Source organism: Streptomyces fuscichromogenes, from assembly GCF_014645815.1.
GTDB lineage: Bacteria > Actinomycetota > Actinomycetes > Streptomycetales > Streptomycetaceae > Streptomyces > Streptomyces fuscichromogenes.
The window spans coordinates 1-57671 of record NZ_BMML01000027.1 but is presented as its reverse complement, the minus strand read 5'-3'; the positions used below and the strand labels follow the sequence as shown (position 1 = coordinate 57671).

Annotated in this window: 47 protein-coding genes (1 of these 47 running past the window's edge); 25 read left to right on the top strand and 22 right to left on the bottom strand. The window is 72.9% G+C overall.

Annotated features, from left to right (window positions below):
* Positions 1 to 123: the beginning of a glycoside hydrolase family 18 protein gene (locus tag IEZ11_RS40795; RefSeq protein WP_189268106.1), read on the bottom strand. It extends 1110 nt beyond the left edge of the window; only the first 123 of its 1233 coding nucleotides appear in the window; it begins with the start codon at positions 121 to 123; the stop codon falls past the left edge of the window.
* 331 nt (positions 124 to 454) lie between these two features.
* Between IEZ11_RS40795 and IEZ11_RS40790 the strand changes: the two genes are divergently transcribed.
* A complete protein-coding gene (locus tag IEZ11_RS40790; RefSeq protein ID WP_189268105.1) occupies positions 455 to 1627 on the top strand; it encodes an acyl-CoA dehydrogenase family protein in 1173 nt (390 codons plus the stop codon).
* Here IEZ11_RS40790 and IEZ11_RS40785 read toward each other — a convergent pair.
* A complete protein-coding gene (locus IEZ11_RS40785) occupies positions 1590 to 1841 on the bottom strand; it encodes a hypothetical protein (RefSeq protein ID WP_189268104.1) in 252 nt (83 codons plus the stop codon). The genes IEZ11_RS40790 and IEZ11_RS40785 overlap by 38 nt on opposite strands.
* A 146-nt stretch (positions 1842 to 1987) precedes the next feature.
* Between IEZ11_RS40785 and IEZ11_RS40780 the strand changes: the two genes are divergently transcribed.
* A complete protein-coding gene (locus tag IEZ11_RS40780) occupies positions 1988 to 3085 on the top strand; it encodes an Rv3169 family protein (RefSeq protein ID WP_189268103.1) in 1098 nt (365 codons plus the stop codon).
* A 14-nt stretch (positions 3086 to 3099) separates the two neighbouring features.
* Complete coding sequence (locus IEZ11_RS40775) at positions 3100 to 4203, top strand: phosphotransferase family protein (protein ID WP_189268102.1); 1104 nt, start codon at positions 3100 to 3102, stop codon at positions 4201 to 4203.
* A 1-nt stretch (position 4204) separates the two neighbouring features.
* On the opposite strand, the gene IEZ11_RS40770 is transcribed toward IEZ11_RS40775, so the two are convergent.
* Positions 4205 to 4666 (bottom strand): hypothetical protein, encoded by a 462-nt coding sequence (locus IEZ11_RS40770; RefSeq protein ID WP_189268101.1) that lies wholly within the window; start codon positions 4664 to 4666, stop codon positions 4205 to 4207.
* A gap of 267 nt (positions 4667 to 4933) precedes the next feature.
* Between IEZ11_RS40770 and IEZ11_RS40765 the strand changes: the two genes are divergently transcribed.
* The 4 genes from IEZ11_RS40765 to fxsA all read left to right on the top strand — a co-directional run bounded on the left by IEZ11_RS40765 (position 4934) and on the right by fxsA (position 9178).
* Positions 4934 to 5374 (top strand): Lrp/AsnC family transcriptional regulator, encoded by a 441-nt coding sequence (locus IEZ11_RS40765; RefSeq protein ID WP_189268100.1) that lies wholly within the window; start codon positions 4934 to 4936, stop codon positions 5372 to 5374.
* Between the two features lie 130 nt (positions 5375 to 5504).
* The gene (locus IEZ11_RS40760) at positions 5505 to 7112 is read left to right on the top strand and encodes an amidohydrolase (protein WP_189268099.1); all 1608 of its coding nucleotides are present in this window, start codon (positions 5505 to 5507) and stop codon (positions 7110 to 7112) included.
* Between the two features lie 629 nt (positions 7113 to 7741).
* Positions 7742 to 8536: a polyprenol monophosphomannose synthase gene (locus IEZ11_RS40755; protein ID WP_189268098.1), complete on the top strand. Its 795-nt coding sequence runs from the start codon at positions 7742 to 7744 to the stop codon at positions 8534 to 8536.
* Positions 8537 to 8614: 78 nt separating this feature from the next.
* Positions 8615 to 9178 carry an FxsA family membrane protein gene (gene fxsA, locus IEZ11_RS40750; RefSeq protein ID WP_189268097.1) on the top strand — a complete coding sequence of 188 codons (564 nt, stop codon included), beginning with the start codon at positions 8615 to 8617 and terminating at the stop codon, positions 9176 to 9178.
* Between the two features lie 130 nt (positions 9179 to 9308).
* Here fxsA and IEZ11_RS40745 read toward each other — a convergent pair whose 3' ends face one another.
* From IEZ11_RS40745 to yczE, 4 genes are all read right to left on the bottom strand, one after another.
* A complete protein-coding gene (locus tag IEZ11_RS40745) occupies positions 9309 to 9683 on the bottom strand; it encodes an RNA polymerase-binding protein RbpA (protein WP_010046329.1) in 375 nt (124 codons plus the stop codon).
* Between the two features lie 255 nt (positions 9684 to 9938).
* Positions 9939 to 11285 carry an MFS transporter gene (locus IEZ11_RS40740; RefSeq protein WP_189268096.1) on the bottom strand — a complete coding sequence of 449 codons (1347 nt, stop codon included), beginning with the start codon at positions 11283 to 11285 and terminating at the stop codon, positions 9939 to 9941.
* A gap of 41 nt (positions 11286 to 11326) precedes the next feature.
* Positions 11327 to 12094 (bottom strand): glycerophosphodiester phosphodiesterase family protein, encoded by a 768-nt coding sequence (locus IEZ11_RS40735; RefSeq protein ID WP_189268095.1) that lies wholly within the window; start codon positions 12092 to 12094, stop codon positions 11327 to 11329.
* Positions 12091 to 12744 (bottom strand): membrane protein YczE, encoded by a 654-nt coding sequence (gene yczE / locus IEZ11_RS40730; RefSeq protein WP_189268094.1) that lies wholly within the window; start codon positions 12742 to 12744, stop codon positions 12091 to 12093. Before yczE ends, IEZ11_RS40735 begins: the two co-directional genes overlap by 4 nt.
* A gap of 101 nt (positions 12745 to 12845) precedes the next feature.
* Here yczE and IEZ11_RS40725 point away from each other — a divergent pair, with 101 nt between their 5' ends.
* Positions 12846 to 14348: an SCO1417 family PLP biosynthesis transcription factor gene (locus tag IEZ11_RS40725; RefSeq protein WP_189268093.1), complete on the top strand. Its 1503-nt coding sequence runs from the start codon at positions 12846 to 12848 to the stop codon at positions 14346 to 14348.
* Positions 14349 to 14459: 111 nt separating this feature from the next.
* Here IEZ11_RS40725 and IEZ11_RS40720 read toward each other — a convergent pair whose 3' ends face one another.
* Positions 14460 to 16016 (bottom strand): hypothetical protein, encoded by a 1557-nt coding sequence (locus IEZ11_RS40720; protein ID WP_189268092.1) that lies wholly within the window; start codon positions 16014 to 16016, stop codon positions 14460 to 14462.
* Positions 16017 to 16053: 37 nt separating this feature from the next.
* Positions 16054 to 16248, bottom strand: coding sequence for a hypothetical protein (locus IEZ11_RS40715; RefSeq protein ID WP_189268091.1), 195 nt, complete (start codon positions 16246 to 16248; stop codon positions 16054 to 16056).
* Between the two features lie 292 nt (positions 16249 to 16540).
* Here IEZ11_RS40715 and IEZ11_RS40710 point away from each other — a divergent pair, with 292 nt between their 5' ends.
* From IEZ11_RS40710 to IEZ11_RS40690, 5 genes are all read left to right on the top strand, one after another.
* The gene (locus IEZ11_RS40710; RefSeq protein WP_189268090.1) at positions 16541 to 16933 is read left to right on the top strand and encodes an ankyrin repeat domain-containing protein; all 393 of its coding nucleotides are present in this window, start codon (positions 16541 to 16543) and stop codon (positions 16931 to 16933) included.
* A 301-nt stretch (positions 16934 to 17234) separates the two neighbouring features.
* A complete protein-coding gene (locus IEZ11_RS40705; RefSeq protein ID WP_189268089.1) occupies positions 17235 to 18653 on the top strand; it encodes a HEAT repeat domain-containing protein in 1419 nt (472 codons plus the stop codon).
* Positions 18654 to 18895: 242 nt separating this feature from the next.
* A complete protein-coding gene (locus tag IEZ11_RS40700) occupies positions 18896 to 20026 on the top strand; it encodes a glycosyltransferase family 4 protein (RefSeq protein WP_189268088.1) in 1131 nt (376 codons plus the stop codon).
* Positions 20023 to 21246 (top strand): glycosyltransferase, encoded by a 1224-nt coding sequence (locus IEZ11_RS40695; RefSeq protein ID WP_189268087.1) that lies wholly within the window; start codon positions 20023 to 20025, stop codon positions 21244 to 21246. The genes IEZ11_RS40700 and IEZ11_RS40695 overlap by 4 nt, the downstream gene beginning before the upstream one ends.
* The gene (locus IEZ11_RS40690) at positions 21243 to 22094 is read left to right on the top strand and encodes an SGNH/GDSL hydrolase family protein (RefSeq protein WP_189268086.1); all 852 of its coding nucleotides are present in this window, start codon (positions 21243 to 21245) and stop codon (positions 22092 to 22094) included. The genes IEZ11_RS40695 and IEZ11_RS40690 overlap by 4 nt, the downstream gene beginning before the upstream one ends.
* Positions 22095 to 22190: 96 nt before the next feature.
* Here the strand turns inward: IEZ11_RS40690 and IEZ11_RS40685 are convergent, their stop codons facing one another.
* From IEZ11_RS40685 to IEZ11_RS40665, 5 genes are read right to left on the bottom strand one after another with little or no spacing between them, the layout of a single operon-like run.
* On the bottom strand, positions 22191 to 23060 hold the full coding sequence (locus IEZ11_RS40685) for a 5-oxoprolinase subunit C family protein (protein ID WP_189268085.1): 870 nt from the start codon (positions 23058 to 23060) through the stop codon (positions 22191 to 22193).
* Entirely contained in the window at positions 23057 to 23674 is a 618-nt protein-coding gene (gene pxpB, locus IEZ11_RS40680; RefSeq protein ID WP_189268167.1) for a 5-oxoprolinase subunit PxpB, read from the bottom strand. The genes IEZ11_RS40685 and pxpB overlap by 4 nt, the downstream gene beginning before the upstream one ends.
* Before the next feature lie 32 nt (positions 23675 to 23706).
* Entirely contained in the window at positions 23707 to 24465 is a 759-nt protein-coding gene (locus IEZ11_RS40675) for a LamB/YcsF family protein (protein WP_189268084.1), read from the bottom strand.
* Between the two features lie 19 nt (positions 24466 to 24484).
* A complete protein-coding gene (locus tag IEZ11_RS40670; protein ID WP_189268083.1) occupies positions 24485 to 25324 on the bottom strand; it encodes a putative hydro-lyase in 840 nt (279 codons plus the stop codon).
* A gap of 5 nt (positions 25325 to 25329) precedes the next feature.
* A complete protein-coding gene (locus IEZ11_RS40665; protein ID WP_189268082.1) occupies positions 25330 to 26649 on the bottom strand; it encodes an MFS transporter in 1320 nt (439 codons plus the stop codon).
* A 149-nt stretch (positions 26650 to 26798) separates the two neighbouring features.
* Between IEZ11_RS40665 and IEZ11_RS40660 the strand changes: the two genes are divergently transcribed.
* The 4 genes from IEZ11_RS40660 (at position 26799) to IEZ11_RS40645 (ending at position 34768) form a co-directional block, all read left to right on the top strand.
* Positions 26799 to 27500: a GntR family transcriptional regulator gene (locus tag IEZ11_RS40660; RefSeq protein ID WP_189268081.1), complete on the top strand. Its 702-nt coding sequence runs from the start codon at positions 26799 to 26801 to the stop codon at positions 27498 to 27500.
* A 72-nt stretch (positions 27501 to 27572) separates the two neighbouring features.
* Positions 27573 to 29111, top strand: coding sequence for a hypothetical protein (locus tag IEZ11_RS40655; protein WP_189268080.1), 1539 nt, complete (start codon positions 27573 to 27575; stop codon positions 29109 to 29111).
* Between the two features lie 134 nt (positions 29112 to 29245).
* Complete coding sequence (locus IEZ11_RS40650) at positions 29246 to 30115, top strand: hypothetical protein (RefSeq protein ID WP_189268079.1); 870 nt, start codon at positions 29246 to 29248, stop codon at positions 30113 to 30115.
* Between the two features lie 57 nt (positions 30116 to 30172).
* Complete coding sequence (locus IEZ11_RS40645) at positions 30173 to 34768, top strand: hypothetical protein (protein WP_189268078.1); 4596 nt, start codon at positions 30173 to 30175, stop codon at positions 34766 to 34768.
* A gap of 70 nt (positions 34769 to 34838) precedes the next feature.
* Here the strand turns inward: IEZ11_RS40645 and IEZ11_RS40640 are convergent, their stop codons facing one another.
* The gene (locus IEZ11_RS40640; RefSeq protein WP_189268077.1) at positions 34839 to 35309 is read right to left on the bottom strand and encodes a hypothetical protein; all 471 of its coding nucleotides are present in this window, start codon (positions 35307 to 35309) and stop codon (positions 34839 to 34841) included.
* Positions 35310 to 35742: 433 nt separating this feature from the next.
* Here IEZ11_RS40640 and IEZ11_RS40635 point away from each other — a divergent pair, with 433 nt between their 5' ends.
* The 5 genes from IEZ11_RS40635 to IEZ11_RS40615 are packed head-to-tail and all read left to right on the top strand — an operon-like array spanning position 35743 to position 43695.
* Complete coding sequence (locus IEZ11_RS40635; protein ID WP_189268076.1) at positions 35743 to 38586, top strand: sensor histidine kinase; 2844 nt, start codon at positions 35743 to 35745, stop codon at positions 38584 to 38586.
* Complete coding sequence (locus tag IEZ11_RS40630; protein WP_189268075.1) at positions 38583 to 39017, top strand: roadblock/LC7 domain-containing protein; 435 nt, start codon at positions 38583 to 38585, stop codon at positions 39015 to 39017. Before IEZ11_RS40635 ends, IEZ11_RS40630 begins: the two co-directional genes overlap by 4 nt.
* 9 nt (positions 39018 to 39026) lie before the next feature.
* Positions 39027 to 39422, top strand: coding sequence for a DUF742 domain-containing protein (locus tag IEZ11_RS40625; RefSeq protein WP_189268074.1), 396 nt, complete (start codon positions 39027 to 39029; stop codon positions 39420 to 39422).
* A 24-nt stretch (positions 39423 to 39446) separates the two neighbouring features.
* Positions 39447 to 43109, top strand: a complete 3663-nt coding sequence (locus IEZ11_RS40620) for a hydantoinase B/oxoprolinase family protein (protein ID WP_229713663.1) — start codon at positions 39447 to 39449, stop codon at positions 43107 to 43109.
* Positions 43090 to 43695 (top strand): GTP-binding protein, encoded by a 606-nt coding sequence (locus tag IEZ11_RS40615; protein ID WP_189268073.1) that lies wholly within the window; start codon positions 43090 to 43092, stop codon positions 43693 to 43695. Before IEZ11_RS40620 ends, IEZ11_RS40615 begins: the two co-directional genes overlap by 20 nt.
* A 60-nt stretch (positions 43696 to 43755) precedes the next feature.
* On the opposite strand, the gene glpK is transcribed toward IEZ11_RS40615, so the two are convergent.
* The 4 genes from glpK to IEZ11_RS40595 all read right to left on the bottom strand — a co-directional run bounded on the left by glpK (position 43756) and on the right by IEZ11_RS40595 (position 48349).
* Positions 43756 to 45273 (bottom strand): glycerol kinase GlpK, encoded by a 1518-nt coding sequence (gene glpK / locus IEZ11_RS40610; protein ID WP_189268072.1) that lies wholly within the window; start codon positions 45271 to 45273, stop codon positions 43756 to 43758.
* An 89-nt stretch (positions 45274 to 45362) separates the two neighbouring features.
* Entirely contained in the window at positions 45363 to 46100 is a 738-nt protein-coding gene (locus IEZ11_RS40605; protein WP_189268071.1) for an MIP/aquaporin family protein, read from the bottom strand.
* 615 nt (positions 46101 to 46715) lie between these two features.
* Positions 46716 to 47906 (bottom strand): lipid-transfer protein, encoded by a 1191-nt coding sequence (locus IEZ11_RS40600; protein ID WP_189268070.1) that lies wholly within the window; start codon positions 47904 to 47906, stop codon positions 46716 to 46718.
* Positions 47903 to 48349, bottom strand: coding sequence for a Zn-ribbon domain-containing OB-fold protein (locus IEZ11_RS40595; RefSeq protein ID WP_189268069.1), 447 nt, complete (start codon positions 48347 to 48349; stop codon positions 47903 to 47905). The genes IEZ11_RS40600 and IEZ11_RS40595 overlap by 4 nt, the downstream gene beginning before the upstream one ends.
* A gap of 195 nt (positions 48350 to 48544) precedes the next feature.
* Here IEZ11_RS40595 and IEZ11_RS40590 point away from each other — a divergent pair, with 195 nt between their 5' ends.
* Entirely contained in the window at positions 48545 to 49078 is a 534-nt protein-coding gene (locus IEZ11_RS40590) for an NUDIX domain-containing protein (protein ID WP_189268068.1), read from the top strand.
* 10 nt (positions 49079 to 49088) lie between these two features.
* Here the strand turns inward: IEZ11_RS40590 and IEZ11_RS40585 are convergent, their stop codons facing one another.
* The gene (locus IEZ11_RS40585) at positions 49089 to 51449 is read right to left on the bottom strand and encodes a glycoside hydrolase family 31 protein (protein WP_189268067.1); all 2361 of its coding nucleotides are present in this window, start codon (positions 51447 to 51449) and stop codon (positions 49089 to 49091) included.
* A 359-nt stretch (positions 51450 to 51808) separates the two neighbouring features.
* On the opposite strand from IEZ11_RS40585, the gene IEZ11_RS40580 reads away from it, so the two are divergent.
* Entirely contained in the window at positions 51809 to 53785 is a 1977-nt protein-coding gene (locus IEZ11_RS40580) for an acetoacetate--CoA ligase (RefSeq protein WP_189268066.1), read from the top strand.
* Positions 53786 to 54102: 317 nt separating this feature from the next.
* Positions 54103 to 54996 carry a DUF8829 domain-containing protein gene (locus IEZ11_RS40575; protein ID WP_189268065.1) on the top strand — a complete coding sequence of 298 codons (894 nt, stop codon included), beginning with the start codon at positions 54103 to 54105 and terminating at the stop codon, positions 54994 to 54996.
* Positions 54997 to 55063: 67 nt separating this feature from the next.
* Here the strand turns inward: IEZ11_RS40575 and ptsP are convergent, their stop codons facing one another.
* Both ptsP and IEZ11_RS40565 read right to left on the bottom strand, forming a co-directional pair.
* Entirely contained in the window at positions 55064 to 56734 is a 1671-nt protein-coding gene (gene ptsP / locus IEZ11_RS40570) for a phosphoenolpyruvate--protein phosphotransferase (protein WP_189268064.1), read from the bottom strand.
* Positions 56735 to 56844: 110 nt separating this feature from the next.
* Positions 56845 to 57294 (bottom strand): PTS sugar transporter subunit IIA, encoded by a 450-nt coding sequence (locus tag IEZ11_RS40565; RefSeq protein WP_189268063.1) that lies wholly within the window; start codon positions 57292 to 57294, stop codon positions 56845 to 56847.
* Between the last annotated feature and the right edge of the window lie 377 nt (positions 57295 to 57671).

Sequence of the window (57671 nt, the reverse complement as noted above, 5' to 3'; positions counted from 1 at the left end):
CTGGGGAGCGGGCGGTGCGGCCGCGGACGCGGTGCCCGCGCCGGCCAGCAGTCCGGCGCCGAGGACGGCGCAACAGGCCGCGGAGAGCAGCGTCCGGAACCGGGAGCGGTGGGAGGTGTGCATCGGGTGTCTCCTCCTGGGGGAGAGGGGAACGCGCGCCGATTGGCATGAACGCGGTAAAGCGTTGGTCATGGACCCTAGGAGGACTAGACCAGTCAGGTCAATGGTTCGGACCAATTCCGCGGGTTTCGAATGTTGTCCTGGAATTACCGGAGTGAGCGGTCGTTAACTGGTGACGAGTGGTCCCTGATCGGGCATACTCACTGCGCAGCCGCAGGTCAGCAGCTTCCGAGACCCGGAACGCCGACCTCGGCCGCATCCGAACGACAGGCGGAACCGCCCCTTATCCCGCGGGCAGTGACCGCTGCTGCCCGACAGGGAGGAGACCGACGCCATGTCCGACCGCGACCCGCAGCCGGTGGAGCGTCAGCTGCCGACGGAAGAAGCGAGGGACCTGCTCGCGCTGGTCCGGGAGGTCGCCCGGCGCGAGATCGCGCCGAAGGCGGCCGAGGAGGAGGACGCCGGGCGCTTCCCGCGCGAGGTCTTCACCCTGCTCTCCGAGTCAGGCCTGCTCGGCCTGCCCTACGACTCCGAGTACGGCGGCGGCGACCAGCCCTACGAGGTCTACCTCCAGGTCCTGGAGGAACTGGCCGCGGCCCGCCTCACCGTCGGCCTCGGTGTCAGCGTGCACACCCTCGCGAGCTACGCCCTCGCCGCCTACGGCAGCAAGCAGCAGCAGGTCGAGCACCTGCCCGCGATGCTCGGCGGCGGCCTGCTCGGCGCCTACTGCCTCTCCGAGCCGGCCTCCGGTTCGGACGCGGCCTCCCTGCGCACCAAGGCGGTCCGGCAGGGCGAGGACTGGGTGATCAACGGCACCAAGGCCTGGATCACGCACGGCGGCATCGCCGACTTCTACACGGTCATGGCCCGCACCGGCGCCGAGGGCTCGCACGGCATCACCGCCTTCCTGGTCCCCGGCGACGCCGAGGGACTCAGCGGCGCGGCGCCCGAGAAGAAGATGGGGATGAAGGGCTCGCCCACCGCCCAGGTCCACTTCGACGACGTACGCGTCCCCGACGAGCGGCGGCTCGGCGAGGAGGGCCAGGGCTTCGCCATCGCCCTCTCCGCGCTGGACTCCGGCCGGCTCGGCATCGCGGCCTGTGCGATCGGCCTGGCCCGGGCGGCCCTGGACGAGGCGGTCGGCTACGCCACCGGGCGACGGCAGTTCGGCCACCCCATCTCCGACTTCCAGGGCCTGCGCTTCATGATCGCCGACATGGCCACCCAGATCGAGGCCGGCCGGTCCCTGTACCTCGCGGCGGCCCGGCTGCGCGACGCGGGCCGGCCGTTCGCCAAGCAGGCCGCCATGGCCAAGCTGTACTGCACCGACACCGCGATGAAGGTGACCACCGACGCCGTCCAGATACTCGGCGGCTACGGCTACACCGCGGACTTCCCGGTCGAGCGCTATATGCGCGAGGCCAAGGTCCTGCAGATCGTCGAGGGCACCAACCAGATCCAGCGGATGGTCATCGCCCGTCATGTGGCGGGACCTGAAAGTCGCTGAAGCCGCCGAACTGCCCGCGTACCACCGTCGGCGCCGCCAGCCTGGCCCACTCCGGGTCGTGGCGGCCCGGCAGGGCACGGCCCCGGTCGGCCCAGATCCGCAACAGGTCGCGGTAGATGGGCGGGTCCTGCGGCACCGGCGGCGCGAGCGACTCCGCGGGCGGGGGTACGAAGATCCGGCTCTGACGGCCGACGGCGGAGTAGATGGTCGTCATGCCTGGCCAACGCGGGCGCGGCCGCCCCGGTCACCGATCCCCCGAATCGTGCGTGAGTTCGTGGACGTCCGGTCCCGGATCTGGCCTCATCCGATTTTCTGACGTACCGTCACCCGGACCGTCTCCAGCCTCCGGGGAGGCCTGCCATGGCCGACGACCGTCCCGTGCCGCTCGACGAGTACCCCGTGCACCAGGTCCCGCTCTCCATGAAGCACGTCGCCACCGGGGACCGGAACGCCTACGACCGCTGCATCTTCCACGTCCTCGACCACGAGGGCCGGGCCCTGCTCATCCTCGGCCTCGGCGTCTACCCGAACGTCGGGGTGATCGACGCCTACGCCACCCTGCGCACCGGGGACACCCTGCACGCGGTCCGCGCCTCGGACGCCCTGGGCGACGACCGGATGCGGCTCTCGGTCGGCCCGCTGCGCATCGAGGTCGAGGAGCCGCTCCGGCGCTTCCGCCTCCGCTGCGACGACGCCATCTCCTACGACCTCACCTGGACCGCCGACTTCCCGGCCCTGTGGGAGCCCCACCACCTGCAACGCCGGGGCGACCGGCTGACGCTGGAGGGCCGCAGGTTCGTCCAGGCCGGGGGAGTGGCCGGGGTGGTCCGGGCCGGCGGCGAGGAGTTCCGGGTCGACCCGGCCGGCTGGACCGGCACCCGGGACCGCAGCTGGGGCGTCCGCCCGATCCCGGGGGAGGAGGGCGGGCGGCTCGCCGAGGAGAACCCGACCGAGGGCTTCCACTGGATCTGGTGCCCGGTCCGCTTCGAGGACCGCTTCCTGATGGTCGTCACCCAGGAGGACGCCGACGGCTACCGCACCCTGAACGACGCCACCCTGGTCCGCCCCGGCCGGCGCGACCGCCAACTCGGCTGGCCGCGCGCCGAGATCGGCTACCGCTCCGGCACCCGCCATCCCGAGCGTGCCGTCATCCACCTCGGTGACCCGCGCAAGCCCCAGGAGTTGGAGGTGGAGACCCTCAACTCCCTGCCGCTCGCCGTCGGCGCCGGCTATCCACCGGCCGACGACTGGCAGCACGGCACCTGGCGGGGCCGCGGCTGGACGGACCGCCGTACCTACGACCTGACCGCACCGCACCCCCGGGCGGCCTACGGCGTCACCGACCACTCGGCCCGCTTCCGCCTCGACGGGCGGATCGGCCACGGCATCTTCGAGCACGGCTCGTTCGGCAGACACGATCCGAGCGGCTTCACCGGCTTCGACTCGGTGGCGCCCTGAAGGAGGAGGCCGGGATGACGACGGCACCGCGCCCGCGCACCACGACACGCGACCCCGAGGACCTCGCGCGCCGGCTGACCGCCTGGCTGGACACCAGGCTCCCCGGCGCCAAGGCCGCCGGTGTCACGGTCCCCGCCTCCAACGGCATGTCCAGCGAGACCCTGCTCTTCGACATCGAGCACCCCGAACCACCGCTGCGCAGCTGCGCGTTGAGGCTGGCGGCGGATCCGGCGGCGTACACCGTCTTCCCGTCGTACGACCTCACCCGCCAGTACCGCACGATGCGGCTGGTCGCCGACCGCACCGACGTACCCGTACCCCGCGTCCTGTGGCTGGAGGAGGACCCCGGACCGCTCGGCGCGCCCTTCTTCGTGATGGAGCGGGTCGAGGGGCGCGTCCCGCCCGACGTCATGCCCTACACCTACGAGGGGAACTGGCTGCACGCGGCGACCGACGCCGAACGCGAGCACCTCGAAGCCGCCTCCGTCGGCCTGCTGGCCCGGCTGCACGACCAAGTCCCCCCGGAGGAGCTGGAGTTCCTGGCTCTCCCCGGGGACGGTGACGCCCTGCACCGGCATGTCGAGTCCCAACGGGGCTACTACGAATGGGTGGTGGCCGGGCTCACCCGTTCACCCCTGATCGAGGCAGCCTTCGACCGGCTGGCGGACCTGTGGCCGCGCGAGCCCGGACCGCCGGTCCTCGGCTGGGGCGACGCCCGGATCGGGAACGTCGTCTACGACGGCTTCGACCCCGTCGCCGTCCTCGACTGGGAGATGGCGGCACCGGCCCCGCGCGAGGTGGACCTCGGCTGGACCGTCTACCTGCACCGCTTCTTCCAGGACCTCACGGCCGCCTCCGGACAGCGGGGACTGCCCGGCTTCCTGCGCCGCGACCGGGTCGAGGCCCGCTACGCCCGCCTGACCGGCCACACCCCGCGGGACATGGACTTCTACACCCTGTACGCGGCCCTGCGGCACGCGATCGTCATGCTGCGGGTCGCCTATCGGCAGGTGTACTTCAACGAGACCGCCGTCCCCGCGGATCCGGACACACTGATCCTGCACCACGGCAGTCTGCGCGCCATGGTGCAGGGCAGCTACTGGGGTGCGGTGCGGTGACTCAGGCGGCCTGACGGCTGACGGCCAGGCCGCCGCCGAGGCGCATCGCCGGCACCCGCATCGGGCGCGAGCTCGGCCCGCCGACGTGCGAGAAGGGCTGCGTCCGCCAGTCCAGACCCTGCGGGAGGGTGAGCAGGAGGGCGGTGTCCTGCTCCTGCGGCTCGACCGACTCGTCCGCGGACGGGATGTCGGCGGCCGCGCGGCCCGTACCGGCACAGACCGTGAGGCCGAACGGGTTCCACGGCGAGGCGCACAGCGCGTGCTCCGGCAGGAACTCCTCGTCCGCCAGCAGCGCGATGGACTGCGCACAGTCCGGGCAGGTCACCCGGAACATCTCGAAGGTGTCGTAGGCGTCCAGCTCCTCGACCTCGTAGAGGTCGGTTTCGACGCCCTCCGGCTCGGGCTCGACGACCAACTGCGGGCGCTTGGACGTGGTACGACCAGGGCGCTTAAGACTCTGCATGGGTAACTCCCCCTCGGGCTGGGCCGATACGGCGCTGCGGCCTCGACCAAAGCAAGCACTTCCCGTCCACCCTCGGCGGTAATCACGAGACCATCACGGAGCCTGTTCGGGGGCTGTGGCGTTCGTCACATGCCGAACGCAGGTGCCCGCTGCGGTCGATTTGTCCCTCAGTCGGCTCACAACCTGCTGGTCGTGACATCACGAACCGGCCATGACCTGCGCCGCTGAGCTACCCGAGGGGATCAAGCGCACTGTAGCTTTTGCGCCATGGAGGAGCTGGACCGTCAAATCGTGCAGCTGCTCGTCAAGGACGGGCGGATGAGCTACACCGACCTGGGCAAGGCCACGGGCCTGTCCACGTCGGCCGTGCACCAGCGGGTGCGCCGGCTGGAGCAGCGCGGCGTCATCCGCGGCTATGCCGCGGTCGTCGACCCGGAGGCCGTGGGGTTGCCCATGACGGCGTTCATCTCGGTGAAACCGTTCGACCCCAGCGCCCCCGACGACATCGCGGAGCGCCTGGCCGGCGTGCCCGAGATCGAGGCGTGCCACAGCGTGGCGGGCGACGAGAACTACATCCTCAAGGTGCGGGTGGCGACCCCGCACGAACTGGAGGAGCTGCTGGCACGGCTGCGCGGCCTGGCGGGGGTGTCGACGCGGACGACGGTGGTCCTGTCGACGCCGTACGAGGCTCGGCCGCCGAAGATCTGAGCGGGTGGCGCGGCCGACAGCTCCGGGGGCCTTGGAAGGTGCTCCGAGTGCAGCCGGGCGCGCCCCTGACGGGGCGCGTTGGGGAGCCCCTCGTTCAAAGTGATCGGTGTGAGGGGAGAGACTGGTCCCCATGAGTGAGCGTGCCCCCGAGCCCAAGACCGTCCTGCTCCGTCGCGGCGAGGTTCACAGCCCCGCCGATCCGTTCGCGACCGCGATGGTCGTGGAGCGGGGGCAGGTCGCCTGGGTCGGGTCGGAGGGGGCCGCCGACGCCTTCGCGGACGGGGTCGACGAGGTCGTCGATCTGGACGGTGCCCTGGTCACCCCCGCCTTCACCGACGCCCATGTCCACACCACGTCCACCGGACTCGCGCTGACCGGCCTCGACCTGTCCGCGGCGGACTCGCCGGCCGCGGCCCTGGCACTGGTACGGGACTTCGCCGCCGCCCGCCCGGACGACCGGGTGCTGCTCGGGCACGGCTGGGACGCCTCCCGCTGGGCCGGGGGCCGCCCCCCGACCCGCGCCGAACTGGACGCGGCCACCGGCGGACGCCCGCTCTACCTCTCGCGTATCGACGTCCACTCCGCGGTCGTCACCACGGCCCTGCTGGACCTGGTCCCGGGCGCGGTCCCGGACGCGGACGCCGCGCTCACCGGTGACGCCCACCACGCCGTGCGCGCCGCCGCGTTCGCGGCCGTGACGCCCGCCCAGCGGGCCGCGGCCCAGCGCACCGCCCTCGCGCACGCCGCCTCGCTCGGCATCGGCACCGTGCACGAGTGCGGCGGCCCGAAGATCTCCTCCGAGGACGACTTCACCGGGCTGCTGCGGCTCGCGGCCGAGGTGCCCGGCCCCCGGGTCGTCGGCTACTGGGCCGAGGAGGACGCCGACAAGGCCCGGGAGCTGGGCGCACTGGGCGCCGCCGGCGACCTGTTCGTGGACGGCGCCCTCGGATCGCACACCGCCTGCCTGCACGAGCCGTACGCCGACGCCGCTCACACCAGCGGGACCGGATACCTGGACGCGGCAGCCGTGGCCGCCCATGTCACCGCCTGCACCGAGGCCGGTCTCCAGGCCGGCTTCCACGCCATCGGCGACGCCGCCGTGACCGCCGTCGTGGCGGGCGTGCGCGCCGCCGCCGAGAAGGTCGGCCCGGCCCGGGTCCGTGCCGCCCGGCACCGCGTCGAGCACGCCGAGATGCTCACGCCCGAGCACATCGCGGCCTTCGCCGAACTCGGCCTGATCGCCTCTGTACAGCCCGCCTTCGACGCGCTGTGGGGCGGCGCGGACGGCATGTACGCCCAGCGGCTCGGCACCGAACGGGCCCGGACCCTCAACCCCTTCGCGGCCCTCCTCAAGGCCGGGGTGCCGCTCGCGTTCGGCTCCGACAGCCCCGTCACCCCGCTCGACCCCTGGGGGACCGTCCGGGCCGCCGCCTTCCACCACACGCCCGAGCACCGGGTCTCCGTGCGCGCCGCGTTCACCGCGCACACCCGCGGCGGCTGGCGCGCGACCGGCCGGGACGACGCGGGCGTCCTGGTGCCGGGCGCGCCCGCCGACTACGCCGTCTGGCGCACCGACGAACTGGTGGTGCAGGCGCCGGACGACCGGGTCGCCCGCTGGTCCACCGACCCGCGCTCCGGCACCCCCGGCCTGCCCGACCTGACCCCGGGCCGCGCGCTGCCGGTCTGCCTGCGCACCGTGGTGGGCGGCCGGACCGTGTTCGTACGACCGGGCGAGTGACCCGCCGCATTCGTACGGCCGGGCGAGTGATCTCCCGGGGTGGCGCGGCCGTGATCGACGGCCGCCGCTCCGTCGCGCGACCTGCGCATCCTCCGCGCTGACCAGGGCTTTGAGGACGTTCCCGCAGGTCAAACGGCTGTTGACAGCCAGCGGCAGCGGGCCGGTAGGTTCGGCCGAGTCCACCACCGGACGTCCGACCGGGGAGCAGTTCGCGCACTCGTCGCAGCGCCGCTGGGTCAGGGACGGTGTGCCGCACCGGGGCACCGTCACTGGGAGCCAGGCTCAGCGCCCGCGCCGACGAGGGAACGTTCCGGCCGGTCGGGAGGTGTGACCCGGGTGGGGCCCGGACGCTCAGTAGACAACGGCTTTCGGTCGACCCGCAGCCAGCGGGTCCCAGGTCGGCCCGAAGGGCGCCGGGCCCCCATCCGCAGGGGAACGAACGGACCCCGCAGGGGAACAAAGTGGCTCCGCGGGGGAACACGGTGGCGAAAGCGCGGATGAGGGGCACTCGAAACGGGCATCCTTACCCCGTTCTTGCGGAATCGACACCACCATACGAATGAGCTGTCACGTCAGTGCAGGCTGTGGCCACTATGGTGGTCCCCTGCGTACGACATGAAGGGGCAGCAGTGAACGACGGCGACGGGACCCCCGCGGCACAGGCCCAGAGGAGGCGGTTCGGCCCGCTCGGCACGGCCTTGGTGATCATTCCCACGTACAACGAGTCGGAGAACATCAAGTCCATCGTCGGCCGGGTGCGCCAGGCCGTCCCCGAGGCGCACGTGCTGGTGGCGGACGACAACAGCCCCGACGGCACGGGCAAGCTCGCCGACGAACTGGCCGCCGAGGACGACCATGTCCAGGTGCTGCACCGCAAGGGCAAGGAAGGCCTCGGCGCCGCCTACCTCGCGGGCTTCCGCTGGGGCATGGACAACGGCTACGGCGTGCTCGTCGAGATGGACGCCGACGGGTCCCACCAGCCGGAGGAGCTGCCACGGCTGCTGACCGCGCTGAAGGGCGCCGACCTCGTGCTCGGCTCCCGCTGGGTGCCCGGCGGCCGGGTGGTGAACTGGCCGAAGTCCCGTGAGTTCATCTCCCGCGGCGGCTCCCTGTACTCCCGGCTCGCGCTGGATCTCCCGCTCCGGGACATCACCGGCGGCTACCGCGCCTTCCGCCGCGAGACCCTGGAGGGTCTGGGGCTGGACGAGGTCGCCTCCCAGGGCTACTGCTTCCAGGTCGACCTGGCCCGCCGGGCGGTCAAGGCCGGCTTCCAGGTCGTCGAGGTGCCCATCACCTTCGTCGAGCGGGAGTTCGGCGACTCCAAGATGAGCCGCGACATCCTCGTCGAGGCGCTGTGGCGGGTCACCTCGTGGGGCGTCACCGAGCGGGTGGGCAAGGTGACCGGCAAGGGCAAGCCCTCCTAGCGGACTCGGGCGAAGCTCACAGTTCCGGTTGATCGTCCCCTTATGCCGCACTGAGCCGGGCCCAGGCACACTGGGGGCATGACGACTGGCGCGCAGACCCCTCCGTACACCGCCCGGCCCCGACGGTCCCGGCTCGGCAGATACCTGCCGCTGGGCGTCGCGGTGTGGCTGGTGCTGGAGATCTGGCTGCTGACCGTGGTCGCCGGCGCGGCGGGCGGCATGACGGTGTTCCTGCTGCTGGTGGCCGGCTTCGTGGCCGGCTCCGTGGTCATCAAGCGCGCGGGCCGGCGCGCCTTCCAGAGCCTCAACGAGGCGGTCCGCGGCGGCGGCTCCCCGGCGCGCGGCGGTGGCAACGGCCTGATGATGCTGGGCGGCCTGCTTCTGATGATCCCCGGCCTGGTCTCCGACGCCCTCGGCCTGCTGCTCCTGCTGCCGCCGGTCCAGAAGGCGGTCTCCCGCCTCGCCGAGCGCACCCTCGACCGCAAGCTCCGCGCCGCCGGTCCCGGGACCCTGGGCAACGCCTTCCAGCAGGCCCGTATGCACCGCCCGGACGGGAAGGTGGTCCAGGGCGAGGTGATCCGGACCGACGGCCCCGGCCCGGGGGACGAGCCGGCGGGGGAGCGGCCGCCGCTGACGCGCTGACCGTCCCCGCACGGGAAAACCGAGGCACGGGAAAACCGAGGCACGGGAAAACCGAGGGCGCCGTACGTTCTGTGAACGTACGGCGCCCTCGGTTGTTGTGTCTGCTTCCGCTGAACGGAACTTGACGGAACTATGCCGACTTGCGGCTGTCCCTGGGATGAATCGCGATGTTCATCGCCCCGGAACGCAGAACCGCCAGACGCTCCTCAAGGACCTCTTCGAGCTCCTCACGGGTGCGCCGCTCCATCAGCATGTCCCAGTGGGTACGCGCAGGCTTGGCCTTCTTCTCCTCAGGGCCGTCGCCGTCCACCAGGAGTGCCTGGGCCCCGCAGACCTTGCACTCCCACTCCGGCGGGATCTCCGCCTCGACCGAGAAGGGCATCTCGAAGCGGTGCCCCTTCTCGCATGCGTACTCCACGGCCTGGCGCGGGGCCAGGTCGATACCGCGGTCCGTCTCGTAGCTGGTCACCACGAGGCGCGTACCGCGAAGAGCTCGCTCACTCATGAATCGTGCCTCCCGGGCTTGTCGCCCACAGGACAGGTGTCGCTGTCGTCGTCATCCGGTCAACGTCCGGTCGGCGGTAAAGATTCCCGTTCCGGGTCATGCGTCACCGTCGTAGCCGCCCCTTGTTGTACCCACCAGCGCCCGGTTTGTCACATCTGCTAGCAGATGTCACCCAGCGTTTCGGCATCTTTGACGCGCAGTAACGGTACGCCTGGCAGGCCAAACGCGTACACTACCGCCCTTCCGCGTTGAACGCTAAATCTTCTGCGGAACCGGGTTGCCGGCCTCGTCGATCGCTCGCCGCACCGGCACTCGCGCGAGCAGCGCGAACCCGATGACGAAGAAGGCCACCAGCGAGATGATCGCCGACCGGTAGCTCCCGGTCAGCTGGTAGGTGATCCCGAACAACAGAGGTCCCAGCCAGCTCATCCCCCGATCGCTCATCTCGTACGCCGCGAAGTACTCGGCTTCTTTTCCGGGCGGTACGAGGTGGGAGAACAGGGAGCGGGACAGGGCCTGGCTGCCGCCGAGCACGAGGCCGATGCCGGCCGCGAGGACGAAGAACCACCCCGGTGCCCCGGCCGGCAGGAAGTACCCGGCCGTCAGGGTCACCGTCCAGGCCACCAGTGATCCCAGGATGGTGCGTTTCGCCCCGTAGGTCCTGGCCAGCCGTCCCATGGTCAGGGCGCCCGCCACGGCCAGCACCTGGACCAGCAGGACCGCGCCGATGAGGGTCGACTGGCCGAGCCCGAGTTCCTCGGAGCCGTAGACGGACGCCTGGGAGATCACGGTCTGGACGCCGTCGTTGTAGACGAGGTAGGCCAGCAGGAAGGAGAGCGTCAACGGATGGCGGCGGATGTCCCGGGCGGTCGCCACGAGTTGGCGCAGCCCCGGCGCCGTCGCCTCGGCCGCCCGGCGGCCCCGGTCGCGCAGCCGCCGCAGCGGTATGAGGGCGAAGGCGCCCCACCACAGGCCCGCCGCGGCCAGGCAGATCCGCACCGCCTCCGTCTCGGAGAGGCCGAAGGAGTCGTGCGCGGAGTAGAGGACCAGGTTGACGATCAGCACCAGCGAGCCGGCCACGTAGCCGAAGGCCCAGCCCCGGGCGGAGACGGTGTCGCGTTCCTCGGGAGGGGAGATCTGGGGGAGGTAGGAGTTGTAGAGCATCAGGCCGACGGACTGGGCGGCGTTCGCGACGATCAGCAGCAGCCCGCCGAGCAGATAGCGGTCACCGTCCAGGAAGAACATGCCGGTCGTCGCCGCGGCCCCGGTGTACGCGGCGGCGCCGAGCAGCTGCTTCTTGCGGCCGGTCCGGTCGGCCGCGCTGCCCACCAGGGGCATGAGCACGACCGCGAGGATCACCGACAGGGAGACCGAGTAGGCGAAGAAGGAGCCCGCCCGGACCGGGACGCCGAGCGGATGCACATAGCCGTCGGCGTCCGCCGCGTGGCCGGCGACCGACGTGAGGTACGGGCCGAGGAACACGGTCAGGACGCTCGTCGAGTAGACGGAGCACGCCCAGTCGTAGAAGTACCAGCCGCGCTGTTCGCGGCGCAGCTCGGTGACCTCGTCGAAGATCCCCGTCCGCACGGTCTCGGTGCCCACCCGTGCCCTTGCCTCTCCCGCAGCAGTACCGCCCGCGCGCCTCAGAACCAGACGCCGCGCTTCTGCATGACCTCACGCAACGTGTCGATGTGATCGGTCATGATGCCATCCACTCCCAGGTCCAGGAGCCGGTGCATCCGATCGGGTTCATTGACGGTCCACACGTGGACGTGCAGCCCGCGCGCGTGGGCCGCGCGGACGAAACGCCGGTCCACCACCGGGAGCCCCGACTGGGACTCGGGCACCTGCGCCGCGACCGCCGACCGGCGCACCGCCGCGGGCACCCCCCAGGACCGCAGCCGCAGCCCGACCACGCCGCGGGTGCCGAACGAGGTGGCCAGGCGGGGCCCGGCCAGCCGCTGCGCCCGCAGCACCCGCGCCTCCGAGAACGACCCGACACACACCCGGTCGTAGGCGTCCGTCCGCTCGATCAGGTCGAGGAGCGGACGCAGGGCGGGCTCCGCCTTGGCGTCCACGTTCCAGCGGACGTCCGGGAACTCCTCGAGCAGTTCCTCGAAGAGGGGGAGCGGCTCGCGGCCCGCCACCCGCGCCTGCCGTACGTCCTCCCACGGCAGGTCGGCGATCCGGCCGGCGCCGTCGGTGACCCGGTCCAGGGTGTCGTCGTGGAAGGCGACGAGCCTGCCGTCCGCGGTGGCGTGCACATCGGTCTCGATGTACCGGTAGCCGAGCTCGACCGCGCGCCGGAACTGCGCCACGGTGTTCTCCAGGCCGTCCGCGACTCCGCCCCGATGGGCGAAGGCGATGGGGCCGGGGTGGTCCAGGTACGGGTGGCGAATCAGCGTGCTCACGAACGCAGTATGGCCCGCGCCGATGACCCCTTGGCAACGACCGTACTGCGACCGGATGCCGCCCGGACGGCGAACACCTTCAGGAACAGCTGTGCGAGCGGGCCGATGGACACGGCGTAGAGCACGGTGCCGACCCCCACGGTCCCGCCGAGCGCGAACCCGGTGACGACCACCGCGACCTCCAGCGCCGTGCGGATCAGCCGGATCGAACGGCCGGTACGCCGGTGCAGCCCCGTCATCAGACCGTCCCGGGGACCCGGCCCGAAGCTGGCCGCGATGTACAGGCCGGTCGCCGCCCCGTTGAGCACGATGCCGGCCGCCATCAGCGGAATCCGCACGGCCAACCCGTGCGCCTCGGGGACCACGGCGAGCGCGGCGTTCATGGCGAGGCCGATGACGAAGACGTTGGAGACCGTGCCGAGTCCCGGCCGCTGGCGCAGCGGGATCCACAGGAGCAGCACGGCCGCCCCCACGACGATGGACACGGTCCCGATGCTCAGCCCGGTGTGCCGGGCGAGACCCTGGTGCAGCACGCCCCAGGGCTCCAGGCCGAGGCCCGCCTCGACGAGAAGCGCGGAGCTCACGCCGTACAGCGTGAGTCCCGCGTAGAGCTGGACCAACCGTCGCCCGAGACGGCCTTGCGTGGACAAGGGATACCCCCCTGGTGGTAAAGGTGGACTGACTCATGTCACTCTGTGGCTTGGCAGGGAAAGCCATCCATGGCCAATCCGGGGAAGGTGGACTGATTCTCATGGCGCAGTGGACCTCGGCGGTGGGGGCCGCGCAGCTCGCCCGGCTGCTCAACTCCCAGCAGGACCGGCCGGCCGGCCCCGGCACCCGGCGTCCGCCCGCCTACCGTGCCCTCGCCGACGGCATCCGGCTGCTGGTCCTGGAGGGCCGGGTCCCGGTCGCCGCCCGGCTGCCCGCCGAACGCGAACTGGCCCTCGCCCTGTCCGTCAGCCGTACGACGGTGGCGGCGGCCTACGAGGCACTGCGCGCCGAGGGCTTCCTGGAGTCCCGCCGGGGCGCCGGAAGCTGGACCGCGGTCCCGGCGGGCAACCCGCTTCCGGCCCGTGGCCTGGAACCCCTGCCCCCCGAGGCGCTCGGCTCGGTGATCGACCTGGGCTGCGCCGCGCTGCCGGCCCCCGAGCCGTGGCTGACCCGCGCGGTCCAGGGCGCCCTGGAGGAACTCCCGCCGTACGCCCACACCCACGGCGACTACCCGGCCGGACTCCCCGTCCTCCGTTCGATGATCGCCGAGCGCTACACGGCGCGCGGGATCCCCACCATGCCCGAGCAGATCATGGTCACGACCGGTGCGATGGGCGCGATCGACGCGATCTGCCACCTCTTCGGCGGCCGGGGCGAGCGCATCGCCGTCGAGTCGCCGTCGTACGCCAACATCCTCCAGCTGATGCGGGAGGCGGGCGCCCGCCTGGTGCCGGTGGCGATGGCCGAGGGGCTGAGCGGCTGGGACGTGGACCGCTGGCGCCAGGTCCTGCGGGACGCGGCGCCCCGCATCGCGTACGTGGTCGCCGACTTCCACAACCCCACCGGGGCGCTCGCCGACGACGACCAGCGGCGCCGGCTGGTGGACGCGGCCCGCTCGGCGGGCACGGTGCTGGTCGCGGACGAGACGATGAGCGAGCTGTGGCTGGACGACGACGTGGAGATGCCCCGCCCGGTGTGCGGCTTCGACCCGGCGGGCTCCACCGTCATCACGGTCGGCTCGGCCAGCAAGGCGTTCTGGGCGGGCATGCGCATCGGCTGGGTCCGGGCGGCTCCGGACGTGATCCGCAGCCTGGTCGCCGCGCGGGCCTACGCCGACCTGGGCACACCGGTGCTGGAGCAGCTGGCGGTGAACTGGCTGTTCAGCACGGGGGGCTGGGCCCAGGCCGTCGAGCTGCGCCGGACCCAGGCCCGGGAGAACCGGGAGGCGCTGGTGGCGGCGGTACGGCGGGAGCTGCCCGAATGGGAGTTCGAGGTGCCGAAGGGTGGGCTGACGCTCTGGGTCCGGGCGGGCGGTCTGTCCGGCTCGCGGCTGGCGGAGGCGGGGGAGCGGGTGGGGGTGCGCGTCCCGTCCGGTCCGCGGTTCGGGGTCGACGGGGCCTTCGAGGGATACGTCCGCCTGCCGTTCACCGTCGGCGGAGCGGTCGCGGAGGAGGCGGCGGCCCGGCTGGCCGCGGCGGCGAGGTTGGTGGAGGCCGGGGTGAGCGGGGGGAACGCGGAGGCGCCGCGGACGTTCGTGGCGTAGCCGGTGGCACTTCGGCCGCGGGTGCGTGGGGGCTGGTCGCGCAGTTCCCCGCGCCCCTTTCGGGGCGCGGCGGCACCCGGCAAGCGCCGGTAAGCGTCCCCACCCCCCGCCTCAGCTCTCGGCGACCGCGGCTTCCAGAGGCACCGCCTGCTCCACCGACTCACTTCTCGGCGGCAACAAGGCGAGCACCGCCTCGCGGTCCACCTCGCTCGTCGCGTCGTCGTACGGATCGGGAGTCGCCGGCACCTGGAGCCGCAGCACCGGTCCGTGTCCCAGCCGTGCGTACCCCCGCCCCGGCGGCACCTGGGACAGCGGCGTCGTGTGCGCCGGAGTCCCCAGCGCCGCCGTCAGCTCCTCCGGCAGGGCCGGTCCCAGGACGACGCGCGCGCGTGTGTGCTGCTGGACCGCCTCGCTCAACGCGTCCGCGCTGTCGAGCTGTTCGGCCACCACCACGGTGACGTTCGCCGCGCGGCCGTGCCGGAGGGGGACCTGGAGGAGGGCCTGCGGGTCCTGGTGGCCGTCCGCCGAGGCCAGGTGGACGAAGGCGCCCGGACGGTCCAGGAGGATCCACAGGGGCCGTCGGCAGTCGTCCGGCGGCGGGTGCCCGGCCTGGCGCGCGCGGTTGAGCGCGATGAGCCGCCGCTCCGTCTCGTTCGCCGCCCACTCCAGGCTGGCCAGTGCCCCGGCCAGCCCGCACTCCACGGCGAGGACCCCGTCCCGGCCGGCGAGGCACAGGTACTCGCCGGTGCCGCCGCCCTCCACGATGAGGACGTCGCCGTACTGGAGGGCCTGAAGGGCGATGGAGCGCAGCAGGGTCGAGGTGCCGCTGCCGGGGCGGCCCAGGACCAGCAGGTGCGGCTCGGTGGAGCGGGCACCGGTGCGCCAGACGACCGGCGGTACGTCGCGCTGCTCGTCGCCGTACGCGAGCGGGAGCGTGCGCTGGACCTCGCTGGGGTCGGTGAACCCGAGGACCGTCTCGCCCGGCGCGGTGACGAAGCGCTGGGCGGCGATGTCGGTGGGCAGCGGGGCGAGGACGGTCACCGTGAGCCGGTTGCCCTCCTCGTCCCACCCGAAGTGGTACTCGCGGCCCCGCCCGGACTTCGCGGTGAGCAGGTTCTCGATCCGCGTGCGGGCCCCGGGCTCGCCGTCCGGGAAGTACGCCGGGTAGCGGAGCAGGAGCTGGCCGAGGCGGCCCGCCTCGTCGAACTCGTGGGCGAGGAAGGCCTTCTCCCACTCCCCGCCGTGTGCGTACAGCGGCGCCGGGTCCTCGGCGGCCGAGAAGTACGGCACCAGGGCCTCGTACAGGGACTGGAGCCGCTGGGTCTGCGACTCGTCGGGGCCCTCCGGCGGGGGTGGGGTGCGCTCACGGCCGTGCCAGGCGCTCGCCGCCATCAGGGTGATGACGGCGAGCAGCGGTCCGTACGGCACCAGAGCCACGACCAGGACGACCGAGGCCACCATGAACAGCAGTGGTCCGCGCCTGTCCTTCGGTGTCTCCGCCCACCTGTGCCGCCCGGCCGAGGCCAGCCGGCTCAGCCCGCGGGTCACGGTGATGAGCGGGTGGAGGACGTCGGTGGCGTTGTCGGCAGCCGTCCGGGCCAGCTCCCGGCTTCGGGCGAGCTGCGCGGTGCCGTTGCTCAGAATGCGGGGGAGAGGGCGCCGGGCCACTGCTGTCTCCTGATGGTGCGTACGGGCGGGAGGACCGTCAGAACTTGATGCCGCCGAGCAGGCTTGCGAGGCTCTCGCCGCCTGCCTTGATGCTCGGTGCGATGGCCGTGCTGGCGAGGTAGAAGCCGAAGAGCGCCGAGACCGTGGCGTGCGACGGCTTCAGCCCGTCCTTGCGGAAGAAGAGGAAGACGACGATGCCGAGCACGATGACGCCTGAGATGGAGAGGATCATTTGAGATCTCCTGGTGTCGAAGGGGGACAGTCACCATGAGTTCTTCCAGGATCACAGCAGGTATCCATACGATTAAAGGTGCAATTGGGTGAAATTCTCAGAATTTCACCCAATTGGTCGATATGTACGTTCGGTGGGGCCGGGGTGATCTTTACCTCGGGCAGATCCGGTCATGTTCACCCTGGGCCAGTACGCTGACGATTCACTCGTACGGCCCCGCGGCCCGCCCGTTGCCGTACGCTCCACCAGTCCGTGAAAGTCCCCGCAGCGCACAGGAGAGGCGGTCCGGCCGATGAGCGAAGCCCCCGACCCCGAGGTCGTGGAGCTGGCGACCAAGATCTTCGATCTGGCCCGGCAGGGGCGGACCGACGCGCTCGTGGCGTACCTCGACGCGGGCGTTCCGGCCAACCTCACCAACGACCGCGGCGACTCCCTCGTGATGCTCGCCGCCTACCACGGGCACGCCGACGCGGTGCGGGAGCTGCTCGCCCGGGGCGCCGAGGCGGACCGGGTCAACGACCGAGGTCAGACGCCACTCGCCGGAGCGGTCTTCAAGGGCGAGACGGAAGTGGTCAAGGTGCTGGTGGAAGCCGGTGCGGACCCGGCGGCGGGCACTCCGTCGGCCGTCGACACCGCCCGGATGTTCGGCAAGACGGAGGTTCTGGAACTGTTCGGTACCTCCTGACCCATCTGTTCTGACCAGCTAAAACACACATAACGGGGGAGGCGGTACAGGGCCGCCGAAATTTCGGTCGCGGCAGGTCGAAGTGCCGAGTCATCATGACGTCGTGATTCACGGACGCGATGGCTGGGCAGGTGTTGCCGCACCGCGCGGGCCGTGATGCGGCCCGCATGGGCCACTGACGAGAGGCAGAGAGAAATGGTCTACAGCAAGCAAGAGACGGCGGGCGCTCCGACGTTGTGTCACGCGGCCAGGTAGTGCGTGTTCTCCGGTTGCGTCGACGCTTGATGTGAGGCTGTTTCCCATGTTCGATCCGGTCATAGCGCCCAGCGGTACGCTGCTCGGCCTGCTTCAGCGGGGCCGTGGCGACGGCACGCTGCACGCGCTCACCGCCCCGCGCGCCGAAGCGCTCGCGGCGCTGAACCACTGTGTGCTCCACGACCCCCGCCACGACTGGCAGGTGGAGAACCGCTCCTTGTACTACGCCCGGCTCTATCTCGACCTGCACGGCGAGCTGGACGCCATCGAGGCGCACCTCTTCGACCCCGAGGACGTCCTGGACGACGAGGAGTCCCGCACCGGCCTCGCGCTGGCCGTGCTCGGGCACCTCGCCTCGTACGGCCGACGGGACGCGCTCGACCTGCTGCGCAGGTACGCCTCGACCGGTTCGAACTGGGCCTGGGCCCTGGACGAACTGGCGCTGCGCGACGACGACGCGGGCCTGCGCGCACTCGCCGCCCCGGTGCTGGCGCGCTTCACCACGGATGCCGAGGGCGAGGCCGAACTGGCCGCCGCCGTACGGGACGCGTTCGAGCCACGGCCCTGGCGGCTGTGGGCCGAGGATCCCCGCGAATCGATCGCCACGCGCGTGCGTGCCGCTCAGGAGACCGGCTGCTTCGACCGCTGGCAGCGCCAGATGCGACCTACCGGGCCCCGTCCGGGGTGGAGCGTGCGGGCCGTCTTCGAATGGGCCCAGCAGGGCGTCGAGCGGGGCGCGGCCCTCCACGTGCCGGCCGCCCGCTGCCTGGTCGCCGTCGCCGGACCCGAGGACCGGCCGGAGATTCTCCAGGCCGCCAAGGACGGCACCGACGGAGCCCGCTGCACCGCCCTGCGCTACCTCGCCGACAGCAACGACGCCGACGCGCTGAACCTGATCGAGGCCGCGGTGGCCGACGGCACGTCCACCGTCGTGGAGGCGGCCGTCGACGCCTTCGAACGCATGCGCAGTATCGCCGCGGTCGACCGCGCCCGCGGCTGGGCCCGCCGGCCCGACGCCCTCGGCGCCGCCGCCGGCCGGATGCTGGCCTGCCGGGGCGGGACCAACGACAGCGAACTGGTCCTCGCCGCGCTCCGGGAGGCCGTACGCGGCGAAGGCCCCGACGCGCCGACGCTGTGGACCCTGGTCGACGGCACCGGACGCCTCGGCATCGTCTGCGCCGCGCCCGTCCTGCGCCACGTCTACCGCGAGACCGCCTCGTCCCACCTGCGAGGCCGCGCCGCCCGCGCCCTGGCCGCCACCGACCCCTCCTTCGCCACCGGCTTCGCCGTCGAATGCCTGTGGGACTGCGAGGAGACCACCCGCGAACTCGCCGCCCGGCACGCCGAGACCGGTGACGCCCGGGTCGTCGAACAGCTCCGCCGGCTCGCCGCCGACCCCGCGGAGGAGGCGGAGGTCCAGACGGCCGTACGCAGCCGCATCGGACCGGACACCGCCGCCATGTGACCCGGCACCGCGGCCGGACCACCGCCGCGGACAACTGCTCCACCACGGGAACCACGGGGGATCCCGCACACGTTCCACACCCGCAGGACCACCCGCCGGGTGAACGTCCGGTGACCGGCGAGGCGGCCGGACATGGACGCGGACTGGCCCGCTCGGGTGTGCGGGGCAACGCTCATGGGACGTTTAACCGTCGGAAAGATCCACTTTGACGCGGCCACGTCCAGCGCGGCGACAACACCGGTATGCGTGTCGTCATCGTGACCGAATCCTTTCCCCCCGATGTGAACGGCGTGGCCCACTGCGCGCTCCAGACCGCCCGACACCTCGTCGACCGCGGTCACGCTCCCCTCGTCGTCGCACCGGCCCCCGCTCCCGGAAACAGGCTCGACGCGTCCGCCGCGCCCTGCCCTGTCGTCCACGTCCCCTCCCTTCCGCTCCCGGGCTATCCCCAGGTCCGCGTGGCGCTCCCCAGCCGCAAGCTCGCCGCCGCGCTGATCGAGCACCGACCCGACGTGGTGCACCTGGCCAGCCCCTTCATCCTCGGCGTCCGCGGCATGGCCGCCGCCGCCCGGCTCGGCATCCCCGCCGTGGCCGTCTACCAGACCGACCTGGCCGGATATGCCCGTACCTACGTGGGTGCCGGCGAGGCGGCCGCCTGGCGGCGGATCCGCTCCGTCCACGGCGCCGCCGACCGCACCCTGGCCCCGTCCACCGCCTCGATCGGCGATCTGGAGGCGCACGGAGTCCCCCGGATCCAGCTGTGGCAGCGCGGCGTGGACACCGTCCGCTTCCGCCCCGAGTTCCGTGACGAGGCCCTGCGCCGCGAGATCGCCCCGAACGGCGAGGTCATCGTCGGCTACGTCGGCCGCCTCGCGCCCGAGAAGCAGGTCGAACTCCTCGCCGGGGTCTGCGGCCTGGAAGGCGTGAAGGTCGTCGTCGTCGGCGACGGGCCCGCGCACGCCCACCTCACCGAGGCGCTGCCCGGCGCGGTCTTCCTCGGCCGCCGCACCGGCCACGACCTCGCCCGGATCTTCGCCTCGTTCGACGTCTTCGCCCACACCGGCCCCTTCGAGACGTTCTGCCAGACCGTCCAGGAGGCCATGGCCAGCGGTGTCCCGGTCGTGGCGCCCGCCGCCGGCGGTCCGATCGACCTGGTCGACCACGGCCGCACCGGGTTCCTGGTCCCGCCGCGCGACGCCGGTGCCGTGCGGGCGGCCGTGGCCTCCCTCGTCGCCGACGGCGGGATGCGGGCCGCCTTCGGGCTGGCCGCGCGCACCACCGTCGAGGGCCGCACCTGGGCCGCGGTCGGCGACCAGCTGATCGGCCACTACGAGGACGTGCTCGCGGCGCGCCGGCCGGTGGTGGCGGCATGAGCGGCACTTCCCCGGGACCCCTGCACTCTCCGGGGCCCCTGCGCATCGTCCGGCTGGCCAACTTCGTCGCCCCCGCCTCCGGAGGTCTGCGCACCGCCCTGCGCGAGCTCGGCACGGGCTTCGTGGCGGCCGGGCACGAACCGATCCTGATCGTGCCCGGCGAGCGCTACTCGGACCGGGTCGAGGAGCAGGGCCGGGTCATCACGCTGCCCGGCCCGCTGCTGCCCGGCACCGGCGGCTATCGCGTCCTCGTCGACCGGAAGCGGGTGCAGAACCTCCTGGAGCACCTCGCCCCGGACCGCCTGGAGGTGTCCGACCGCACCACCCTGCGCTGGACCGGCCGCTGGGCCCGGCGGGCCCGGATCCCCGCCGTGATGGTCTCCCACGAGACCGCCGACGGGGTCCTGCGCACCTGGGGCATGTCCGAGAACATGTCCCGGCGCACCGCCGACGCGCTCAACATCCGAACCGCGCACACGTACGCGCGCGTGGTGTGCACCACCGAGTTCGCCGAACGCGAGTTCGTCCGGATCGGCGCGCGCAACGTCGTACGCGCGCCCCTCGGCGTCGACCTCGTCGGCCGCCACCCCTCGCTGCGCGACCCCGACCTGCGGGCCCGGTACGCGCGCGAGGACGAGGCGCTGCTCGTCATGTGCTCGCGGCTGTCCGTGGAGAAGCGGCCCGGCACCGCCGTCGACGCCGTGGAGGCGCTGGTACGGCGCGGGCGCCGGGTGATCCTGGTCGTCGCCGGTGACGGGCCGCTGCGGGCGCGGCTGGAACAGCGGGCGCGCGAGCGCCGGCTGCCGGTGACCTTCCTCGGGCACGTCTCCGACCGGGACACCCTGGGCGCGTTGCAGGCGTCGGCCGACGTCGCCCTGGCGCCGGGACCCGCGGAGACCTTCGGGCTCGCCGCCCTGGAGGCCATGGCCTGCGGGACGCCCGTGGTCGCCAGCGCCTCCTCCGCGCTGCCCGAGGTGATCGGGTCCGCCGGGTCCACCGCGGCCGACCGCGGGGAGGCGTTCGCCGACGCCGTGGAGACGCTCCTGGCGCGACCCGGTGCCGAACGCCGGGAAACGGCACGCGCGCGTGCGGAGTGCTTCGGCTGGGGGACGGCCGTGGAGGCGTTCCTCGCCGCGCACGACGCGCCGGTGCTGTGCCGTCGTGACGAGAGCGGAACGACGGCACCGGTCCGTCGTGTCGTGCCGGAGGGCGTGGCATGAGAACGGTTCGCTTCGTGGCGCTCGGGGACTCGCTCACCGAAGGCGTGGGCGATCCCGCCGGCGACGGGTGGCGCGGCTGGGCCGCGCTGCTGGCCGGCGGACTCGGCGCCAGGGACGTGGAGTTCACCAACCTCGCGGTCAGCGGGGCGCAGACCCGGGACGTGCTGGAGCGCCAGACCCCGGCCGCGCTGGAGCTGCGCCCCGACATCGTCGCCGTCGTCATAGGCGTCAACGACACCCTGCGCTGCACCTTCGACATCCAGGCGGTGGCCGAACGGCTCGACGAGGTCTACGCGGCCCTGACCGCGCAGGGCGCGACACTGCTCACGGCGTGCCTGCCGGACCCCGGTGCGATGTGGGGACTCCCGGGCGCGCTGGCCCGTCCGCTGGCCCGCCGGGGGCGTGCGGTCAACATGGTGGTGCACGCCCTGTCCGAGCGGTACGGGGCCGTCCACCTGCACGCGGCGGAGGGCGCCTGGCTCGCCGACCGCGCGATGTGGAGCGCGGACCGGCTGCACCCGGGCGAACGCGGGCACCGGCAGCTCGCCGTCCGCTTCCACGCCCTGCTGGCCCCGCTGGGCATGGCGACGGGGAGGGCGCCGTCCCCCGAGCCCGAGTTCCCGCCGCCGACGAAGCAGGCGAGTCTCGTCTGGCTGGCCACCGCCGGCACCGCCTGGGTGATCAGGCGCTGCCGCGACCTGCTGCCCCAGCTGCTGCGGCTGGCCGTCGACGAGATGCGGCACCGCCGCAGGGGCACCAGCGCCCGGCTGGACCTGAGCGCGTCCGCCGCGGTCTCCGCCGCGCTGGCCGCCCTCCAGCCGCCGGAGCGGCCCGCCGACGCCGCGTGATCGGGCGGCGACGGCAGGCCGGCGACGACGGTTCGGTGACCGCGGGTTCGGTGACCGCGGGTTCGGGGGCCGGCGGTTCGGGGGCCGGCGGGTGGTTCAGCGACGGCGTACGGCCACGAAGCGGACCGGGATGCCCGGGACCGCCTGGGCCGCCGCCGGGAGGTCGGCGGCGCGGACCACAGCGATCACCGGATAGCCCCCGGTGGTCGGATGGTCGGCCAGGAACACCACCGGACGGCCGTCCGGCGGAACCTGCACGGCGCCGAGGACCATGCCCTCGCTGGCGAGTTCACCGGGAAGGGCCCGCTCCAGGGCGGGCCCTTCCGTGCGCAGCCCGATGCGGTTGCTCGCCGACGACACGCGGTACGCGCGCGAGGTGAACGCCCGCACGGCCGCGGGCGTGAACCAGTCGGCCCGCGGGCCGAGCGTCACCCGCAGCACGAGTTCGGCCGGCGGGGACGGCTGCGGCACGACGTCCACGCGCGCGTGCGGGCCCACCGGTGTGCCCAGCGGCAGTACCGTGCCGGCCGCCAGCGGAGCGGGACCGAGCCCCGAGAGCAGATCCGTGGCCCGGCTGCCCAGCACCGGCTCGACGGCGATCCCGCCGGAGACGGCCACATAACTCCGTACGCCGGACCGGGCCGAGCCGACCTCCAGCAGTTCCCCGGCCGGCACCGCGACGGGCGCGCCCCAGGGCGCCGGACGCCCGCCCACCGCGACGGGGCACGGCGCACCGCCGACCGCCACCACGACGGCCGAACGGGGCCGCACCGCACACCCGTCGAGCGTGGTCTCCAGGACGGCCGCGTCCGGTCCGTTGCCGGCCAGCCGGTTGACGAGCGCCGCGGCGGGCGCGTCCAGCGCCCCGGAGCGGGGCACCCCCAGATGCGCGTACCCGGGCCGCCCCCGGTCCTGCACGGTGGTCAGCGCACCGGCCCGTACGACGACGAGCGCGCGGTCGGTCATGCCTCCGCCACCGGTACGAACCGTACGCGTGTCCCCGGCGCCAGCAGCGCGGCCGGCACGCGCGTGTGGTCCCACAACACCGCCTCCGTGGTCCCGATCAGCTGCCAGCCGCCCGGCGAGGAACGCGGGTACACACCGGTGTACGGCCCGGCCAGCGCCACCGCGCCCGCGGGCACCACGGTACGCGGGGTGGCCCGCCGGGGTACGTCGTAGCGGGCCGGGAGCCCGGTGAGGTAGCCGAAGCCGGGCGCGAAGCCGCAGAAGGCGACCGTGAATTCGGTCTCCGCGTGGATGCGGGCCACCTCCCGCTCGGTCACCCGCCAGTGGACGGCGACCTCGGCGAGGTCCGGGCCGTCGTAGCGCACGGGCAGCTCGATCGCCGCACGCGTGCCCGGGGGAGCGGGCGGGAGCACGGCGGCGGCCAGCTCGGTGGCCCGGCGGGCCGGGTCGTCGAGACCGTCGAGCAGGACCGTGCGGGCGGCGGGCACGATCTCACGGACCGTCAGTGAGCCCTCCGCGCGGCGGCGCAGCAACTCGGCGTGCAGGGCCTGGGCCTCCGCGCCGGAGCCGACCTCCACGAGGAGGGCGTCGTCGCCGACCGGGTGAACGGTCAGGGGCGTGATGGCCGCGGTCGGCACGGTCCCCCTCACGCGAAGGCCGCCACGGTCACGCCCGCCGCCGCGAGCCGCGCACGCACCTGCCGCGCCAGCTCCACGGCGCCCGGGGTGTCGCCGTGCAGACAGAGCGAGCGGGCGCGCACGGCGATACGCGCGCCGGAGTGCGAAGTGACCGCGCCGGAGCGCGCCAGTTCCACCGAGCGCTCCACGACCGTCTCCGGGTCGCTCACCACCGCGCCCTCGCGCCCGCGCGGGACCAGTGTCCCCTCGTCGGTGTACGCGCGGTCCGCGAACGCCTCCGTGACGGCCGGCAGCCCCGCCTGCTCCGCCCGCGCCAGCAGCCGGGAGCCGGGCAGCCCCAGCACGGGCAGCGCGGCGTCCGCGAGGAGCACGCCGTCGACCACCGCGGCGGCCTGCTCCTCGTCGTGCACGACCCGGTTGTAGAGCGCGCCGTGCGGCTTCACGTACGCCACGCGCGCGCCGGCCGCACGGGCGAAGACCTCAAGGGCACCGATCTGGTAGGCCACCTCGGCCGCCAGCTCGGCGGGCGGCACGTCCATGGCGCGCCGCCCGAATCCCGCCAGGTCCCGGTAGGACACCTGGGCGCCGATCGTCACCCCGCGCTCGGCCGCCAGCCCGCACACCCGCCGCATCGTGGACGCGTCCCCCGCGTGGAAGCCGCAGGCCACATTGGCGCTGGTCACGACGGAGAGCAGCTGCTCGTCGTCGGTCAGCCGCCAGCGGCCGAAGCCCTCGCCGAGGTCGGCGTTCAGGTCGATCGAGGTCATGGATCCGCTGTCTCTCCTGTCAGGCCACGCGGTACTGCTCGTCGCGGGCGTCGCTGATGAACATCTGGCCCGGCGCGTGCGTGATGGCGAACGGCGGCCGGGAGGCCGTCACCACCGCCTGCGGGGTGACCCCGCAGGCCCAGAACACCGGTATGTCGTCCGCAGCGGCGTCCACCGGGTCGCCGAAGTCGGGCCGGCCGAGGTCGGCGATGCCGAGCGCCGAGGGATCGCCGCAGTGCACGGGGCCGCCGTGCACCGCCGGGAGCAGACTGCTCTCCCGGATCGCCGTCGCCAGATGCTGCGGCGGCACCGGGCGCATGGACACCACCATCGGCCCCCGCAGCCGTCCCGCCGGCCGGCACTGCCGGGTGGTCACGTACATGGGCACGTTCCGGCCCTGCTCGACATGGCGGATCGGCACCCCGGCCCCGGCCAGCGCCCACTCGAACGTGAAGCTGCACCCGAGCAGGAACGACACCAGGTCGTCCCGCCAGTACGCGCGTACGTCCGTCGGCTCGTCCACCAGCTCCCCGTCCCGCCACACCCGGTAGCGCGGCAGGTCGGTGCGCAGGTCCGCGCCCTCCGCGAGCACGGTGTCCGTGGCACCGGCGTCGGTGACGTCGAGCACCGGACAGGGCTTCGGGTTGCGCTGGCAGAACAGCAGCATGTCGTAGGCCCAGTCGGCGGGCACCGAGATCAGGTTGGCCTGCGTGTGACCGGCCGCGACCCCGGCCGTGGGTCCCGTGAGGCCCTCCCGGAAGCGGGCCCGGGCACTTCCCGGGCTCCATGCGTGCGCGTGCTCGTCGACGAGGGCGACGGGGCGGTCCGCCGCGGCCAGGGTGAGAACGTGATCTTCCATACGGTTCACGCCAGTTCCTTCCCGCGCGTCTCCGGCAGCCCGAACAGGGCCAGGGCCGCGAGCGCGTAGCCGGCCGCGCCGAAGACCAGCGCGCCGCCCACGCCCCAGCTGTCGGCCAGGAAGCCCACCAGGGTCGGGAAGACCGCACCCACCGCGCGGCCCGCGTTGTACGTGAAGCCCTGCCCGGTGCCGCGGACCGCGGTCGGGTACAGCTCGCTCAGGTACGAGCCGAAGCCGCTGAAGATCGCCGACATGCAGAAGCCGAGCGGGAAACCGAGCACCAGGAGCAGCGTGTTGGCGCTCTCCGGGATGTTCGCGTACGCCAGCACACAGACCGCCGAAAGCACCGCGAACAGCCAGATGTTGCGGCGCCGGCCCAGCCGGTCGGTGAGGTAGCCGCCGGTCAGGTAGCCGAGGAAGGCCCCCGAGATCAGGAAGGTCAGGTAGCCGCCGGTACCGACCACCGACAGTCCGCGCTCGGTCTTGAGATACGTCGGGACCCAGGTCGCCAGCGTGTAGTAGCCGCCCTGGACGCCCGTGGACAGCAGGCCCGCGAAGACCGTGGTGCGCAGCAGCCCGGGAGCGTCGGCCGTACCCGGCCGGAAGATCGCGGCGAACGAGCCCCGCCGCGGGGTCTGTTCGCGCACCGCGACCGCCTGCGGTGCGTCGTGCACCCGGCGGCGCAGCCACACCACGAGCAGCGCCGGCAGCGCGCCGGTCCAGAACATCACCCGCCAGGCCAGGTCGTCGCCGACGAACGAGAAGACCAGCGTGTACACGATCGCGGCGAGGGCCCAGCCGACGGCCCAGGAGCTCTGGACCGCGCCCAGCGTACGGCCGCGGTGGCGGGCGCTCGCGTACTCGGCGACCAGGATCGCGCCGACCGCCCACTCGCCGCCGAAGCCAAGGCCCTGGAGCGCGCGGAACGCCAGCAGGGTCTCGTAGTTGGGCGCGAAGCCGCAGGCCACCGTGAAGACCGCGTAGGTGACCACCGTGACCATCAGCGCGCGGACCCGGCCGACCCGGTCCGCGAACACGCCCGCCGCGGCGCCGCCGACCGCGGAGACCACCAGGGTGACGGTGGTGAACAGGCCGGTCTGGCCGCTGTCCAGGCCGAAGTACGCCGCGAGCGCGACCATGCTCAGCGGCAGGGTGAAGTAGTCGTAGGAATCCAGGGCGTATCCGCCGAAGGCACCGGCGAACGCGCGCCGGCCGCGCGGTCCGAGGGCGCGCAGCCAGCCGAACGCGCCGTCCTCGGCGGTGCGTTCACCCCTGCCCGGGTGCGCGTCGGAGGTCAGGGCCTGCGGTGGAGGAGTCGTGCTCATGGGCACCTCGCAGTTGAGGGACGGAGGGTGCGGGGACTGAGCAGTGCGGGGCCGTGCAGGACGAGCGTGATGAGCACCGTAGAGGATCGTTCAACGATCCTTCAATACCCGCGTTGTTTCGTTCCTGTGTCTGCGGTTGAATTCCGGGCATGGCAGAGCAGCTGACGGGACTGGCCGACGACCGCGCCCTCCTCGGGCGGACGAGTACCGCCGAACGGGTCTCCGACATCCTCAGGAGCCGGATCGCCGACGGCTACTTCCCGCCGGGCACCCGCCTGTCGGAGGACGGCATCGGCGGTGCGCTCGGCGTCTCCCGCAACACCCTGCGCGAGGCGTTCCGGCTGCTCACCCACGAACGTCTGCTGGTCCACGAACTCAACCGGGGCGTCTTCGTCCGGGTCCTGAGCGTCGAGGACGTCGAGGACATCTACCGCACCCGTGTCCTCGTCGAGTGCGCCGTCGTACGCGGCCTCGGCGCGCCCCCGTACCCCCTGGAGCGGCTGTCGGCGGCGGTCGCCGAGGGGCAGTCGGCGGCCGCCGCGGATGACTGGAAAGCGGTGGGCACGGCCAATATCCACTTCCACCGGGAGCTGGTCGCCCTGGCCGCCAGCGAACGCACCGGCGAACTGATGCGCAGCGTCTTCGCGGAACTCCGGCTCGCGTTCCACGTGGTCGACGACCCCCACGCCCTGCACGAGCCGTACCTGGCCCGAAACCAGGAGATCCTGCAGTCACTGCAGCGCGGCGACAGCCACGGCGCCGAACACCTGCTGGAGAGGTACCTCACCGACTCCCTGGAACGAGTGGTCGAGGTCTACCGCCGCAGGGTGGGCGAGGACACCGCCCCGTAGTACCCGGCCCCGCCGACGGAGCCCTCCGCGTCGTTTGGGCCGATGTCAGACCCAGGACCTAGTCTGTGCACCGTGACTTCGCCTGCATCGACGGACAGCGTTCCGCCCCAGCTCGGCGCGGGGCCGCGCCCCGCCCCGGGGCCGGCCGCCGACGAGGGGCTGGCGCGGCGGCTGCGCGCGCTCGCGTGCACCGCGCCGCTGCACGACCTCGACGCACGCAAGGCGAACCTGGCCGGCGAGTACTCGGCGTACGGCATGGCCGAGGTGGCACTCTCCGCCATCGACCTGGTCACCCTGAACATGGACTTCGACACCGGCGCCGACCACGAGCAGATCGTCGCCCGGCTGATCCCGCGCATCTCCGCCCAGACCCCGCACCGCCCCGCCGCCGAGCACGAGCGCGTGGCCCGCTGGGTCCTGGAGAACCTGATCAACGTCGGCAGCGTCGACCGGGGCTTCCGCGCGGTGTACGGCACCTTCGCGCCGGACGGGTCCTACGTCCGTCGGGACTACGACTTCAAGCTCATCGAGGAGGTGCCCGGCCCCGGTGGCACGGTGTACCTCCGGACCACCGACGAGGCGGTCAACGTCCTGGTCGGCGCCCTCGACACGGACGTCACCAGCGCCCAGATCGCCGCCGAGGTCAAGCTGGAGGTGCTGGTCAACCGCGGTCGGCTCGCCGATGCCCAGCTCGCCGCGGAGCAGGCCCGCTACCGGACCGTGCAGTACTCGGAGACCCTGCGCCGGGCCCTGGACGCCACCCGGCGCAACGTGCGGGCGGTGGACTGGCTCAACGCCGTCCCCGACATGATCGCCGAGGCGCTGGACCACGTCGCCGACCGCTACCGGCACGAGAACGCGATCCTCACCAACATCCGCAAGGCCCGTGACGAGACCGAGGAGCCCGAGAACAAGCGGCGCGCCGCCGAGCTCGTCGACATCGTCAAGGACTGCATCCGACGGCACACCCAGTTGCAGTCGCGACTGCTGGAGGCCGGTCCGCTGTTCCGCGCGGAGCAGGACCGGCAGGCCTTCGCGACGCCCATGACGACATCGGGGACGGACCTGTACGGGCACCTCCTCGCGCCGCTGCTGCCGTTGCCGCTGGAGCAGGCGAGCCGGGTCACGGGGGCGTTCTTCGCGCGCGGGACCGGGCTGCGGACCCCGGTGTCGGTGCGGGTCGGCGACCTCGTCGACATACTGCTGACGCCGCCGGTGGAGCGGGAGCACCTGGGCGCGGAGATGCCGGAGCCGGACCTCATCGCCACCCCGGACGACAGCCGGTTCAGCGAGGAGCAGCTGGCGGACGCCATGCGGTTGCTGGACCTGCCGGCCGACGCGCCGCGCCGGCTGTCGGGGCTGCTGGCGGAGGCGCGGCGGATCGGGGGCGCCGAGGGGGAGGAGCTGGCGTACCTCGTCGCCCTGCTGGCGGTGCACGCCGCGAGCCCGGCTGTCGGCACGGCCTACCGGCAGGGTGAGCAGAAGCTGCTGTTCGCGGTGGACGACGGCACGGAGCTGGACGACCCCGGATTCGGGGGTGCGGACCTGATCGTGGGGACTGCTTTGCTGGATGCGGTGGGGATGGCGGCGGATCGGACCGAGGCGGCGTGATGTCGTACGCCGGGTACAGGCCGTCTGCGGCTGATCGCGCAGTTCCTCCCCCAGCCTTCGGCCGGGGGTACCCCCAGCGCCCCGCCAGGGGCGCTGTCGGCCGACCCTGTTTTCAAGATCGAGGAGTTGTCGTGGTGAGCGAGTACGTTGAGGCCGAGGTGCCTGTCGGGTCGGCGCATGCTGCCGTCACCCCGGCCGATGCCGCCGATGCCGCGCGGCTCGTCGCCTTCGGATTGCAGCCCAAGCTGCAGCCCGCGCGGGATCAGGAGTACACCGAGCTGCTGCGGCGGTACCGGGAGGATCCTCCGTTCGCGCGGCTCGCCGATGCCGTGGCGGCCGGGCTGGGGCTCGTGGTCCTCGAGGTGTCGCCCCGCGCGGGAATGGCCGTGACCGCCGCCGAGGACTCGGTGTTCGCCGTTCGCATGGGCGACTACGCACGCCGTACCTCCGCGGACGGCAGCGACCGGTTCCTGCACGGGCTCGCCCACCTCGCCGTCGCCGCGCTGGCGTTCCCGCGCCCCGAGGACCTGGCCGACGACGGCTACATCGGGCGGATCACGGTCAACGGCGTCGACGGCTTCGTCCGGCAGGCCTGCCGGAGGCTGGAGGAGCGGGCCGAGGAGGCGGGGGAGAACACCGACCCGGCCACCGACGCGCCCGGTCTGGAGGCCGCCTGGCGGATCTGGGCCAGACGCAGCGCGACCGGCGCCACCAAGGACGCCCGCCGGCTGGCCGGTTCCACCACCGGCATCATCGGCAAGGCGGTCGTCTTCCTCACCGACTCCGGGTTCCTCCAGCGCACCGGTGACGACCAGGGCGGCACGTACCGCACGACGGCCCGCTACCAGCTCCAGGTACGGGACATGGCCGGCAGCGCCGCCATGGCCGAGCTGCTGGAGCTCGGCGTCGTCCCGGTCACCGACGGCACGGCCAGCCTGCTGCCCGCCGACGACACGGAGGACCTGGACCTGGTCGCCGACGCCGGGCTGCCGTTCCACTCCTGAGCCGCCCGAACCCTTTTCCGAGCCTTACGAAGCCTTCGAAGCCTTACGAGAGTCGCCATGTACGAGCTGTCCCGGGTCCGCCTCTACTCCATCGGGCCCGCCGGTGCGCGCTACGCCGACACCGTGCTGGACCTGCGGGGCGTCGGCGAGCCCGTGCCCGATCCCGCGCCCACCCAGGCGGAGTTCTTCGAGGAGGAGCCGGTCGGCCCGCCGCGCCGGCCCGCACCCGCCGGCGTGCTCTTCCTGGAGAACGGCGGCGGCAAGTCGGTCCTGCTCAAGCTGATCTTCTCGGTGATGCTGCCGGGGCACCGGAACACCCTCGGCGGAGCCAGCTCGGGCGTGCTGCGGAAGTTCCTGCTCGCCGACGACTGCGGACATGTCGCCCTGGAGTGGCAGCACACGCTCACCGGCGAGTGCGTGGTCGTCGGCAAGGTGAGCGAGTGGCGGGGACGCCAGGTCTCCAACGACCCGCGCAAGTTCGCCGAGGCCTGGTACTCGTTCCGGCCCGGTCCCGGGCTCTCGCTGGACAGCCTGCCGGTCGCCGAGTCCACCGCCGTACGGCCGCCCGTCGAGGGCGCCTCCGGCGCGCAGGGGCGACGGCGCACCATGAAGGGCTTCCGGGACGCCATCACCGAGGCGGGCAAGTTCTATCCGCACCTGGAGGTGCACTGGGAGGAGATCCACGACCGCTGGATCGAGCACCTCGGCGAACTCGGCCTGGACCCCGAGCTCTTCCGCTACCAGCGGGAGATGAACGCCGACGAGGGCGAGGCCGCCGGCCTGTTCGCGGTGAAGAAGGACTCCGACTTCACCGACCTGCTGCTGCGGGCGGTGACCGACACCCGGGACACGGACGGACTGGCCGACCTGGTCGGCGGCTTCGGCAACAAGCTGGGCCGGCGCGCCGAGCTGATCGCCGAACGCGACTTCACCGCCGGGTCGGTGGACCTGCTCGGGCGGATCGTGGAGGCGGCCCAGGCGCGGTCGCGGGCCCGTGACATCCACGCGGGCGCCGAGCGCCGTACCCGCACGCTGGCACGCCGGCTGTCCGCGCGGGGCGTCCAGGAGCGGGTGCGCGCCGCCGACCTCGCCCAGCGGGTCACGGCCGCCGCCTACGCCGTCACACACTCCGAGGGCGCCCGCGAGCGCAGCGCGCTGATCGCCGCCGAACTCGCCTACCGGCACGCCTCCCTGGCGCTGGCCGTCGGCGAGAAGTCCGCCTCCGCGCAGAAGCGCGAGCTGGCCGACGCGCGCACCCTGCACTCCGCCTGGCAGGCCGCCGAGGCCGCGCTGCGCCACCGCGCCGCCGCCGACCGCGTCGCCCGCGTGGCCGCCGCCATCCAGGAGGCCGAGCGGGACGCGGCCCCCGCCCTCGCCGCCCGCGCCAGGGCCGCCGTCGAGCTGGTACGGGCCCTGCACACGGCCGCCGGGAGCGCCGAGCACCTCGCCAACGAGGAGGAGGAGCGGTCCGCCGCACTCCAGGAGGTCAGCGACGCCGCGTACCGGGACTCGACCTCCGCCGCCACCGAGGCGCAGCGCGCCCGCAGCGAGGGCGGCCACCTGCGGCAGCGGCTCAGCGAGGTCGAGCAGGAGACCGCCGAGGCGGTCCGGGCGGGCTGGCTCGACGACAGCGCCCCGGACGCCGACCCGGCCCGGGCCGCGCTCGCCGCCAGCGACGCCGAGAAGACGGCCGTGGCCGCCTGGGACACCGCCCGCGAGGCCTCCGGCCGGGCGAGCGAGCACGCGCGCGAGGCGGCCTCCGCCGAGACGCGCGCCGAACTCACCGCCGCCCGCGCGGCGGACGCGGCGACGGCCGCCGAGCGGACCCACGACTCCGAGAGGCGCCTGGCCGAGAGCCTCGCGGCAGAGGAACGGCTCACCGAGCTGCTGGGCCTCACCGGCTCGCGCACCACCATTCCGCGCCCCCGCCACGAGGACGGCGACGACACCCTCACCCCCGAGGAACTCGACCGGTTCGCCGACGAGTTGCGGGAACTGCTCGACGACGCCGTGGGCGCTGCCGAGCGGCACCTGTTCGAGCTGCGGACCGCGGCCGCCGACGACTCCCGGATCCTCGGCGCCCTCGGCGACGGCGGACTGCTGCCGCCCGGCCCCGACGTCCTGGCCACCGTCGAGTTCCTCGGCGAACACGGCATCCCGGCACTGCCCGGCTGGCGCTACCTCGCCCAGGCCGTCGACCCGGCCGACCACGCGCGCGTGCTCGCCGCCCGGCCCGAACTCGTCGACGGCGTCATCATCACCGACCCCGACACGCACGCCCGCGCCCGTGCGGCACTGAGCGAGGCGGCCCTGCTGCCGCGCTCGGCCGTCGCCGTCGGCACCGCCGCCGCCCTGCTCGCACCGACCCCGGCGCCCGACGCCGTCCCGGGCGACGTGTTCCTCGTACCGCCGAACCCGGCCATGCACGACGAGCGCGCCGCCGACGAGGAGCGGCAGGCGCTGCGCGCACGGGCCACCGAGCGGGACGAGGAGATCCGCACCCTCGCCGCCCGCCTCGGCAAGGACCGTGAACTGGCCGCGCGGCTCGCCTCCTGGCGCACCGGCTGCCCGGCCGGGCGGCTCGTGGAGCTGGCGCAGGAGGCCCGGGGCGCGCGGATGTTCGCGCAGGAGTCCGAGGCCGAGCTGACCGAGGCGCGGGCCGTGCGGGCGGAGGCCGAGGAGACCGCCGCCGAGGCCGCGCGGGTGCGTGACGAACGGCAGGAGGCCGCCCAACGGGCCCGGCGCGCCGCCGACGCCCTCGCCGGCCTCGCCTTCCGGCTGCGCGAGCGGGCCGGCTGGCAGGTCAGGCTCCGTGAACTCGCCGACGAGGCCACCGAGTCGGAGGCCCGCGCCCAGACCTGCCTGGAACGCGCCCGCGTCGCCGACGAGGACCGGCGCGGCGCCCAGCGCGCCGCCGACGACGCCCGCCGCACCGCCCGCGCGCTGCGCGCCGAGCGCTCCGAGATCGCCGGCGCCCCCGACGACGTGCCCGACGCGGACGAGGACGGCCCCCGGTCCTCGCTGCCCGCCCTGCGCGAGGCCTACCGGGCCGCCTCGCAGGTGTACGAGAAGGTCGGCGTCGGTGCCGACCTGCGCGCCGAGCAGGCCCGCTCGGAGAGCGACGAGAGCGCCGCGCTCGCGGAGCTGGAGCGGCTCAGCAACAAGGTCCGCACCCGCGCCGAGCAGTTGCTGCAGTCGCCCGACGGAGCCGACGGCCCCTCCCGGCAGGCCGCCGCGGCCCGCGCGGAGGAGCTGGTGCAGCTCCTGGAGGCCCGCATGTCGACCGCGAGCGAGCAGCTCGGGCGGCTCCGCGGCGAGGCCGAGCGGCACGCCCCCGAGGACGGCGACGCGCACACCGAACTGCCCGAGGAGCTCCAGCCGCGCGACGCCGAGCACGCACAGGCGCTGCTGCGCACCGCGACGGCCGAACTGGCCGCCCGCACCGAGGCGTTGGCCCAGGCCAGGGAGGCGCACGCCGCACTGCTGGACGCGCAGCGCGCGGCCGAGGACGCGGCGGGCGGCTTCGAGGAGATCGCCGCCATGCTCCGCGACCTGCTGCGCGAGCACACCGCCGAGGAGGAGCAGGAGGAGCCCGAGCCGTACCCCGGCAGCCTGGAGGAGGCCCGGCAGTCCGCCGCCGAGGCCCGCAGGTCGCTGCGCGGCTGCGCCGGTGACCTGTCCGCCGCCGAGGCCGCCGTCCGGGAGGCGAGCGACGTCCTCGTACGGCACGCCAACGCCACCCGCTACGAGGCGGTACGGACCCCCGCGCGCCAGCAGATCCGGGAACTGCCCGCCTCCGCGCTGCCCGAGCACGCCCAGAAGTGGGCGGACGCCTTCGCGCCCCGGCTGCGGGTGCTGACCGATGAACTGGCGCAGCTGGACCGGAACCGGGACTCGATCGTGGACCGGCTGCGGGGGCTCGTCGAGTCCGCGCTCGCGACCCTGCGCTCGGCCCAGCGGCTCTCCCGGCTGCCCGAGGGGCTCGGCGAGTGGTCCGGGCAGGAGTTCCTCCGTATCCGTTTCGAGGAGCCCGACCAGGCCGTCCTCACCGAGCGCCTCGGCGAGGTGGTCGACGAGGCGACCCGGGCCGCCGTGAAGAAGAACTCCGATCTGCGGCGGGACGGCATGTCCCTGCTGCTGCGGGGAGTCGCGGCCGCGCTCCAGCCCAGGGGCATCGCCGTCGAGATCCTCAAGCCGGACGCGGTTCTGCGCGCCGAGCGGGTGCCGGTGGGGCAGATGGGAGACGTGTTCTCCGGTGGGCAGCTGCTGACCGCGGCCATCGCCCTGTACTGCACGATGGCCGCACTGCGGTCCAACGACCGGGGGCGGGACAAGCACCGGCATGCGGGGACGCTGTTCCTCGACAACCCCATCGGGCGCGCCAACGCGACCTACCTGCTGGAGCTCCAGCGGGCCGTGTCGGATGCGCTGGGCGTGCAACTGCTGTACACGACCGGGCTGTTCGACACGACGGCGCTGGCCGAGTTCCCGCTGGTCATCCGGTTGCGGAACGACGCGGACCTGCGGGCCGGCCTGAAGTACATCAGCGTGGAGGAGCATCTGCGGCCCGGCCTGCCGCAGCAGCCGCAGGCCGGAGAGTCCGTGCACAGCGAGATCACCGCCACCCGGATGTTCCGGAAGCCGTCGGCCTGACGGCCCGACGGCCCCCGGTCCCGCCCGATCCGGCGGCCCTGGGGCGGCCCCAGGGCCGCCCCAGGCCGTCTCAGGGGTGCGTCAGCTGCCCGGCCTGGCCGCCCTGCCGCCGTATCCGCTCCTGCTCACGAGTGGTGGCGCGCTCCTGGCGCCGGGCCGCGCGCCGCTCGCGGCGGAGCGTGCGGGCCGTGCTGCTCGGCTCGGAGACCACGCCGTTGCGCTGGTTCCACACCTGGCGGGTCACCAGGACGTCGACCGCGCTCCAGGTGGCCACCACCGTGCTCGCCACGCTGCTGATCACCATCGGGAACGCCAGCCAGGACTCCGCCATCGTGCAGAGGAACGCCACCATGCCCAGCATCAGCGTGACGGCGACGATGATCACCGCCCGGACCGCCGCCGTCCGCACCGGATCCGGCATCCGGTACCGCTTGGCCGGCTCCTCCACCCACAACGGCCGGTACTGCGGCTGCTGTTGACGCACCGTCGAGCGCACCGCCGCACCGTCCTCGGGCGCCGAACGCCGCTGAGCCGTCCCCATCAAGGTGTCACTCCCCACCGCCGGCAGACCTCGCACCGAGGTCCCACGACCCCGGCTCCCCAGTGGCTGCCCGGCTTGCTGTGTTTTACGCCGCCCGGATGCCGGATGCGGCTCCTGTGGCTGAATCCGCACCCATCACCCATGTACAAGGACGATCGAACTCGCCCGATGATTCCCCAACCGAGGAAAAATTCCGGCCAACTGATCCTTCGTGACGATCCCGCCCCACTCGCGTGAAGCGGGCGCGATCGTGGTGGCAATCTCCCGCAATGCCCGGACAACTCATCCTGTCCGTCCGTCATGTCGGGTCACCGAGGCGGAAGTTCACCGTCCGGACAGTTCTTCGAGTTATCCCTGTGACGGTAGTAGGCTCGCGCCGTTTGTTGACGTACATGTGTACCCCCGGCCGGCGGGGGTCGAGCTGGGGGAGGCCATGCGCTTTCGCGGGAAGTCGATCCGCCGGAAGATCGTGGCGCTGCTTCTCGTGCCGCTGGTGTCCCTGACGGCCGTCTGGGGCTTCGCGGCCGTGCTCACCGGACGTGAAGTCACCCACATGTTCCAGGTGTCGTCGATCGTCGAGGACCTCGGCTATCCCACCGAGGACGCGGTGCGCGCCCTCCAGCAGGAGCGCCGGCAGACCCTGGTCTACCTCGCCGACCCGCGGGCGTCCGACGCGCTCACCGCCCTGAACCGCACGCGTGCCGCCACCGACGAGACAGTGGCCGAACTCCGCAGGAACGCCGGGAAACAGAACGTGCGCGACGGTCTGGGCGCCGACGACGGCGAACGCCTCACCGCCGAACTCGACGCCCTCGACGGCATCGACCCCCTGCGCCGCAGCGTCGAGCAGGGCACCGTGGACCGCGGCCAGGCCCTCGCCCTCTACGACGCCGTCGTCGACCCCTGCTACACCCTGCTCGGCGCCCTCGGCGGGATCGACGACGTCGAGATGGACAAGCAGGCCCGCGCCCTCGTCAACATCACCCGCGCCCGGGAGCTCGTCTCCCGTGAGGACGCCCTGCTCGGCTCCGCGCTGGTGGTCGGGAAGGTCTCCCGCGAGGAGACCCGCGAGATCTCCGACCTGATCGCCCAGCGCACCCTCCTGTACGACATCAGCCTGCCGCTGCTGCCGGCCGGCGAACGCGACCGCTTCGACCGCTTCTGGCGGAGCGCCACCACCGCCCCGCTGCTGGCCGCCGAGAGGTCGGCCGTCGCCGCCGGGTCCGGCATGCCGAACGACGTCGACGCGAAGAGCTGGGACACCACCGCGGGCAATGTGCTCGACGAACTGCGCACCCTCGACGACCAGGTCGGCGACCGCTTCCGGGAGCGCATCCGGCCCGTCGCCGTCAACGTGATCGTGCAGGCGGCCGTCGTCGGTGTCCTCGGCCTGGTCGCCGTGCTGTTCTCGCTGGTCGTGTCGGTCCGGGTCGGCCGCAGCCTCATCCGCGACCTGCGGCTGCTGCGCCAGGAGGCGCACGACGCGTCCGGGGTGCGGCTGCCGAGCGTGATGCGCCGGCTCTCCGTGGGTGAACAGGTCGACGTGGAGACCGAGGTCCCGCGCCTGGAGTACGACAAGAACGAACTCGGCGAGGTCGGCCAGGCCCTCAACACCCTGCAACGCGCCGCGGTGGAGGCCGCCGTCAAACAGGCCGAGCTGCGCTCCGGCGTCTCCGAGGTCTTCGTCAACCTCGCCCGCCGCAGCCAGGTCCTGCTGCACAAGCAGCTCACCCTGCTCGACACCATGGAGCGCAGGACCGAGGACACCGACGAACTCGCCGACCTCTTCCGCCTCGACCACCTCACCACCCGTATGCGCCGGCACGCCGAGGGCCTGGTCATCCTCTCCGGCGCCGCCCCCTCCCGGCAGTGGCGCCGGCCCGTCCAGCTGATGGACGTGGTGCGTGCCGCCGTGGCCGAGGTCGAGGACTACGAGCGCATCGAGGTCCGCCGGCTGCCCCGGGTCGCCGTCACCGGTCCCGCCGTCGCCGACCTCACCCACCTCGTGGCCGAACTCCTGGAGAACGCGACGGTGTTCTCGCCGCCGCACACCGCGGTGCAGGTCCTCGGCGAACGCGTCGCCAACGGCTTCACCCTGGAGATCCACGACCGGGGTCTCGGCATGGCGGCCGAGGCACTCCTCGACGCCAACCTGCGGCTCGCCGAGACACCCGAGTTCGAGCTCTCCGACACCGACCGGCTCGGCCTGTTCGTGGTCAGCCGCCTCGCCCAGCGCCAGAACGTCCGTGTCTCGCTCCAGCCGTCCCCCTACGGCGGCACCACCGCCGTCGTCTTCATCCCCGACGTGCTGCTGACCGACGACGTCCCCGACACCAACGGCGTCGGCTTCCGCCTCGACCGTGGCCGCCCGGCCCGGGAGGCCGAACCCGACGCGAGCCGCGCCCTCTCGCCGGCCCAGTCGCCGGCCCAGCGGACCGGACTCCCGGCCGCCCTGCTGGACGGCCCGGTCGAACTGGAGGCACCCGTCGACCTGGACGCGCTGGACGGCTTCCCGGGCGCCATCACCGACGACGACAGCGAGCGTGGCGGGCTGTTCCGGCACCGCCGCTCCGTCGCCCGCGCCGACACCGCGCCGGCCGTGACCGAACTCCACCAGTCGGCCCAGCAGAGCGCCGACGGCTTCGGGGGCGAGCACCCCGGCGGCCCCGCGCCGCTGCCCGGACGGCGTACGCCCAAGCTGGTCAGCTCGCACGGCAGGCCCGTCACCGAGCAGCGGTCCCGCCGCACCGAGCCCGACAGCCGGGACGACCGGGGCGAGCGGGACCGGGCCGACCAGGGCCGCCCCGAGCCGGGCGGACTCGCCCCGCTGCCCTCCCGCCGCCGCACCGACCCGTCCGCGCGTCGCGCCATCGGCTCCGCCGACCGGGTCGAGGAACGCCCGGCGCCCCGGGCCGGCGGCCCGGACGAACCCCCCGCCCTGCCCCGGCGCACCCGCCGCCCCGCGACCGCCTCCGGCAGCGGCGGCGGCACCGAAGACTCCGTCCCGCCTCCAGGCAGCACACCCCCGGAGGCCGTGTCCGGCACCCGGCCGCTGCCCAGGCGGGTACGGCAGGCCAACCTGGCCCCACAGCTGCGACAGGAACCCGCAGCACCCGCCGCGCGCGAACCCGACCCCGCCGAGCGTGACGCCGACGAGGTACGCAGCCGCATGGCCTCGCTCCAGCGCGGCTGGCAGCGCGGCCGTGCGGAGAACGCCGAGGACGACGGTTCCCGCACCAGCACAGCACGAGGAACGACTAAGGGGGACGGTCGATGACCGATCCGAAGGCGACCGGCCACACGGCGACGAACAAGGGCGAGCTGAACTGGCTGCTGGACGACCTCGTGGACCGGGTCGCCAGCATCCGCAAGGCCGTCGTGCTCTCCGGCGACGGCCTGCCCACCGGTGTCTCCAAGGACCTCACCAGAGAGGACAGCGAGCACCTGGCCGCAGTGGCCTCCGGCTTCCACAGCCTCGCCAAGGGCGTGGGCCGGCACTTCGAGGCGGGCAGCGTCCGGCAGACCGTCGTCGAACTCGACGACGCGTTCCTGTTCGTCACGGCCGCCGGTGACGGCAGCTGCCTCGCGGTGCTCTCCGACGCCGACTCCGACGTCGGCCAGGTCGCGTACGAGATGACGCTGCTGGTCAAGCGGGTCGGCGTACATCTGGGGTCCGTTCCGCGCACCGATCTGCCCTCGGGCGGGTAGTGGGATGACATGAGCGGAGACGGTCAGGGAAGAAGTCACTGGTTCGACGACGAGGCCGGACCGGTCGTCCGTCCGTACGCCATGACACGGGGCCGCACCACCAGTGCGGCCCAGCACCGGCTGGACCTGATCGCGGTGGTCGTCACGGAGCCGCACGCGGACGACACCGAGGACGACCGGACGCTGTCCCCGGAGCACGTGGACATCGTCGAGCTGTGCCGCGACGCCCCGCAGTCGGTCGCCGAGCTGGCCTCGGAGCTCGACCTGCCCGTCGGAGTGGTCCGGGTCCTCATCGGCGACCTCGTCGACGGGGAACTCGTCCATGTCAACCGGCCGGTACCCCCGGCCGAGCTGGTGGACGAGAGTATTCTGCGCGACGTGATCAACGGCCTCCGGGCGCTGTGACCGGCGCGGAAGCGGAGTAGTGACGTGACAGGCTGGCAGTTCTGGGTCGACCGCGGCGGTACGTTCACCGACGTCGTCGCGCGGCGCCCGGACGGCCGGCTGCTCACCCACAAACTGCTCTCCGACAACCCCGCGCGGTACGCCGACGCCGCCGTGGCCGCCGTGGACGAGATCCTCGCCGGCTCCGGCGAACCCGTCGACGCCGTCCGGATGGGCACCACGGTCGCCACCAACGCGCTTCTCGAACGCAAGGGCGAGCGCACCCTCCTCGTCATCACGCGCGGCTTCCGCGACGCCCTCCGCATCGCCTACCAGAACCGGCCCCGCATCTTCGCCCGCCGCATCGAACTCCCCGAACTGCTGTACGAACGGGTCGTCGAGGCCGACGAGCGGATCGCCGCCGACGGCACCGTCCTGCGCGCACCCGACCTGGACGCGCTGGCGGGCCCGCTCCGCGAGGCGTACGGCGACGGGATCCGCGCGGTCGCCGTCGTCTGCATGCACAGCCACCTGTACCCCGCCCACGAGCAGGCCATCGGCGAGCTGGCCGCCCGCACCGGCTTCCCGCAGATCTCGCTGTCCAGCGAGGTCAGCCCGCTGATGAAGCTCGTCCCGCGCGGCGACACCGCCGTCGTCGACGCCTACCTGTCGCCCGTGCTGCGCCGTTACGTCCGCCGGGTCGCCGACGAACTCGAAGGCGTACGGCTGATGTTCATGCAGTCCAACGGCGGGCTCGCCGAGGCCGGGCAGTTCCGCGGCAAGGACGCCGTCCTGTCCGGCCCGGCAGGCGGGATCGTCGGCATGGCCCGGATGTCGCGGCTCGCCGGCTTCGACCGGGTCATCGGCTTCGACATGGGCGGCACCTCCACCGACGTCTCCCACTTCGCGGGCGGCTACGAACGGGTCTTCACCACCCAGATCGCGGGCGTCCGGCTGCGCTCCCCGATGCTGGACATCCACACCGTCGCCGCGGGCGGCGGCTCGGTGCTGCACTTCGACGGCTCCCGCTACCGGGTCGGCCCGGACTCGGCCGGCGCCGACCCCGGCCCGGCCTGCTACCGGGGCGGCGGCCCGCTGGCCGTCACCGACGCCAACGTCATGCTCGGCCGGATCCAGCCGGCCCACTTCCCCCAGGTCTTCGGGCCGGGCGGGGACCAGCCGCTGGACGTCGGCCTGGTCCGGGACCGCTTCACCGGGCTGGCCCGCGAGATCCGCGAGCGGACCGGCGACGACCGCACCCCCGAACAGGTCGCCGAGGGCTACCTGAGCATCGCCGTGGCCAACGTCGCGGGCGCCGTGAAGCGGATCTCCGTCCAGCAGGGCCACGACGTCACCCGTTACGCCCTCACCACCTTCGGCGGGGCCGGTGGACAGCACGCGTGCATGGTCGCCGACTCGCTCGGCATCCGCACCGTCCTGGTGCCGCCCATGGCGGGCGTCCTGTCCGCGCTCGGCATCGGGCTCGCGGACACCACCGCCATGCGTGAACAGTCCGTCGAGGCACCCCTGGACCCCGCCGCCATGCCCGGCGTCCGCAAGACCGCCGACGACCTGGAGGCCGCGGCCCGCGCCGAACTCCTCGCCGAGGACGTTCCGCGGGACCGCGTCGAAGTCACCCGCCGCGCCCAGCTCCGCTACGACGGGACCGACACCACCCTGACCGTCGAGCTCACCGAGCCCGACGCGATGAAACACGCCTTCGAAGAACGTCATCGCGCCACGTACTCCTTCACGCTCGACCGCCCGGTCGTCGTCGAAGCCCTCTCCGTGGAAGCCACCGGCATCACCGAACCCCCCGATCTCTCCGCCCTCGCCCCGTACCAGGGCAGCCCCGGCACACCGGGGACCGTCCGCCTCCACACCGGCGGCACCTGGCGCGACGTACCTCTCCACCGCCGCGAGGAACTACCCCCCGGCGAAACCGTCACCGGCCCGGCGATCATCACCGAGGCCGGTGCCACGACCGTCGTCGACGACGGCTGGCGGGCCGCGGCGACCGACGACGGGCATCTGGTCATGGAACGTGCGACGGTCACGCAGAGTTCCGATCTCGACACGAAGGCCGACCCGGTCCTGCTGGAGGTCTTCAACAACCTCTTCATGTCGATCGCCGAACAGATGGGCGCCCGACTGGAGTCGACGGCCCAGTCCGTCAACATCAAGGAGCGTCTCGACTTCTCCTGCGCCCTGTTCGACCCGGACGGGAACCTGGTGGCCAACGCCCCGCACATCCCCGTCCACCTGGGCTCCATGGGCACCAGCGTCAAAGAGGTCATCCACCGTCGCGGCACCTCGATGCGCCCCGGCGACACCTATGCCGTCAACGATCCGTACCACGGCGGCACCCACCTGCCCGACGTCACCGTCATCACGCCGGTCTTCGCCACGCAGGGTGACCGGATCCTCTTCTACGTCGCCTCCCGCGGCCACCACGCCGAGATCGGCGGCATCGCCCCGGGCTCGATGCCCGCGAACAGCCGCACCATCGACGAGGAGGGGGTCCTCTTCGACAACTGGCTGCTCGCCGAGAAGGGCCGGTTCCGCGAGGCCGAGACGCACCGGCTGCTCGCCGGGGCCCGCTACCCCTCCCGCAACATCCGCACCAACCTCGCCGACCTGCGCGCCCAGATCGCCGCCAACCGCAAGGGCGTCGACGAAGTCGGCCGGATGATCGAGGAGTTCGGCCTCGACGTCGTGCAGGCCTATATGCGGCACGTCCAGGACAACGCGGAGGAAGCGGTCCGCCGGGTCGTCGACGCCCTGGACGACGGCGCGTACGCCTACGAGACCGACTCCGGCGCCGTCATCCGGGTACGCGTGCGCGTGGACCGCGGCAACCGGCGCGCCACCATCGACTTCACCGGCACCTCCGCCCAGCTCGCCACCAACTTCAACGCCCCGTTCGCCGTCGTCAACGCGGCCGTGCTGTACGTGTTCCGCACCCTCGTCGCCGACGACATCCCGCTCAACGACGGCTGCCTGCGCCCTCTCGACATCGTTGTACCGCCCGGTTCCATGCTCGCCCCCGAGCCGCCGGCCGCCGTCGTCGCGGGCAACGTCGAGACCTCCCAGGCCATCACCGGCGCCCTCTACGCGGCGCTGGGCGTCCAGGCCGAGGGCTCCGGGACCATGAACAACGTGACCTTCGGCAACGAACGCCACCAGTACTACGAGACCGTCGCCTCCGGATCGGGGGCCGGCGACGGCTTCCACGGCGCGAGCGTCGTACAGACCCACATGACCAACTCCCGGCTCACCGACCCGGAAGTCCTGGAGTGGCGGCTGCCCGTCCGCCTCGACGAGTTCGCCGTACGCGAGGGCAGCGGCGGCGCGGGCCGCTGGCACGGCGGGGACGGCGCGGTCCGCCGCGTCCGCTTCCTCGAACCCATGACCGTCTCCACCCTCTCCCAGCACCGCCGCGTCCCGCCGTACGGCATGGCGGGCGGCGCACCCGGCGCGCTCGGCGCCAACCGGGTGGAGCGGGCCGACGGCACGGTCACCGGACTCGGCGGCAGCGATGCCGCGGACGTCGGCCCCGGTGACGTACTCGTCATCGAGACCCCGGGCGGCGGCGGATACGGACGCCCCGCGCCCGGCACCCGGTCCCGTCAACTCCCCCCAACCCATCAGGCCCGTCAACAAGGCCGTCAAGCAGGAGAAGAAATCGATGATCTTCGGGAGATCTGAGCGCGGCAAGTCACCGGTCGAGCCGGTCACGCTCAAGATCCTCGTGGCCGGCGGCTTCGGTGTGGGCAAGACGACCCTGGTCGGCGCGGTCAGCGAGATCAGGCCGTTGCGCACCGAGGAACTGCTCACCGAGGCCGGGCGACCGGTCGACGACACCTCCGGCGTCGAGGGCAAGCACACCACCACCGTCGCCATGGACTTCGGCCGCATCACCCTGCGCGAGGACCTGGTGCTGTACCTGTTCGGCACGCCCGGTCAGGAACGGTTCTGGTTCATGTGGGACGAGCTGGCCGAGGGCGCGCTGGGAGCCGTCGTGCTCGCCGACACACGCCGTCTGGAGGACTGCTTCGCCGCCGTCGACTACTTCGAGCGGCGCTCCATACCCTTCCTCATCGGCGTCAACTGCTTCGAGGACGCGGCACGTTACCCGGTGGAGTCGGTCCGCAAGGCCCTCGACCTCGACCCGGAGGTACCGGTCGTGCTGTGCGACGCCCGGGACCGCGAGTCGGTCAAGGAGGTGCTCATCGGCGTCGTCCGGCATGCGATGGCGTACGGGGCGGGCCACCGGCAGTCCGTCACCACCTGAACGGCGGCGGCACGGCCCGTACCCCCGCCGACCGGGGTACGGGCCGTGGTCCAGGGGTGGTTACTCGCCCTCCTCCAGCCAGCCGAAGCTCTTCTCGACCGCCCTGCGCCAGTTCGCGTACTCCTTCTCGCGCACCGAGGCCGCCATGGCGGGTGTCCACTCCGCGTCCTTCTGCCAGTGCGACTTGAGCTCGTCGAGGTCGTTCCAGACGCCGGTGGCCAGGCCGGCCGCGTAGGCGGCGCCCAGGCAGGTCGTCTCGGAGACCCGGGGCCGGATCACCGGTACCCCGAGTACGTCGGCCTGGTGCTGCATCAGGAGATCGTTCCCGGTCATGCCCCCGTCCACCTTCAGGGTGGTGATCTGTACCCCGGAGTCCTGGTACATGGCGTCCACGACCTCCCGCGTCTGCCAGCTGGTCGCCTCCAGGACCGCGCGCGCGAGGTGCGCCTTGGTGACGTACCGGGTGAGCCCGGTGACCACCCCGCGCGCGTCGGAACGCCAGTAGGGCGCGAACAGGCCGGAGAAGGCGGGGACGATGTAGGCGCCGCCGTTGTCGTCGACGCTCGCCGCCAGGGTCTCGATCTCGTCGGCCGTCCGGATGATGCCGAGCTGGTCGCGGAACCACTGGACGAGCGCGCCCGTGACGGCGATCGAGCCCTCCAGACAGTAGACCGGCGCCTCGGTGCCGATCTTGTAGCCCATCGTCGTCAGCAGCCCGTTCTTGGACGGCACCGGCCGGTCACCGGTGTTGAGCAGCAGGAAGCTGCCCGTCCCGTAGGTGTTCTTCGCCGTGCCGACGTCGTAGCAGGCCTGGCCGAAGACCGCGGCCTGCTGGTCGCCCAGCGCGGATGCCACCGGCACCCCGGCGAGCTGGCCCACGGCGGTGCCGTACACCTCGGCGGACGACCTGATCTCGGGCAGTACCGCCTCGGGGATGCTCATCGCGGCGAGGATGGCGGGGTCCCACCGGAGGGTCTCCAGGTTCATCAGCATGGTGCGTCCGGCGTTGGTGACGTCGGTGACGTGGCGGCCGCCGTCGGTGCCGCCGGTGAGGTTCCAGATCAGCCAGGAGTCGATGGTCCCGAACGCGATCTCACCGCGCTCGGCCCGGTCCCGCAGCCCCGGCACGTTGTCCAGCAGCCAGGCCGCCTTGGGCCCGGAGAAGTAGCTGGCCAGGGGCAGGCCGGTCTGCTCGCGGAAGCGGTCCTGGCCGTCGCTGCCGCCGAGTTCGTGGCACAGGGCCGCGGTGCGGGTGTCCTGCCAGACGATCGCGTTGTGCACGGGCTTTCCGGTGGCGCGGTCCCACAGGACGGTCGTCTCACGCTGGTTGGTGATGCCCAGCGCGCTCAACTGGTCGGGGCGCAGCCCCGCGTTGGCCAGCGCCCCGGCCACCACGGCCTGCACCTTGGACCAGATCTCGGTGGCGTCGTGCTCCACCCAGCCCGGCTTGGGGAAGATCTGGCGGTGTTCGCGCTGGTCGACGGCGACGATCGCGCCGCCGTGGTCGAAGATGATGCAGCGGCTCGACGTGGTGCCCTGGTCGATTGCGGCGACGTACTTCTCGGCGGTGTCCGTCATGGCTGCCCCTTGGTCGCTGGGTCGGAAGGCTGCGTGGGTGGGTGGGCCGCGTCGGGCCGGGGCGCGTCGGGCCGGAGGATCGCGCCGAGTCAGAAGGCCGCGTTGTAGATCAGGCCCGCGAGCACCCCGCCGATCAGGGGCCCGACCACCGGTATCCAGGCGTAACCCCAGTCCGAGGTGCCCTTGTTGGGGATGGGCAGGAAGGTGTGCACGATCCGGGGGCCGAGGTCGCGCGTCGGGTTGATGGCGTAGCCGGTGGGGCCGCCGAGCGACAGTCCGATGCCGACCACGAGCAGGGAGACGATCAGTACGGTGGTGCCGGACTCGCCGAGCCCCTTGGTCAGTCCGAACGCGAGGATCGGCAGGACGAGCGCGATCGTCGCGATGATCTCGGTGACGAGGTTGGCGACCGGGTTCCGGATCTCCGGGATGGTGGAGAAGATGCCGAGGGTCGGCGTCGGCTCCTCTCCCGACTCCTCGTCGGGCACGTTGGCCTGGAACTGGGCCAGGTAGACGAGGTACGTCAGGACGGCGCCGAGTATCGCGCCGACGAGCTGGCCGAGCAGATAGACCCAGACCCTGCCCCACTTCCCGGTGTCGACGGCGATGCCGATGGTGACGGCGGGGTTGAGCTGTCCGCCGGAGAGGGGAGCGGCGGTGTAGGCGCCGGCGAGGACGCCGAAGCCCCAGCCGAACGCGATCACCACCCACCCCGAGGCCCGGGCCTTGGAGTGTCTGAGCGTGACCGCCGCACAGACACCGGCACCGAACAGGATCAGGATGGCCGTGCCGATGACTTCGCCGACGAAGATGTCTCCGTTGCTCATGGCGGCTCCTAGGGCGCTGGCCGGGGATCGACCCCGGCGCATTGAGCAGGAACGGTTCCCTTGGCGACGTCAGCCGAAGGCAGGGAAGGTCCCGCGCCCCGCCCGGCGTCAGTGACGAGCGTGCCGTGGCGGCCGAATCGCCCATGGGGGACGGGCCTTGAGATCAGGAGCGGCCCATGGCGCAGTGCCTGAATACGCCGAGAATGTACGGCGATGTCGACCGACACCGGAAGTTTTCACCGGCACCAGGGGAGCGTCAAGGTCGCCGACGGCAACGATGACAGGCAACCCCCCGGAGGACAGCTGTCACGGCTCCACCGCCACGTACCCGGCCTGCGCCGCGCAGCGCCTTGGCGGCCCTCGTCCAGCAGGGCCCGCTGCGGCACGTGCGGGTACGGCGGGACGATGTCGAGGGTGACCGCCCAGGGCCTCCGGCCTGCCTCGCGGACGGCTTCCGGCAGCGGGCCGGCGAGGATGTCGCCGGTCTCGGGGCGGGCTGCGCACGGGAGCATGACGGCGCCGTCGGCGCATGCCCAGGGGCAGTTCATGAGACGTTCGCGCGCCCTGTCGGGGTGCTCGCACGGGGCAGGGCCCGCCGCCGTCGCACCCGTTCCGTCAGCGCACCGCTATCACCGACGAGCCGTGTCCGAACAGGCCCTGGTTGGCCGTGATCCCCACGCGCGCGTGCGCCACCTGCCGGTCGCCCGCCGCGTCCCGCAACTGCCAGGTCAGCTCGCAGACCTGGGCGATCGCCTGGGCCGGCACCGCCTCCCCGAAGGACGCGAGCCCACCGCTGGCGTTGACCGGTATCCGGCCGCCGAGGGCCGTGGCGCCCTCGCGCAGCAGCTTCGCGGCCTCGCCCTCGGCGCACAGCCCCAGATCCTCATACCACTGCAACTCCAGCGCGGTGGACAGGTCGTACACCTCGGCGAGGGAGAGCTCATCGGGGCCGATGCCCGCCTCCTCGTAGGCGGCCCGCGCGATCGACGCCCGGAAGGACTCCGAGGGAGGCTCCACCGCCGCCGCGGAGTCCGTGGCGATGTCCGGCAGGTCCGGCACCGTGCTCGGATAGCGGGGCGTGACGGTGGACACCGCACGGATCCGTACCGGCCGCGCCACTCCGTGCCGGTGGGCGAACTCCACGCTGGAGAGGACCAGCGCGGCCCCGCCGTCCGAGGTGGCGCAGATGTCCAGCAGCCGCAGCGGGTCCGCGACCACCTGGGAGGCGGCGACCTCCTCGGCGGTGACCCGCTTGCGGTAGCGGGCGTTCGCGTTGAGCGCTCCCAGGGCCGCGTTCTTCACCTTGACCAGGGCGAAGTCCTCGGGAGTGTCCCCGAACAGCGCCATCCGGCGGCGCGCGTACAACCCGAAGTACGTCGGATTCGTCGCCCCCAGCAGCCGGAAGCGCAGCCAGTCGGGATCGTCCGGCCGGTCTCCTCCAGCGGGCCGGAAGAAGCCCTTGGGTGCCGCGTCCGCGCCCACCACGAGCACCACGTCCGCGAGTCCCGCGAGGATCTGGGCCCGCGCCGCGGCGACCGCCTGGGCCCCGGACGCGCACGCCGCGTACACGCTCGTGACCCGGGCCCCCTGCCAGCCCAGCGCCTTCGCGAAGGTCGCGCCCGCCACATAGCCGGGATATCCGCCGCGCACCGTGTCCGCGCCCACGATCGAGCCGATGTCCCGCCACTGGAGTCCGGCGTCCGCGAGCGCCGCGCGGGCCGCCGCCGCCCCGTACTCGACGAAGCTCCGCCCCCACTTGCCCCAGGGGTGCATGCCCACGCCGAGCACCGCCACGTCCGCCGTCATGCCGTCACCCCCGTCGGCCGCCAGTGCCAGGTCGTCCAGGTCGTCTCCGCGTCCTCGCTCAGCACTCCGGTGACTGCCTCGACCTCCATGCCCACCGCCAGATCGGCGGCGGTGATCCCGGGAACCGCCTGCCCGAGCACCACGATCCGCTCGGACTCCAGCTCCACAGCGATCAACGCGTACGGCTCCCACGGAAGTTCCGGGTCGCTCACATAGGGTGACGGGGGACGGTACCTGCTGTCGGTGTACGACCAGATCCGTCCGCGCCGGGAGAGCGGGACCTCCTCCAGGCCGCCGCCCGCGCACCCGGGGTTGCGGCAGTGCGCGTCCTCGCGCGGGAAGAAGACCGAGGCGCAGGCCGCGCAGCGGGTACCCAGCAGCCGGAACCCGTCCCCCTCGCCCGTGAACCAGCCGTCGACCGCCGGTGTGCGTGTACGCGGCAAAGCTCCTCCAGGGCACTCGGATCTGACGGAACGTCAGAAGTGTGCCACGGGCCGCCGGAATTGGGCAGGCCGCGCCGCCGGATCCGGCCGCCCCGCCCGCCCGGGGCGCCCGGCCGCCGGATGTCGGTTCACTTCCGGAGGGCGGCATTCCCCTGACCGTAAGACGTCGTTCTCCTGATCGGATAAAGTCCGCGCGTGTCCGAAAATCAGCACCCAATTGCCAACTCCGCTCCGGGCTCGCACTGTTCGAGCTGTGGAGCGGCCTACGGGGCGGGAATCTCCGGCTGGCCCCGCACCTGCCGGGCCTGCGGCCAGGTCGCCTACCGCAACCCGCTGCCGGTGGCGATCGCCCTCCAGCCCGTCTACGACACGAAGGGCACCGCCCTGGTCGTCATCACCCGCACCGTGGCCCCCGCGCGCGGCGGCACCGCACTGCCCGGCGGTTTCGTCGACGACCGCGAGGACTGGCGGCACGCCGTCGTCCGTGAGCTCAAGGAGGAGACGGGCATCGACGCGGCCGCCCGCGACGTACGGCTCGTCGACGCCATGAGCTCACCCGACGGCCACCTGCTGCTGTTCGGGCTCCTCCCGGAACGCCCGGCCGAGGGCCTTCCGCCGTCGGGCGCGACCGACGAGACGGAGGGCTGGCACCTGCTGCGCCGCGCCGAGGAACTCGCCTTCCCGTTGCACAGCGTGGCCGTACGCGCGTGGTTCGAGGGCCGCTACTGAGCCCTCCGGCTCAGCCCAGCCCCCTGACCCGGACGGGACGGGACGGCTTGCTCACGCCGCTCTCGTCGTCGCGCCGGATCACCACCCGCCGGCCCTCCCAGCGGGTGACGTAACGCTCGATCTCCGGCTCGTCCCAGCCGTCGCCCGCGTCCGGCACGAACAGTCCGCCGCCCGTCCGTCCCCGGACGGGCGCCCACACCTCAAGCCGTGTCCCGCCGTCCTCGTCCCGCACGGGCAGGACGGCACCCGCACGCGCCAGCACCGGGATCCGCGACAGCGGGGCGTCGACGAGCACCTGTCCGGGCCCCTCGTACACCTTCTCGGTCACCGTGTCGTACCAGCGCCCCCGGGGCAGCTGCACCGCACGCCGGTCGGCGCCCGGGTCCAGCACCGGGGCCACCAACAGGCTGTCGCCCAGCAGGAAGGCATCCTCGCAGTCGCGCAGCGCCCGGTCCTCCGGCGCACCCCACCACACCGGCCGCACATACGGCGCTCCGGTGCGCCGGGCGAGCTGCGCCAGCGTCATGAAGTACGGCAGCAGACGCCGCCGTTCGAGCAGCGCCACGCGCGCGTGCTCCAGCACCTCGGCCCCGAACTCCCACGGCTCCCGGCGCCCCGCCCGCATGCTCGCGTGGGTGCGGAACAGCGGCAGGTACGCGCCCAGCTGGAACCAGCGCAGAAACAGCTCCGGCGTCGGACTCCCGTCGAAACCGCCCACGTCAGTACCCGAGTACGGCACTCCGCACAGCCCGAGCCCCAGCACCAGCGACAGGGACGCGCGCAGCCCCGGCCAGCCGGTGGCGACGTCACCGGACCACGTGCCCCCGTAGCGCTGCACACCGGCCCAGCCCGAGCGGGAGAACAGGAACGGCCGCTCCCCGGGCGCGAGTCCGCGCAGGCCCTCGTAGGCCGCCCGCGCCATGCCGAGCGCGTAGACGTTGTGCGCCTCCCGGTGGTCGCCGCCGCGCCCCTCCAGGGCGTGCCGTGCCGAGCGTGGCAGCGTCGACTCGCCGAAGGCGCTGAACGACGTCGGCTCGTTCATGTCGTGCCAGAACCCGGCGAAGCCCTGCGCGAGCCGCTCCTCGTACAGCCCGCCCCACCACGCGCGCACGCGCGCGTCCGTGAAGTCGGGGAAGACCGTCTCCCCGGGCCACACCACCCCCTCCACGGTCCGCCCCGACGCATCACGGACGAAGGCGTCGATCGCCACCCCGCTGTCGTGGACCGCGTTGCCCTGCTCGGCCTTGACCGCCGGATCGACGATCGACACCAGCCGGATCCCGTCCCGCCGCAGCTCCTCCGCCAGCGTCGCCAGCTTCGGGAAGCGCTCGTGGTCGACCGTGAACACCTGGTGGGCGTCGAAGTGGTCGATGTCCAGATGGACGGCGTCCAGCGGCAGCCCGCGCTCCTGGTAACCGGCGACGACCCGCCGTACCTCCTCCTCGCTGCCGAAACCCCAGCGCGCGTGGTGATGGCCCAGCGCCCAGGCCGGCGGCAGCGCGGGCGCGCCGGTGAGCGAGGCCCACGCGTGCAGCACGCGCGCGGGGGTGCCCGCCATCACCCAGCAGCGCAGCGGACCGCCGTCCATCCGCAGCTCGCACCGCCCGGTCCGGTCATGGCCGGAACCGGCCCCCTCCTCGCCCTCCCGGAGGCTCACCGTCCCGTCCCAGGAGGTGTCGTGGAACACCAGATGCACGGCGGCGTCCGCCACCACCAGTTGCACGGGCATGGTGATGTACAGCGGATCGTCGGCGGGTCCGAAGGCATGTCCGGGGTCCGTGTTCCACAGCCGGTAGGTGCCGTCCCGCAGCCGCGGCCCCGAGGCGCGCCCGCCCAGCCCGAAGAACCGCGCGTCCGCCGCCACCTCCGACCGCTGCACCCAGCGCGCCGCGCCCCCGCCCACCGGCTCCCACCAGCGCGGCGGCAGATCCCGCCGCAGCATCACGCCACCGGGCGTGCACACCTCCACCGCGCCGTGCCGCGAGACGCTCACCGTCACCCGCTCCGCCACGACCCGCCAGCCGCCGTCCGTGTCCGGCTCCAGGACCGCCCGCGGATCCGGCTCCGGGCAACGGCCCGCGAGCGCGTACGACGGCTCCGGACCGGCCCCGTCCCAGCCCCAGAAGACCGCCCCGTTCACGGCGACCGTGATCCGCAGCTCGGACCGGCTGAAGCGGATCACACCGCCCCCCGGCCCCGGCTCCACGCCCTGCACCAGCCCCGGCACCCGGGCGCGCTCGGCCCCCCGCGGGGGCAGCCCGGCGGCATCGATCCGCTTTCTGCGCCACGCGGCCCGTACGGTACGCAACCCCTGAGCCGCCTTCCCCGAACCGACCACTCTCACCGAACGCACCAGGTCACGACCGTCCATGCTGCTCACCCTGCCACTCGGCACCCCGCGCGCGCGTGCCGTTCAACTGCCGTTCACCCATGCCGGGACCACTTCTTCACGACACGGACCCGGTCGCCCGGAGCGTCCCGCGCGGTTCCGATGATCTAGGTCAGGCATCTTAGGTTCAGGCCGGGGGCCTGTGGGCGAGGGGGGCCGGGAGAGCTCTCGGGCTGAACTACGTATGTGGTTTCAGCCCATATCGTCACGGCTCGAACTATGTGGAGCACACCCTGGTGTAGAAGTCGATCACGTGGCATCGTCCCTGTCAGCCGCTCACGCGCACACCCCAGCCCGTGCGCGTCCGACGCACACCAGCGCAGAAGTCCGGGAGCCGCCCCATGTCGACCGCGAACCCCCAGCCGCTCTGGCGGCCCGATCCGCAGCGGATCGCCCAGGCACGCATCACCAGGTTCCAGTCCTGGGCGGCGGAACGCCACGGCGCCCCCTCGGACGGCGGGTACCCGGCCCTGCACCGCTGGTCCGTCGACCGCCTGGACACCTTCTGGCAGGCCGTCACCGAATACTTCGAGGTGCGGTTCTCGACGCCCTACGCGCGCGTGCTCGGCGACCGGGCGATGCCCGGCGCCGAGTGGTTCCCCGGCGCCACCCTGAACTACGCCGAGCACGCCCTGCGCGCCGCCGCCACCCGCGCGGACGAACCCGCGCTCCTGTACGTCGACGAGACCCACGAACCCCGCCCGGTCACCTGGGCCGAGCTGCGCCGCCAGGTCGGTTCTCTGACCGCCGAACTCCGTGCCCTCGGCGTCCGCCCCGGCGACCGCGTCAGCGGCTACCTCCCGAACGTCCCGCAGGCCGTGGTCGCCCTGCTCGCCACCGCCGCCGTGGGCGCCGTCTGGACCTCCTGCGCCCCCGACTTCGGCGCCCGCAGCGTCCTGGACCGCTTCCAGCAGGTCGAACCCGTCGTCCTGTTCACCGTCGACGGCTACCGCTACGGCGGCAAGGAACACGACCGACGCGAGACCGTCGCCGAACTCCGCCGCGAACTGCCCACCCTGCGCGCCGTCGTGCACATCCCGCTGCTCGGCACCCCGGCCCCCGAAGGCGCCCTGGAGTGGTCGGCCCTGACCTCCGCCGACACCGAACCAGAGTTCGAGCAGGTCCCGTTCGACCACCCCCTGTGGGTGCTCTACTCCTCCGGCACCACCGGCCTGCCCAAGGCCATCGTCCAGTCCCAGGGCGGCATCCTGGTCGAACACCTCAAACAGCTCGGCCTGCACTGCGACCTGGGCCCCGAGGACCGCTTCTTCTGGTACACCTCGACCGGCTGGATGATGTGGAACTTCCTCGTCTCCGGCCTCCTCACCGGCACCACGATCGTCCTGTACGACGGCAGCCCCGGCTACCCCGACACCGGCGCCCAGTGGCGCGTCGCCGAACGCACCGGAGCCACCCTCTACGGCACCTCCGCCGCCTACGTGATGGCCTGCCGCAAGGCCGGCGTGCACCCCTCCCGCGACTACGACCTCACACGGGTGAAGTGCGTCGCCACCACCGGCTCCCCGCTGCCCCCCGACGGCTTCCGCTGGCTGCACGACGAGTTCGCAGCGAGCGGGGCCGACCTCTGGATCGCCTCCGTCAGCGGTGGCACCGACGTGTGCTCCTGCTTCGCGGGCGCCGTACCCACGCTCCCCGTGTTCACCGGTGAACTGCAGGCACCCGGCCTCGGCACCGACCTCCAGGCCTGGGACCCGGCCGGCCACCCCGTCATCGACGAAGTGGGCGAACTGGTCGTCACCAACCCCATGCCGTCCATGCCGATCCGCTTCTGGAACGACCCCGACGGCAGCCGCTACCACGAGAGCTACTTCGAGACCTACCCCGGCGTGTGGCGCCACGGCGACTGGATCACCGTCACCGCACGCGGCTCGGTGATCATCCACGGGCGCTCCGACTCCACGCTCAACCGCCAGGGCGTACGGATGGGCTCGGCCGACATCTACGAGGTCGTCGAGCGCCTCCCCGAGATCAAGGAGTCCCTCGTCATCGGCGTCGAACAGCCCGACGGCGGTTACTGGATGCCCCTCTTCGTCCATCTGGCACCGGGCGCGGACCTCGACGAGGCCCTGCTGGACCGCATCAGGCGGGCCATCCGCGAACAGCTCTCGCCCCGGCACGTCCCCGACGAGATCATCGAGGTCCCCGGCGTCCCGCACACCCTCACCGGAAAGCGCATCGAGGTCCCGGTCAAACGTCTTCTGCAGGGCACGCCGCTGGAGAAGGCCGTCAACCCCGGGTCCATCGACAACCTCGACCTGCTGAGCTACTTCGAGGACCTGGCCCGCAAACGCGCCTGAACTCACCCCAGAGCGCGCTCACCCGACGCAGCCGGCCTCGGACCCGCCCAGACGGCGAAGTCCGGGGCGAGCCCCGCCCGGCCGGCAACCGGAGGCGGGCCCCGCCGCCACCCACCGGTTCATCCGCTCACCCCGTGCGACCCGATCCCACGCCCGGTCAGCTCCCCGGCCAGGACGCCCACCTCGGGGTCCACGGACTCGCCCGGTCCGCCCGGCGCAGCATCGGCCCCCGCGCCGTCACCGCCGCCTTCCACACCCATTGTCAGTGGTGCCGGTTACTGTGAGTGAGCATTGATCGACCGCACACAGGGGGAACCATGGCGCGCACCGACCACCGGACCATGCGACGCGTCCTGCGCCGCGAAATCGCCGGCACCATCGGTCTGTTGACCGACGAGCACGACTTCCGCGCCATGCGGCGCTACCGCACCTTCACCTTCGACGACCACCTCACCTACCTCCGCCAGATGGAGGCCCTCCTCAGGACCCGCGCCGCCGAGGGCACCCAGACCACACTCGCCCTGTTCGACCCCGAGGAGTACGCCGAGTTCTGCACGGTCACCGGACTCGACGCGGACAACCCGGCCAGCCGCACCCGCTTCACCGCCGAACTCGCGGCCACCGGCGCCACCGTCCCCTACGACGGCCGCCCCCTCACCGACCTCGTCCCCGCCCTCGTCGACGAGGCGGTACGACAGGCCACCTGGGAGTACGCCAGTACCCTCCTCGCCCGCCTCGGACCCTGCCCCACCTGCGGCGAGGACATCGGACGCGCCGCCTTCACCCGCGCCTCCCACCTCCTGAGCCGCATCCTCGACACCGCCCCGGCAGGCAACCGGCACCTCGTGTGCAGCGTCTCCGGACCACCCGAAACCCTCGTCACCGTGCTCCACGCCGACCGGAACGACGAGGGCACCACCCACCTCGACGAGGCGGAAGCCCTCGAGTTCACCAGCGTCCTCGCCCTCGGCCTCGCCACCCGCAGCCCCGGCGGGCTCGTCATGCGCACCAGCGCCCCCGCCGCCCCCGACCGCGTCTACGGCTGGCGACTGCGCGGCAACAGCCTCGACCCGCTCACCGCAGGCGAGGTCTTCGACGCCTACTGCACCGACGTCGAGTCCGGAGACCTCGTCTCACCGGAATCGGACGTCGACTACTGCGCCCCGCCCGACCTCGGCGACCAGGGGACGGCACCCGGCCACCACCACTGAAACCACCAGGGGCGCCCCACAGCGGTGGGGCGCCCCTGGACAGACAGCCGGTCACGGCCGCGGCCGACTACTCGCCGGACAGCACCGCCTGAGCCGCCACGCGGGCCTCCTCCGCGCTGTCGGTGGCACGCGCGGCCGCCGCGGCCCGTTCGCACTGGGCCAGCGTGCACTTGGCCAGCATCGACCGTACATAGGGAATCGACGCCGCACCCATGGAGAGCGAGGTGACCCCCAGACCCGTCAGCACACACGCCAGCAGCGGATCCGACGCGGCCTCACCGCACACGCCACAGCTCTTGCCCTCGGCCTTCGCCGCCTCCGCCGACAGCGCCACCAGGTCGAGCAGCGCGGGCTGCCACGGATCCTGCAACCGGGACACCGCGCCCACCTGACGGTCCGCGGCGAACGTGTACTGCGCCAGGTCGTTCGTCCCCAGCGACAGGAACTCGACCTCCTGGAGGACCGAGCGGGCCCGCAGCGCGGCCGACGGAATCTCCACCATCGCGCCGAACTTGGCCCGCAGCCCCGCCTCCCGGCAGGCGTCCGCGAACGCCTTCGCGTCCGCACGGTCCGCCACCATCGGCGCCATCACCTCAAGGTGGACGGGCAGCCCCTCGGCCGCCTTCGCCAGCGCCGTCAGCTGGGTGCGCAGCACCTCGGGGTGGTCGAGCAGCGTCCGCAGACCACGCACACCCAGCGCCGGGTTCGGCTCGTCCGCCGGAGTCAGGAAGTCCAGCGGCTTGTCCGCGCCCGCGTCCAGCACCCGCACGACGACCCGGCCCTCGGGGAACGCCGCCAGCACCTGGCGGTAGGCCTCGACCTGCTTCTCCTCGGAAGGAGCGCTCTTGCTGTCGTCCAGGAACAGGAACTCGGTACGGAACAGACCGACGCCCTCGGCACCGGCCGCCACCGCGGCCGGCACATCCGCCGGCCCGCCCACGTTGGCCAGCAGCGGCACCTTGTGCCCGTCCGCGGTCGCACCCGGGCCGGTCGACGCGGACAGCGCCGCCTTCCGCTCGGCGGCCGCCGCCTGGAGCGCCGCCTTCTTCTCCGCACTCGGGTTCACGAAGATGTCGCCGGTGCTGCCGTCGACGGCGACCACGGTGCCCTCGGCAAGTTCACCGGCACCCGGCAGCGCCACCACGGCGGGCACCCCGAGCGCCCGCGCCAGGATCGCGCTGTGGCTGGTCGGCCCGCCCTCCTCGGTCACGAAACCAAGCACCAGGGTCGGGTCGAGGAGCGCCGTGTCGGCCGGCGCCAGATCCCGCGCCACCAAGACGTACGGCTCGTCGCTGTCCGGGACACCCGGCATCGGAACGCCCAGCAGACGGGCGACGATACGATTCCGCACATCGTCCAGGTCGGCCACCCGGCCGGCCAGGTACTCACCCGCGGCGGCCAGCAGCTCGCGGTACGCGGCGAACGCGTCGTACACGGCACGCTCGGCGGTGCTCCCGACGGCGATCCGGCGCTCTACGTCGGACATCAGCTCGGGGTCCTGCGCCATCATGGCCTGCGCCTCGAGGACCGCCTGGGCCTCGCCGCCCGCCAGATTGCCGCGCGCCATCAGATCGGCGGCCACCGCGTCCACGGCCTGCCGGGCGCGCCCCTGCTCGCGCTCCGCCTCTTCGGCCGGGATCTGCTTGGCAGGCGGCTCCAGCACCGCCGTTCCCATGTGCCGAACCTCGCCGATCGCCACACCGTGGCTCACGCCGACGCCTCGCAGCGTTGTCTCCATCTCACCCGTCTCCGATAGTGCGGCGGGTCCCGCCGCCGCGGTGGTTGTCGTGGTCGCCGCCCTCACCGTCGTAGGACGGCACGGCAGCGGGGTCGTCGGTCCGAGACGCGTCAGCTCCAGGCGAAGAGGATGTCGCCCGCCTTCACGTCACCGTCTTCGTTGACGTCGGAGAGCGAGTCGGCCGTGGCCTCCAGGGCCACGACGGGGCAGACCGGAGACTTGCCGGCGGCCTCGACCTCGGCCGGGTTCCAGCGCACCACGGCCTGGCCGCGGGTCACGGTGTCCCCCTTGTTGACGAGAAGTTCGAAGCCCTGCCCGTTGAGCTGCACCGTGTCGATACCGAGGTGGGTGAGCACGCCGTGACCCTCCCCGTCGACGACGACGAACGCGTGCGGGTGCAGAGAGACGACGACGCCGTCCACGGGCGCCACGGCCTCGGAAGGCTCACGCGCGGGGTCGATGGCGGTACCCGGGCCGACCATGGCCCCGGCGAAGACCGGATCAGGCACGGCGGCCAGTCCGACGGTACGTCCGGAGAGAGGGGACGTCACGGTGGTCATGGGAAGCCTCCCAGAAGTGGTGCTGCGTACGGGCCGTCACTGCGTTCCGGACGGCACTGAGCAGCAGCGTATGTCATATGAAGTGGCGGTTCCGCATGGAAGCTACCAGCTAGTGGTCTAGACCACCAGCCTATTCGATTTGCACGGGCTTCGAGGCTCCGTGTACAGTCGTACTCCTGCTTGAGACCAGGCGGCGCGGTAAAGCGTGGCCACTCGGCAGCACCCAAACTTGTCGGATCCTAACTCGGGATCATCTTCCGCATGCCTGCGGGACGGTGGTCAGGGGGCCGGAAAAACACTGATAGAGTTTGGAACACCGAAGGGAAGCCCGGAGGAAAGCCCGAGAGGGTGAGTACAAAGGAAGCGACCGTTCCTTG

Excerpts from the sequence above, each read along its gene's own strand:
- IEZ11_RS40700 (WP_189268088.1), top strand. The coding sequence starts at position 18,896 with ATGCGTGTCGTCATCGTGACCGAATCCTTTCCCCCCGATGTGAACGGC.
- IEZ11_RS40635 (WP_189268076.1), top strand. The coding sequence starts at position 35,743 with ATGCGCTTTCGCGGGAAGTCGATCCGCCGGAAGATCGTGGCGCTGCTT.
- IEZ11_RS40785 (WP_189268104.1), bottom strand. The coding sequence starts at position 1,841 with ATGACGACCATCTACTCCGCCGTCGGCCGTCAGAGCCGGATCTTCGTA.
- IEZ11_RS40675 (WP_189268084.1), bottom strand. The coding sequence starts at position 24,465 with ATGACCTCGATCGACCTGAACGCCGACCTCGGCGAGGGCTTCGGCCGC.
- IEZ11_RS40660 (WP_189268081.1), top strand. The coding sequence starts at position 26,799 with ATGGCAGAGCAGCTGACGGGACTGGCCGACGACCGCGCCCTCCTCGGG.
- IEZ11_RS40640 (WP_189268077.1), bottom strand. The coding sequence starts at position 35,309 with ATGGGGACGGCTCAGCGGCGTTCGGCGCCCGAGGACGGTGCGGCGGTG.
- IEZ11_RS40625 (WP_189268074.1), top strand. The coding sequence starts at position 39,027 with ATGAGCGGAGACGGTCAGGGAAGAAGTCACTGGTTCGACGACGAGGCC.
- IEZ11_RS40725 (WP_189268093.1), top strand. The coding sequence starts at position 12,846 with ATGGCGCAGTGGACCTCGGCGGTGGGGGCCGCGCAGCTCGCCCGGCTG.
- IEZ11_RS40715 (WP_189268091.1), bottom strand. The coding sequence starts at position 16,248 with ATGATCCTCTCCATCTCAGGCGTCATCGTGCTCGGCATCGTCGTCTTC.
- IEZ11_RS40705 (WP_189268089.1), top strand. The coding sequence starts at position 17,235 with ATGTTCGATCCGGTCATAGCGCCCAGCGGTACGCTGCTCGGCCTGCTT.
- IEZ11_RS40765 (WP_189268100.1), top strand. The coding sequence starts at position 4,934 with ATGGAGGAGCTGGACCGTCAAATCGTGCAGCTGCTCGTCAAGGACGGG.
- glpK (WP_189268072.1), bottom strand. The coding sequence starts at position 45,273 with ATGACGGACACCGCCGAGAAGTACGTCGCCGCAATCGACCAGGGCACC.
- IEZ11_RS40575 (WP_189268065.1), top strand. The coding sequence starts at position 54,103 with ATGGCGCGCACCGACCACCGGACCATGCGACGCGTCCTGCGCCGCGAA.
- IEZ11_RS40775 (WP_189268102.1), top strand. The coding sequence starts at position 3,100 with ATGACGACGGCACCGCGCCCGCGCACCACGACACGCGACCCCGAGGAC.
- IEZ11_RS40645 (WP_189268078.1), top strand. The coding sequence starts at position 30,173 with ATGTACGAGCTGTCCCGGGTCCGCCTCTACTCCATCGGGCCCGCCGGT.
- fxsA (WP_189268097.1), top strand. The coding sequence starts at position 8,615 with ATGACGACTGGCGCGCAGACCCCTCCGTACACCGCCCGGCCCCGACGG.
- IEZ11_RS40695 (WP_189268087.1), top strand. The coding sequence starts at position 20,023 with ATGAGCGGCACTTCCCCGGGACCCCTGCACTCTCCGGGGCCCCTGCGC.
- IEZ11_RS40790 (WP_189268105.1), top strand. The coding sequence starts at position 455 with ATGTCCGACCGCGACCCGCAGCCGGTGGAGCGTCAGCTGCCGACGGAA.
- ptsP (WP_189268064.1), bottom strand. The coding sequence starts at position 56,734 with ATGGAGACAACGCTGCGAGGCGTCGGCGTGAGCCACGGTGTGGCGATC.
- IEZ11_RS40685 (WP_189268085.1), bottom strand. The coding sequence starts at position 23,060 with ATGACCGACCGCGCGCTCGTCGTCGTACGGGCCGGTGCGCTGACCACC.
- IEZ11_RS40760 (WP_189268099.1), top strand. The coding sequence starts at position 5,505 with ATGAGTGAGCGTGCCCCCGAGCCCAAGACCGTCCTGCTCCGTCGCGGC.
- IEZ11_RS40690 (WP_189268086.1), top strand. The coding sequence starts at position 21,243 with ATGAGAACGGTTCGCTTCGTGGCGCTCGGGGACTCGCTCACCGAAGGC.
- IEZ11_RS40710 (WP_189268090.1), top strand. The coding sequence starts at position 16,541 with ATGAGCGAAGCCCCCGACCCCGAGGTCGTGGAGCTGGCGACCAAGATC.
- IEZ11_RS40605 (WP_189268071.1), bottom strand. The coding sequence starts at position 46,100 with ATGAGCAACGGAGACATCTTCGTCGGCGAAGTCATCGGCACGGCCATC.
- IEZ11_RS40665 (WP_189268082.1), bottom strand. The coding sequence starts at position 26,649 with ATGAGCACGACTCCTCCACCGCAGGCCCTGACCTCCGACGCGCACCCG.
- IEZ11_RS40615 (WP_189268073.1), top strand. The coding sequence starts at position 43,090 with ATGATCTTCGGGAGATCTGAGCGCGGCAAGTCACCGGTCGAGCCGGTC.
- IEZ11_RS40600 (WP_189268070.1), bottom strand. The coding sequence starts at position 47,906 with ATGACGGCGGACGTGGCGGTGCTCGGCGTGGGCATGCACCCCTGGGGC.
- IEZ11_RS40780 (WP_189268103.1), top strand. The coding sequence starts at position 1,988 with ATGGCCGACGACCGTCCCGTGCCGCTCGACGAGTACCCCGTGCACCAG.
- IEZ11_RS40770 (WP_189268101.1), bottom strand. The coding sequence starts at position 4,666 with ATGCAGAGTCTTAAGCGCCCTGGTCGTACCACGTCCAAGCGCCCGCAG.
- IEZ11_RS40580 (WP_189268066.1), top strand. The coding sequence starts at position 51,809 with ATGTCGACCGCGAACCCCCAGCCGCTCTGGCGGCCCGATCCGCAGCGG.
- IEZ11_RS40585 (WP_189268067.1), bottom strand. The coding sequence starts at position 51,449 with ATGGACGGTCGTGACCTGGTGCGTTCGGTGAGAGTGGTCGGTTCGGGG.
- IEZ11_RS40630 (WP_189268075.1), top strand. The coding sequence starts at position 38,583 with ATGACCGATCCGAAGGCGACCGGCCACACGGCGACGAACAAGGGCGAG.
- IEZ11_RS40565 (WP_189268063.1), bottom strand. The coding sequence starts at position 57,294 with ATGACCACCGTGACGTCCCCTCTCTCCGGACGTACCGTCGGACTGGCC.
- IEZ11_RS40670 (WP_189268083.1), bottom strand. The coding sequence starts at position 25,324 with ATGGAAGATCACGTTCTCACCCTGGCCGCGGCGGACCGCCCCGTCGCC.
- IEZ11_RS40745 (WP_010046329.1), bottom strand. The coding sequence starts at position 9,683 with ATGAGTGAGCGAGCTCTTCGCGGTACGCGCCTCGTGGTGACCAGCTAC.